Origin of the sequence: Actinomadura alba, from assembly GCF_014323705.1 — a bacterium.
GTDB lineage: Bacteria > Actinomycetota > Actinomycetes > Streptosporangiales > Streptosporangiaceae > Actinomadura_C > Actinomadura_C alba.
On record NZ_JABVEC010000028.1, the window covers coordinates 1 to 56,265 of the forward strand.

The following is a 56,265-nucleotide window of genomic DNA, read 5'->3' on the forward strand; positions in this document are numbered from 1 at the left end:
TCACCTCCGCGACGAACGCTTACTCCCGGCTGAGGGCCCGGCACCCGGCTGCAGGAGCCGCAGGCGGAGGTGGGCCGGGCCGCGGACGAGGATCTCGTGGCGATGTTCCTCGCGTGTCGCAGTGCGCCGCGACCCTTTGCGGACACCGACCCACTCCGATGCGTTCCGCTCCTAGCCACACCCGATGACGCGCCCGATTTCGCGCGACACGTAACTACTTCAGTTGACGTACTTCAAGCGAAGTGATGTACTCGAAGTACTTCAGAGCGAGGAAGGAGTGCGAGATGCGTCAGAACCCGGCCCGCCGGGCCGCGCTGCTCGACGGCGCCATCGAGGTTCTCGCCCGCGAGGGGGCCCGCGGCCTGACCCAGCGCGCCGTCGACAAGGAGGCGGCGGTGCCCATCGGCACCGCGTCCAACTACTTCCGCAACCGCGACGATCTACTCGTCCAGGCCGGCGCCCGCGTCTACGAGCGGCTCAGGCCCGGAGAGGACACGCTCACCGAGATGTTCGACCAAGCGCGGGACGCCGCGTCGTACGGCGCGATGCTGCGGGAGAGCGTCGGCAGGGTCGCCGCCTTCCGATCCGGGCACCTGGCGCTACTGGAGCTTCGGCTGGAGGCCACCAGAAGACCGGAGCTGCGTACGCTGCTCACCCAGCGGGTCCGCGCCGACATCGACGAGAATCTCACCCGCCACGAGGCCGCGGGCCTTCCCGGCGGCGCAACCGCCGTCCTGCTGATGTACCTGGCCATGAACTGGCTGATCGTCGAGCAGCTCACACTGCCGGATGTCTTCACAGACGCCGAGCGCGACGAGCTGATCACGCGGGCAGTGGAGCGCATCGTCGCTCCGTTCTCCACCGCCACGAAGTGACACCCCGGTGGCGCCCGCCCCCGGGCGGCGCACCCCGCCACCGTCCACTGCGACCGATCAACGAAGGACTCCTTGTGCGCAAGCTCGTGTACTTCATCGCCTCCACCCTCGACGGCTTCATCGCCGGTCCCGACGGCTCCGACCCCAGCGGCCCCGGCGGCTTCTGGTCCCCGTCCGAGGACTACATCCAGCACCTCATCGAGGAGTACCCCGAGACCCTGCCGGGGCCGGCCCGGGCCGCGCTCGGTGTCACCGCCGAAGGCATCCGCTTCGACACCGTCCTCGAAGGCCGCAAGAGCTATGAGATCGGCCTCGCGGTCGGCGTGACCGACGCCTATCCTCACCTCAAACACCTGGTCTTCTCCCGGACGCTGACCAAAAGCCCAGACCCCGGCATCGAACTCATCGCCGACGACCCGGTGGCGGCCGTACGAGAGCTGAAGCGCAACGGCGGCAAAGACATCTGGCTCGTCGGCGGCGCGGAACTGGCCGGCGCACTCTACGGCGAGATCGACCGCGTGATCATCAAACTCAGCCCGCTCACCATCGGCTCCGGCATACCCCTCTTCGGACGGACCACAGTCTTCGCGCCCAACGCCTGGAAGCTCATCGACCACACCGTCCTCAAGAGCGGAGCGGCCTTCCTCACCTACGACCGGCGCCCCGGCACTCCGCAGTCCTCCAGCAGGTAGACGCAAGGGGAACACAACCCCACACGGTGCATCGGTGCGGGATCGAGGCGAGCCTCGGCCCGCACCGTTTGCTGTGCGGGGTCGTATGTCAGGTGGAGGCCGAGCTTGGCGTAGAGGCTTGCCTGGACGCACTACGGGAGACCAAGTACCCGTCCGCCACCACCACATCGCCGAAGGACAACCGACCTCGACGAAACCGACGGAAACCTCGCGCACGCCCTGTTCGGCCGACTCACCACGGGGTTGCTGTGAGGCGACAAGGCCCTCACCGCATGGTCGTGTGTCGTCTCCGGATGTGGATCACAGCTGGGATGACACTGGGTGCGCCCGGCCTCTGGGTCGAGATGAGGAGTGTGTGATGATCCGTCATTTCACCGCGTCCGCCGTCATCGTGGCCGACGGTCATGTCCTGCTCATCTGCCACCGCAAAGGCGGCGGCCACGCCGCAGCACGCCCCTTACCCAGCGGCGCTCGCCGGCCCGCTGAGCACGACATCTTCCCTGATCCAACTCGCCGATGGTCCCCGTGACCATCGCAAGCGGCGCAAAGCCGCCGAGTCACCGGGAGCGCATCGCGGTAGATGCCGCGCGGGTGTCGGCGCCCCTGCGCGGCAACCCGCGGTACGTACGGTATTTCTTCGCGAATCAGATCTCCAGCGCGGGTACGGCGATGGCTACGGGAGCGGTCGCCTACGCCGTCTTGACGACAGGAGGGGGCGCGGCCGGGATCGCGATGGTGTTCATGGGACAGATGGTCGCCACGATCGTAATGTCGCCGATCGGCGGCACCCTGGCCGATCGTCTCCCGCGTGTCCGTGTCATCGTCATCGTGCAGATCATCGTCGGCGCGCTCGTCGCCTTCCAGGCCGGCCTAATCGCTGTTCGCCAGGCCGGGGTTGCCAATCTCGCGCTGATCGCGGCGGCGGTGAACGTGGCGGCTGCGTTCTCCAGCCCTGCCCGTGTCGGGCTCGTGAGCGCTCTCGTCCCCAAACAGCAGCTCCCCGAAGCCAACGCACTGGCCGAACTCGGTCACTACGCGATCATCATGACCGGCCCCGCGGTGGGCGGCTTTGTGGTCGGCGTTGCGGGTCCTGCCTGGGGCGTCGGCTGCAACGCGGTCAGCTTCTGGCTGTCGGCGGCCTTGATGCACGGGATCAAGGCGCCACCGCTGGAGCGTAAGCCCCAGCGGTTCCTGGCAGACGTGGCCGAAGGATGGGGGGTGGTCAGCCGCACCCCGTGGATCGTCACCAACGTCCTCGGCAGCGCGGGCATGGTGTCGTGCTGGCACGTCGCCTACGGCATCGTCGGCCTCACCTACGTGCAGACCCATCTCGGCGGCCCCGCCTCTTGGGGGCTGGTCGCCTCCAGCCTCGGTACCGGCATGGTCGCCGGATCCCTCATCGCCTTAGCGTGGACCCCGCGCCGAGCCGGCTACGTCAATTGCATCGCCACCACACCCATGGCGCTCCCCGGCCTGTGCATGGCCGCCGGCATGCCCCTGCCGGTCATCATGGGAGCGGTCGTACTGGCCGCTATGGGCCTGTCCATCGCCGCGGTCACGTGGCGCAGCCTGATCCAGCAGACGATCCCCGATGCTCAGCAGGGCCGGGTGGCAGCCTGGTTCAACTTCGGTGAGATCGGCTTCACCCCGATCGCCTATCTGCTGGTCGGCCCCTCTGTCGCCGTCCTTGGGCTGCGAGGCACGCTGCTGGCCTGCGCCATCGGCATTGTCGCAGCCACTCTGGCGCCGCTCGCACATCCCGACGTCCGGCAACTGACACTGCTCCAGACACCCGAGCCCCCACTGTCAGCCGCAACGTCCACCGCTGCTGTGTCTTCCCCAGACAGGAGAGCCAAGAATGCCCGACCTCACCCAAGTTCACCCCTGCGATCTGGTGACCACGCCTGACGGAACGCAGGTCGCCATCGATGCGGGCATCCTGCCGCTGATCCGCATCCTCTGGGGCCGAGGCTGGTCAACGATGGGCTCATGTCAGGACATGGGAGAGGCACACGCACGTGGCGGTGCCCCGGGCGGTGAACGCGCCGGGGCGTTCTTCGCCGGGTACGCCTGGCTCAGGATGCCCAACAACGATGCCGGCGCCTTCTTAGCGGAACTGGCCACCGACGCGGCGTTCACTGGGCGGCTGGACCGCTGGACGCACCCGGACGGCTGGTACGCCTACTGCCTCCACGGAGCGGCCGGCCTCTACAAGAGCACGCAGATCTACTTTCCCGCACGGCAGCTCGACCAGGTGCTGGACGTCCTCGACCGGCCGCCGGCCGCCCAGTGACCGTCACCGGGGCCCAGCTGCTGCGCGGCAACAACGCCTACCGGCATTACTTCCTCGCCAGGATCACCTCGGTGGCGGGCGGTTCGGTCGCGCCGATCGCGCTGGCGTACGCGATTATCGAACTCGGCGGCGGGGCCACCGGTATCGCGGTGGTGCTCGGAGTCGAGTACGGCGTGTGGATGCTGATGATGCCGCTGATGGGCATCCTCGCCGACCGCACCCACGACCTGCGGAACCTGCTGATCGTCTCCCAGCTCCAAGCCGCTGGGTTCCAGTTCATCGAGGCCGCCCTGATCCTGTCCCAGGCCGCGCAGGTGTGGTCTTTATCGGTCGTGGCCGCGGGAGGAGCTGCGGCGGCGTCGATGTCGGGGCTGGCCGGTAACCGGCTGCTGGCCCAGATCGTGGCACCCGAACACCTGGTCACCGCCAACGCGACATTCCGCACCGTGCAGATGAGCGTGGCCACCGCCGGGCCCGCTGCGGGCGGCTTCCTGGTCACGTTGGTAGGCCCCGGCTCAGGGATCTTGTGGGATGCCGTGACCTTCCTCGCGGCGGCGGCCTGGTTCGCCCGGCTCCCCCACGCCCCCGCCGCCCCAAGAGGCAAGCCTCAAGCCGGTCTCGCTGAGGGCTGGAGGGCGTTCACGACGCGGACATGGCTGCTGGCCTTGGTCGTCTCCGAAGGCATCGGGAACGCGGCGTTCATGTCCGCCTTCATCATCGGGCCCGTCTACGCCCAGCAGAACCTCGACGGAGCAGCGGACTGGGGATTGATCAACGGCTGCCTCGCCGCGGGCAGCGCCCTCGGCGCCTGGCTCGCCGGCCGCACCAACCTGCACCGCGCCGGCCTGATCGTCACCGCGAGCTCAGCCGCCTTCGCCCTCGGCCCCGCCGCCATGGGACTAGGACTCGGGCTACCGGTCCTGGCCGGCGCCGTACTCCTCGGCGGCGCGCTGGCCGGACCAGGCGACATCGCACGCCGAACACTCCCCCAAGTGAAGATCCCCAACCAGCAGCTCGGCCGGGTCGACGGCCACACCCTGCTGATCGAAAGCCTGCCCATACCCATTGCCTACGCCCTCGCCGGCCCAGCAGCCGACCACTTCGGCGCCCAGCCCGTCATCGGGGCCTGCGCCGTTGCCATGGTCACGGCAGCACTCGCACCGCTGTCCCTACGCGAAGTACGACACCTGCGGCTGACCACCGCCACCTGATCAACCCGGCCGGCGCAATGCCGTGATGAGTCGAGAGATCACGCGGGAGCAACTCCAGGACAGCCCCTCGGATCAACGGTCCGTGCGGGGCCGTGTTGCGCTCTTCCCGCACGGACCGTCTGGGTACTAGACGCCGAATGCCGTCGGGTAGCGGATGGTGCCGGCGGGGACCGGACACGCGGGATCGAACGCGAGCGCCATCATGTACTCATCGGAGACGTCGAACGGTGGCCGGATGGCATAGCCCGAGGCCGGGGTGAAGCCGAAGCGGGGATAGTACTCGGCGTGGCCAAGGACGAGCACGAGGTTCTCGCCTTGTTCGCGGGCGGCTCGCAGGGCGGCGTGGATGGCGGCCGAGCCGGCGCCCTGCCTCTGGTAGTCGGGCCGGACGGCGCATGGGCCCAGGGCGAGGGCGGGGACATCGCCGACATGGCACCGGCTGAGTAGCGCGAATCCGGCGATGGTCCCGTCGGGGGCCTCGGCGACCCAGGACAGGCCGGGCAGCCATGCCGACGGGTCGGCGCGCAGAGCCTCGACCAGGTCGGCCTCTTCGGAGGTGGGAAAGGCGGCGAGGTTGACCTCGCGGATCGCTGTGAGGTCGGCGTCGGTCTCGGCGCGGGTGATCCAGGCGGTGGTCATGGCGGTGTGCGGGTCCGTTTCCGTACTGGTGGAGGAGTGGGTCTGCGGTCGCAGGATGTAGCCGGTGTATTGGTAGTCCGTGCCGTGCTCACGGCGTATCGCGATCTCTTGCCGGGTGGCCGCGACGGCTTCGCGCATACCGGCCACGGCCGTGTCGGCCGAGTCGGCGCGTTCGGACAGCGGCGTGTAGTACTCGTCGAACCAGTCGCTGTCTGGGGGCGAGTGGATTGCGGCGACGGAGTACCCGGCGTCCCGCGCCGCAGTGACGTTGCGGTCCCCGGTGCGCAGCCGGTAGTGCTGGTCCCAGAATGCCCGCGCCTCGGCGGAGGGGGCGGCGGTGGTCCATTCGCACTCGGTGAGGACCAATGTGCCGGTGGGGGTCAGCAGCCGCTGCCAAGAGCGCAGCGCGGTGTCGAAGCCGATGTGGTAGGCGGATCCTTCGGCCCAGATCAGGTCGAAGCTTTCGTCGGCGAAGGGCAGGTCGGCCATCGACAGCCGGATGGTGCGGATGGCGTGGCCGAGGCCGCGGGCGGCGGCGGCCTGGGTCAGTTCGTCGAGGAACGGCTGGTGCAGGTCGATCGCAATGACCTCGGCGGCAGCCTCCTGAGCCAGCAGCAGTGCGGCTCGGCCGGGCCCGCAGCCGATGTCCAGTACGCGGGGACGCGCTGGCAGCGGGCCGGCCAGCGCCAGTAGGCGGCGAGTGGTCGCGTCTGAGCCGGGGCCTTGGCGGGGCAGGCCGTGGTGCAGGGCGAAGAACGCCTCGGTGATCGCGTTGTGCGGAATGTCGGTCACGGTGGTGGCTGGTTCCTCGATGGAGTCGCGGGGGCGAGAGGCCGGTTCAATGTCGCCGGTGGTCGACGGGATGCGGTCGTTCACGATTGCCGGTCCCGGAACTTGTAGGTCGCACGCAGATGACCGGTGATGGCTTTCTGCCGGTTGGTGCGCTCAGCGCGTAGTCGAGCATCGTTGCGCGAGGCCGCCCAGGTGTTCTCGCGTTGCAGTTTGCGGTGGCTGCGCAGGCGGCGCTCGGTCAGCTCGCCGGCCTGGATGGCGTCCTGAACCGCGCAACCGGGCTCGGTGTCGTGGCCACAGTCGCCGAAGCGGCAGTCCTGGGCAAGACGTTCGATCTCGGAGAAGACCTGTTGCAGGCCGTCGGCGGCGTCGTAGAGGCCGATCCCGCGCAGGCCAGGGGTATCGATGAGCACACCACCGCCGGGAAGAAGGACCAGCTCGCGATGGACGGTGGTGTGGCGGCCCTTGCCGTCTTGTGCCCGTACTGCGCCGGTGGCGAGAACGTCTTCGCCGAGCAGGACGTTGCCCAAGGTGGACTTGCCCGCCCCGGAGGGCCCGAGCAGGACCGTGGTCCCGCTCAGCAGAGCGGTCAGGACATCCATGTCCTGACCGGTGGCCGCGCTGGTGGTCACGATGTCCACGCCCGGGGCCAGCGCGCGGACATCGGCGTGGACGGCGTCGGCGTCGGCTGCCAGGTCCGCCTTGGTCAGGGCGACCACCGGCCGAGCGCCGCTGTCCCACGCCAGGGCCAGCAGCCGTTCCACCCGGCCGGCGTCCAGCGGGGCGGCCAGGGAGACGGCGACGACGACGGTGTCGATATTGGCGGCGAGCACCTGCCCATGGGAGGAGCGAGAGGCGGAGGCCCGCACGATCGCGCTTCGCCGCGGCAGCAGGGCCACCAGTTCCGGATCCGACGACGGGCGCAGGGCAGCCCAGTCGCCGGTGCAGGGCGCGAGTAGTGGGTCGGTGGAATACAGCGCCGATAGGGCGGCCCGCGCCGGGCCGTGCTCGGTGACCGCATCGCACAGACCGCGATCCACACGCACGATCCGAGCCGGCGTCAAGCCGGCCCTACGGTGTTCAGCGAAGGCGCTGTCGAGCGCTTCGGTCCATCCGTACTGGGACAGGTCGACGTCGGTTGAGAAGGAGGAATCCGTGAAGGGAGATTGCAACGTGAGACACCTTGCGGGAAGGGGCCCCGACGAGACGCAGATACCACCCCGCCGCGCGAGCCAGGCGGCTCACGGCGAGGGGAAGAAGTGGGTCAGACCGGGGCCCGGGACGTGAGGATTGTCCGGGCGCTGCACACGGCAGCGGTCTTCACCGCGGTCATTAACCTCACCTCCCTCTCATCCGGTAATCCAACGCCAACGTTCAGCAGAGTAGCACTCCCACAGGGCTACCGATCTCATCGCCGACCACTGTTCCGTTGTTTCCTCGCGGCGGCCCGACGGGCGCGGGCAGGATGCGGTGCCGGAGAGCGCACCACGTGCCATCGTCCGGTCGGCAAGGTGCTCGTGCTCGTCGCTGCCGGGCTCCGCGACTGCGTGCGACACTCATGCCACGGTGATGGGGTCGCTCGTCCCTTCGCTGGGAACTCCGGTGGCCGCGCCTGCGGCCCGTCGTAGGGCTGCGGTACGGAAGCGAGCGATCAAGCCGTGCCGGGGGGCGACACACCAGCAGATCAGGAAGAACGCGGTCACGACCAGCACGATCATGCCGCCGGCGGCGACGTTGAGGGAGAAGGACAGGTACAAGCCGGTGATGGACGCTCCTCCCCCGATGATCGGACCGAGGATCATCATCACACCGAGCCGGTCGGTGAGCAGACGCGCACATGCGGCCGGGGTGATCAACAGCGCTAGGACCAGGATGTTGCCGACAGCCTGAATCGATATGACGATGGCGATCGTCACCATCGCGTACAGCGCGATGTCGAGGGCAAACGTCGGCAGCCCGGCGGCCCGCGCCGTCTCGCGATCGAGGCCGACCGCGACCAGTTCCTTGTTCAGCACCAGGGTCACCAGCAGGAGCAGGGCTCCGGCAACGGCCACCGTCGCCACGTCCCCGTCGCTGATCCCGAGGATCTGGCCGAACAGGAACGATTCCAGTGATCCGCTGTAGCCGGGGGCGGTGCTCAGGATGACGATGCCGAGGCCGAAGGCGGCGGCGAAGAACACGCCTATGACGCTGTCCTCCTTCAGCCGGCGGTTCTGTGAGAAGACCGCGACCAGCAGCGCGGTGATCAGGCCGGCGACCGCACCTCCGAGGGTGAGGTTCCACTGGAACACGAAAGCGACGGCGACGCCGGGAAATGCCGAGTGCGCCACCGCATCGCCGATGAACGCCATCCCCCGCAGCACCACGTGGCTGCCGATGACACCGCAGATGATTCCCGACATCGCGGCGACCAGGAAGGCCCGCTGCATGAACACGTGCTCCCACGGTGCGGTGAGGAAGTCGCTGACCGCGCTCATGACGTCGCTCCGAGGGAGTCCAGGAACCGTTCGGACTGGGTGATGCCGAACGCTCGCAGCCAGACCGCCGGGTCGCGGAGCTCACTCGGCGGTCCGTCGGCGATCACGGTCTGGTTGAGCAGGCACAGCCGTCCGCACATCGCGGCCGCCGCCGCCAGGTCATGCGTCGTCATGAGCAGTGCCTTGTCCTTTCGCAGGTGCTGGAACAGCTCGGTGAGCAGCTCCTGTGTCGGGACATCGAGCCCGGTGAACGGCTCGTCGAGGAGCAGCAGCCTCGGCCGGAGGGCCAGTGCCCGCGCGACCAGGACGCGCTGGCGCTGTCCACCGGACAGCTCGCCGAGGGGACGCCGGCGCAACGCGGTCAGGTTGACGCGTTCCAGCGCTTCGTCCACGGCTTCGCGGTCCGCTCGTCCGGGGCGGCGCAACCGGCCGATGCGGTGGATCCGGCCGCTCATCACGGCCTTCTCCACCGAGATGGGGAAGTCCCAAGCGAACTCATGGCGCTGCGGGACGTAGCCGACCGTGCCACGGGCGGCGGCCGGCGGCGCGCCCTCGATCCGTATCCGGCCGGAGGAGGCTGGGATGAGGCCCAGGACGGAGCGCAGCAGGGTGGTCTTGCCCGCGCCGTTCGGGCCGATCAGACCCACCAGCTCACCTCCGCCGACCCGCAGGCGCACGCCTGCCAGGGCCCGCCGCCCGCCCAACTCCACGGTGAGGTCATCAACGGCAAGAACCGGCTCGGTCATTCACGCGTCCTTTCCCGGAGCGGCGGGTACGGCGTCGCCCGCCCGGCGCGCCGACCGCACAGCCGACATCGCCACGACCGTGACGACCACGACGACCAACCCCGCTCCGCCGATGAGGGCCCACGCCCACATCGGCAAGGGAGTGCCGGTATCGCCGGAACCGTCCTCGTCCGAGGTACCGGCCACTGGAAAACCGGGTGGCGGCGCGGCGTCGAACGCCGCGGTGGCGTCGCCGCCGCCCACGAAGACGCGCAGGAGCCTGCGGTCGTTCACTTGCCGCCCGTCGAGCGTCCGCCCGCTCATGTCGATGTCGAGGAGGTAGGTTCCCTGCGCCGAGAACGCCCAGTTCCCATGAACGTGGGTGTTGACGTCGGTACCCGTCTGCTGGGGGTACGGCCTGGCACTGTCGAACAGGATCTGCGGTGCGCCGAAGTCGCCATTGGCGAAGAGGACGAAGTGCCCGGGACCGGTCACACCGCGCAGCGTCCAGGTCACCTCCCGATTGATCGTGGTCGCCACCTGGGGGTCCTGAGTGTTCCAGCCGGGCCACAGCACGCCCTGTTTCTGGACCTGTGGCAGCACCCACACCTGCGCGCCGGGACTACCGAGGAACGCGAACGTCCTGTCGCCCGGGACCTCCACCTTGGCGGCGTCGGCGACCTGCAGGACTACATCGTTCAGATTCCGCCACACCGGTGGACGGACGGTGTCGTCGCGTACCTGGATCGTCCACTTGCCGTCCAGGAAGCGCGGGCCCATGTCGACGTGGCCGTCGCCCACCACGGTACGTCCGGTGGCGGTCGACTCATCGGGCCGCACCGAGCCGCCGATCGTGGAATCCACGGAGGGGCTCGGCGTGGGCGCCCCCGACTCCCCCGACGCGCCCGTCGCGGGCAGGGCGGCCAGGATCGCGAGGGCCAGTGCCGCTGCCAGGCGCAACCGCCTCACCGCTGTGCTCGGCATCATTTTCCTCCCAGGCACTTACGCAACTCGGTGGCGTTGTGCCGCATCATGGCGACGTAGTCGCGGGCGTCGTCGTCGAACGCGTCGCCGTAGAGCTTGCAGACTCTGACGTTCTGGTCCTTGGCCACCTGGCTGAGCACCTTCGCCCGCGCGGCGAGGTTCGGCTCCATGAACACCGCGGGTACTCGTAGATTGCGGATCGTCTGGGTGAGCTTGGCGACCTGCTCTGCGCTGGGCTCCTGGGCCGGGTTGGGCACCACGAACCCGGCGACCGTCATGGAGTAGGCCTTGGCCAGGTAGCCGAAGGCGTCGTGCGTGGTGATGAGCTGCCGACGGTCGGCTGGGATCTGAGCCGTCTGCTCTCGTACGAACGTGTCCAGCTTGTCGAGCTCGGCGAGATAGGCACGGGTGTTCTGGTCATAGCCAGATGCGCCGCCGGGGTCCTGCTTTTTCAGCGTGTCGCGGATCAACTGCACATATGCCTTGACGTTCTTGACGTCCTCCCACAGGTGGGGATCGATCTCACCGTGTACGTGCTTGCCGATCACCGCCTGCGGGAGCTGGTGGAGTCGGCTGCCGGGTTCGCCTAGAAACGAGAACGCCGCGTTGCCGGGAACCTTGTCCAGAGCGCGGTTCGGCACATCGATGATCACGTCTCCGGCCGGTACCTCCTTCTGGGGTCCCTTGGCGGCCTGGGTCCCCGTGACGGCGATGTCGGTATAGGCGTAGAGGCGACCGCTGTCGAGATCCGCCGCGATGTCGGTGTGCCCGTCGTCGAGGATCGTGGCCTTGTCCGCCCCATCGACCGTGTGCGGATCGACGCCCACAGCGAAGGTGAAGGTGCCCTTCCCGATCGGCGCCGGCTCGGCGCTCCCGTTGCGCAGCGCGGCCTCCAGGGTCAGCCGGTAGACCCCGGGTTTGGAGAAGGCCCAATTCACATGAGTGTGCGCCGCCGGCGGAAGGGTGGCGACATCCTTGCCGTCCAGCCCGTCGGCGGAGTTGAAGTAGACGTTGGGCTGACCGAGTGTCTCGGTGAGATAGACGGCCAGCTCGCCGGGCCCCTCGAGCTTGGTCGCGGTGAGCTGGACGTCGGAGGTTCGCGTCGCCCCACGCTGTGCGCCCTCGCCGCGGACGGCGAGTCCCAGCCAGAGCACGTCCAGGCCGATGTTCTCCACCAGCGGGATGACTGTGGCGCCGTAGGTCTCCGCGGCCTCCGCCAGTGACACGTTGGGGGCGCCCTTGCGTACGTTGGAGTCAATGGTCTTGATCAGCGCGTGTTCTTCGAGCAGCAGATGATTGGTGAAGGTCGCGTCGGCCTTGGCGACCTTGGCCGCGTCGGTCGGCGTCGGATCGTACGAGTGCGGGTCGCCACCCGAGGGGACGAGCGAATCCACCTGAACGCGCTCTCGCCCCACGTTCTTCACCAGGTCGGCCAGGATCTCGGTCGTGGTGACCACCTTCAGCGCCGCGCTGGAGCCGTCCTGGCCACGGGCGCCGCTGCACCCGGCGAGAGCGACCATGGCGAGGGCCAGGATTCCCGCACCCGCTCTCGCGGTCCGGAGCGGAACATGCATCGAGGTTTCCTCCGAACGAAGAAGGATCGCGTACGTGCGTGGGCCGGCCGGCCTCGGTCGGCCGGCCGGATCAGATCACGGTGCGGCGGATTCGGGCACCCGACGGCGACGGCGGTAGGTGGCCCCGACGGCCACTGCACCGACGATGAGCAGTCCGGTGCCCACCGCGGCAGGTATGAGCACAGCGGCACCGGTGAACGGCAGCCGGCAGCCGGCGGCGTTGATCGTCAGGGTGGCGGACCGGCCCGGAAGCGCCGCGGTGTACGCCACCGGCGTCATGCGCAGTGACTGCGTCGTCGCACCCGAGGACCGTGGGTCGACGTCACCGACCGCGAAGGTGACCACCTCCGTGTCGGTGGACGTGGCGCCTGAGGCCAGCCTGGTGGACTGGGTGAAGGTCAGCTTGTAGATGCCCGGTGCGGTGAAGGCCCAGTTGCCGTGCGCGTGCGTGCCCGGCGCGACGCTGAAGGTGTCGGGAACGCCGTCCCCACTGTTGAAGATGATCTTCGGTTGGCCGAACGTGCTGTACTCGTAGATCGCGAACTTCCCGGGGCCGGTCACCTTGTCCAGTTTCCAGGTGACACCACCGTTGACCTGCGCGGTCGACAGCTCCTCGGTGTTCCACCCGGCCCACAGGACACCCTGCTTCTGGGTCTGCGGGCTCTGCCAGATCGTCGAGCCCGCGCTGCCGAGGAAGCCGAACCCCGACGGCAGTTGAGTCGCCGACGACGGTTTGAGGTGAAAGACCACCGACGACGGCTCACGCCAGGTGGTCTTGCCGGCCACGGTGCCGTCCTTGACGAGCGATTTCAGCTTGCCGCCATCGATCCGGGCGGCGTAGTCGGCATGACCGTTGTCCAACACGACCGAGTCGGTCGCGGTGCCTCCGCCGCCGGACGAGCCACCCGACGAACTCGGTGAACTCGTGGCCGGGCCGCACTTCGTCTCTGCGGAAGAATCGTCGCCCCCGCTGGACGGACCACCGCCTCCGCCACCCGAGGAGCCTCCGCCTGGAGACGAGGTCGTCGGCGTCGGCGCCGACGTTTGCGTCCGTGTGGGCGTGGGCGTCGGCGTCGGCGTGGGCGTCCGTGTGGGCGTGGGCGTCCGTGTGGGCGTGGGCGTCGTTCCCGGCCCGGACACCGTGTACGCAACAGCCGGCGACGTCGATGTCAGGTAGTCATTGGTGTACTCCGAGGTGTACTTCGCCGTCAGGGAGTGCGAACCCGCGGCCAGCGCGGACGTCTTCAGCGACGCCCTGCCGTGCCTCGTCTCCTGCCTGCCCAGCGATGTGCTCCCATCGAAGAACTCGACCCACCCTGGCGCCCGGTGGGTGACCGTGGCCGACACGGTGACCTCGTCTCCGACCTGCGCCGTGTCCGGTGACGCCGTCAACGTGGTGCCCGTGCTCACCGGCACCACGTCGGCGGCCGTGGATCCGCCGACGTACCAGGTGAAGCTGACCGGTCCCGTGCTCAGTTCGTTGCCTGCCTTGTCGGTCCCCGTCACCTCGAACGTGAGCGTGTACGGACCGAGTTCGGTGAACGCCCAGTTCGCGTGCGCGTGGATCTGCACCTGTTGGCGAAATGTCTTGTAGCGCGAGTCAGTGGAACTGAAGTCCCGGATGGGCTCTCCCACCGGCCCGGTCCGGAAGATTTCGACCTTGCCCGGTCCGGAGGCGTCGACCAGGGAGATGTCCACCGAGTCGCCCTCGAACAGGCCCAGCCCCATGCTGGCGTCCTCAGTGGCGAAACCTGGCCACACCAGGTCGGTGATCTGGGTCTCCGGTGCGACCCAGACGGGAGCGCCCGGCTCTCCGAGGAAGGCGTAGTCCGGGAGGTCGGGTATCTGCAGCTTGGCGTCGGCGCTGTCCTTGAGCTGGAAGATCACCTCGCTGGGGTCGTGATACGTGTAAGCGCCCGCGCTGCCGACCCGTGTTCTCAAGTCCAGCCTGCCGCCCTCGTAGACCATGTACAGGGCATCGGTGTGAACGTCATTGACGACCAGCCTGGTCCGGGCCGCCGCGGGATCATCGGGAGCGGCGATCGCGGGAACGACCGACACCACTCCAACGATCATGAGTGCCACCAGCCCGATGCCCGTCAGCCAGCGGCGTCTGGGCCTGCCGCCTCGCATCAGATGCCCTCCTCATGTCTACGCCACCGCCGGCAGCCGCATTCGGTAACGGCTCATGCCGGGCGGGGGCAGCCCCTGTGCGGCACGGTTCGCAAGATGGATCCGCAAACCCTGGAATGAATATCATTTTCGTCACCACGTGTCCACTTCGCCCGCTCCGCCCATGACGTCCGGAGAGTTGAAAAAGATTATCGTTTCAGTATCGTGAGGCTCCCCATCCCCGACTCAGGAGTCCCTGTGCAGCTACGCCCTGTAGTCATGCTCGCCTCCACCGCACTGGCGACGGCACTCGTCGCCATGGCGCCCGCACACGCGTCGACCCGCGTCGTCCTCGACAAGGGGCATGTCGACGTCATGGAAGTCGAATACGTGGCCGGCGAGTTCGAAGTCCACGTCCACGACGAGACCGCCGAACCCGCGGTGGAAAGAAGCCCGGACGAGGTTCTGTTCCGGGCGCTGCCCGAGTCCCTGACGACCGTGCCCGCGGACCCCGCGTTCGCCTTCCTCGGCAAGCCCGGCGATCCCCTGTGGCTCCTACCGCAGGCCGGGAACCCTGACCTGTTGTGGCCAGGAATCAGCACCGAGGACCTGTCCTCGGGCACCTTCGCCGCCGACTCGGTGACCCTCAAGCTGCGCACCGTCCGGGGCCCCGGCAAGTTCAGCATCTTCACCGAGGGCGCCGCCGGTCAGCCGCAGGTCCTGTTCAACTCCCGCGATGGGCTCCCCGACACCTCGGCCCTCCCCGTCAGCGGTCACCAGCACGCCAACTGGGCCTTCACCGCACCGGGCACCTACCAGCTCACCTTCCAGGTCAGCGCCACACTCGCCGGCAGCGGCCAAGCGGTCACCTCCGGCTCGGTGACATACCTGTTCAAGGTGGGCTGACCTGATGACTCATCGAAACAAGAAGGCCGTGCGTATCCGGACCCGTCTGGCCGTCACCCTCGCATCCATGCTCACGGCATCGCTCGTGACCGCCACACCGGCGCTGGCCGAACCTGTCACCCTCACAAGCGGCCATGTCGACATCCTCGATGTGAACTATGTCTCAGACAACCTCAATGTGAAGGTCCGCGACGAGACGTCGGGAGCCGCGGTCGAAAGGAACCCGGCCGACGTCACGTTCCAGGTTCCGGCGGCGGCGAAGACCACAGTGCCCAGCGGCTCCGCATGGAGCTTCCTGGGCACCGCCGGCTCCACCGTCTGGGTGCTGCCGCAGTCTCAGGTCTCGAACCTGATCTGGCCGGGCTGGAACACTGCGGACGTGGCCGGCGGTGTCTTCGACGGCAATCGGCTGACGTTCGAACTCGTCAGCGTCACGGGCGGCCAGTTCAGCATCTACCGGACAAGCCTCGGTAGTCCCACCGTGCTGTTCCACAGCCGCGACAGCGGGCCGAAGACCCAGTATGTCTCCGCTGGTTCACACGCCCACGCGAACTGGGCGTTCAACACCGCCGGCACCTACACCGTGACCTTCAAGGTGACCGGCACCCTGGCCGGCACAACGACGACGAAGACCTCGGGCAACGTGTCCTTCACCTTCCAGGTCCTCAACTCCTGACAATCCGCTCCTCCGTTGGCGACCGACGCGCGTCGGTCGCCAACAGCGGCTTTCAGGCCCGCCGGCGCCACTATGAGGCGGGTCTTTGGAACGATCCATATGCGAGTCTCGCCGAAGGGTGCGAACATCGCCGGGCGACCTGGAAGGTGAATGACTTGAGTGAGCCCGCGGTTCGGCCGAACGAGACGACGGTGCCGTTGATGCCATGCGCGTCAGTGGAGGAGACCTTGGCGTTCTATGAGGCGCTGGGGTTCGAGGCGACCTACAAACAGAGCAAGCCCTATGTCTATCTGGCGCTGAAGTGGAGCGGATTCCAGCTGCACTTCGGCCCGGCGCCCAAGGGCCTGGATCCGGTCCGGGAGGAGTCCGGAGCCTGCCTGGTCATGGTCGACGCCGTGGCGCCGTACCATGCGGCGTTCGTCGCGGCGATGCGCCGGGTCTACGGGAAGGTGCTGAGTTCCGGCCCTCCGCGGATCACCCGCTACCGGCCCGGCGCGTCCCGGTTCACACTGATCGATCCGTCCGGGAACTCGATCATATTCATCCAGCGCGACGAGCCCGCCGAGCTGGAGTATGGCGGCTCGAAGAAGTTGACGGGCCTGGCCAAGGCGCTCGACAACACCCGGATACTGCGCGAGTTCAAAAACGATGACCTGCAGACCTTCCGTGCGCTCAAGTCCGCGGTGCGCAGGCACGGCGCGGACGCCTCGCTGGTCGAGCGGGCCATCGCCCTGTGTCACCTCATCGACTTGGCCATGGTCCTCGGTGAGCCCACCGATCCCTGGCTCGCCGATCTGCGTGGTCTGGAGCTCACCACTGACGACAGGCAGCGCATCGAGTCGGAACTCGGGTATCTCGCCGGACTTCAGGAGTGGCTCCCCTGAATGTGAAGCGGCTCCTTCTGGGAGAGAAAAGTTGATCAGGCGCTTCACGTTCTGATGTTCGGAACGGCGGGTCGTTGCGCAGTAGCCGCAATCCCGCCGTTCCGGAAACTCATCGCACCGGTCGGTAGGTCGCGATGACCACGCCACTGCTGGTCGGCTGGGCGCTCACCAGTTCGAGCTTCTTCAACGGGGTGTCGTCGGCGAACAGCTTCTTGCGGCCCTCACCGGCGATCACCGGGTGGATCAGCAGCACCAGCTCGTCGAGCAGGTCCTGATCCAGCAGGGATCCGACCACACCGGGGCTGCCTGCGATCGCGATCCCCTTGCCCTCGCCGGCCTTGAGCTCCTTGACCGCAGCGACCAGGTCGCCCTTGATCAGCGTGCTGTTCGCCCAGTCGTCGACGTTGTTCAGCGTGGTCGAGGCGACGTACTTGGGCGAGTTGTTGATCCAGTTCGCGAACCCCACGTCCTCGCCGCTGGTCACGGTCGGCCAGTACCCGGCCCACTCGGTATAGGTCACCCGGCCGAGGAGCACCGTGTCGGTGGTCTCCAGCGTCGTGGTCAACGAGGCGCCCATCTCCTCGTCGAACTCGAACTGCCACTGGTCCGGCGACTCGACGACGCCGTCGAGCGAGATGAACAGACCCGAAACGACCTTGCGCAAGATGACGACTCCCTGTTCCCTGGCCGGCGCGTTCCTGCCGGCGCCGCCTGAACGGACAGTGTGGCACGAGACCCGCTACCGCAGCTCAGATGAGCCTCGAAGCCGCCCGATGCCTTCGGCCGAGTCGGTGTGTCACCGCTTGGCCGCCTCCTGGAGCGCGTCGAGCAATGTGCGCAATGCGGACTGCGCCAGCGTGGTCTCCTGCACCGCCGCGCAGATCGTCCTGACCGGCTCCGGGCGGCGCACTCTGCGCACGGCGACGCCGGAACGGCGGCCGCCCAGGCCGAGCCGGGGGATGAGGCCGACTCCGAGACCGGCCGCGACGAATCCCTGCGCGGTGGCGTAGTCCTCGCTCGTCGCCACGAAATTCGGACTGAAGCCCGCCGCGGCGCAGGCATCGAGCATGACGTCAAGGCAGGGGCCTGGCGGTTCACTGCCGATCCACGGCTCGCCGGCGAGGTCGGCCAGATCGAGCACCCGTTGAGCGGCGAGCGGATGCCCGGTGGGCAGCACAGCGTGGTACGCGTCGTCGAGCAGGTGCACCAGGCGGATGCCCTGCCGGCTCGCGAGGCCCGGCCGGACCACGATGGCCAGGTCCGCGTTGCCTTCTTCCACCTCCGGGAGCGGATCTTCGGAATCGATCAGCTTGAGGTCGATCCGTACGCCCGGATGCTCATGACGGAGCCGGGTCAGGGCGGGCGCCACCAGGGTGGGGCCGACTGAAGTGAAATAGCGGATCGCCAGGCTGCCCGTACGTCCGGCTCGCAGGTCGGCCAGCGCGGTCTCGGCCTCGGCGACGTTCCGGCTGATGATGGCCGCGTATCCGATGAGGAGCCGGCCCGCCGCCGTCGGCCGCACGCCCCGGCCGACCCGTTCGAGCAGCGCGATCCCGGCTTCCTTCTCCAGCACCGCCACCTGCTGGCTGACGGCGGAGGGCGTGTATCCCAGGTTCGCCGCCGCCGCGGTCATCGATCCGCTGGCGACCACCGCCCGGAGAATCTCCATCCGGCGCACGTCGAGCATGTAGCTGAGCTTAACGTACGTGCAGTTTCTTTTGCTTGTGCTTTCAAGTCGCTCGAGGCATCGTTCAGCCCAACGAGCCAGGAGGAGGGCAAGGGTGAACGGCGCGGCAGGCGGACTCTGGGCATGGGCACGGATCGGGGTGCTCGCCCTGCTCTGGGGATCGACCTTCCTGTGGATCGAACTGGCTCTGGCCGCCCTGTCTCCTGTCCAGGTCACCCTCGCTCGCTGCGCACTCGGAACCGGCGCCTTGACGGTCCTGTGCCTGAGGGCTCGTCAACGTCTCCCCCGTGGCCGCGCGATGTGGGGCCGCGTCTTCGTGGCGGCCTTCTTCTGCAACGCACTGCCGTTCGCCATGTTCAGCATCGGCCAGCAGACCGTCGACTCGGGCCTGGCCGGCGTGCTGAACGCGACGACTCCGCTGTGGTCCCTGCTGATCGGCATCGCCATCGGCACGGAACGCGGAGTCCGCCCGGTGCGCCTGGGCGGACTGCTTCTCGGGTTCGGCGGAGTGGTTCTGATCCTCGCTCCTTGGCAGCAGACCGGGCACGTCGGCTGGGGTGCCGTCGCCATCGTCGCCGCGGCGGCGAGCTACGCCATCGGCTTCGCGTACATGGGACGCAATCTCGTCGGCAAGGGCTTCGCCACCATCTCACTCTCCACCGCTCAGCTCATCGCCGCGACCGTCCTGACCGCGCTGACCGTGCCGGCCGGTGGCCTCACGCCCGTTCATCTCCACCCGACCGGCTTGACGGCCGTGGTGATCCTGGGGATCTTCGCCACCGGAATCACCTTTCACCTCACCTACCGGATCATCGCGGACGAGGGCGCGACCAATGCCGCGACCGTCGGCTACCTGCTGCCGGTGGTCTCGGTGGCGCTGGGGGCCATCGTGCTCGACGAGCCCTTCAGCCTCCGCATCGCCGCGGGGATGGTGATCGTGCTCGCCGGTGTCGGTATGACCCGCCGGAAGAAGCGGACGCCGTCATCCTCGGCCCTGAAGACCCGCACCGATACCCGCCGCAGAGCCGGACTCAGTGGACGACGTCCGCCACACCGCGAAAGAAGCACACTGAAGTGACCGCCTTGACCGTGAGCACCTCCCCCGCGGCGTCGCTGCGTGCGGATTCCATCGTGATCGGTGTCGCCGAGGGTCCCCAAGACCTGGTGGTGGCGCCCGGCGCGGAGGCGGTGACCGAGGCGTTCGACGGCGCGCTGGCCGAAATCCTCGGCGACCTCGGCGTGACCGGCGCCGAAGGTGAGGTGGTCAAGCTCCCCGCCCCCACGGGTCTCGAGGCACGGGTGGTCGTCGCGGTCGGACTCGGTACCGCCGCCGAGGACGGCGCGTACGACGCCGAGGCGCTGCGCCGGGCCGCCGGTGCGGCCGCCCGGGCCCTTTCCGGCACCGGCGTGGCCGCGCTGGCGCTTCCGGTCGGGACCGCCGAGGCCGCGGAGGCGGTGACGCTGGGCGGTCTGCTCGGCGCGTACGCCTTCACCGCCTACCGCACCGCCGTAGACGGCATGGCCTCCGTCGGCACGCTGGTGATCCTGACCAACCCCGCGGAGCGGAAGGACGTAGAGGCCGGTGCGCAGCGCGGCATCGTGATCGGCCAGGAGCTGAACCGTTCGCGCGACCTCATCAACATGCCGGCGAACGACCTGAACCCGGAGAGCTTCGCCGACGCCATCCGGGCGGCGGGCAAGGAGTACGGGCTCGACGTCGAGGTGCTCGACGAAGAGGCACTCGCCCGGGAGGCCTTCGGCGGCATCCTGGGCGTCGGCCGGGGTTCGGTCAACCCGCCACGGCTGGTGCGGATCGCCCACACCCACCCCGACGCGAGAACGAGCCTCGCCTTCGTCGGCAAGGGCATCACCTACGACTCCGGCGGCATCTCGCTGAAGCCCGTCGGTTCCAACGAGATCATGAAACGCGACATGTCCGGCGCCGCCGCCGTCACCGCAGCCGTGGTGGCCGCCGCCCGGCTCGACCTCAGGGTCGATGTCACCGGCTGGCTGGCCCTGGCCGAGAACATGCCGTCGGGTTCGGCCACCCGTCCCGGCGACGTGCTGCGGATGTACGGCGGCAAGACCGTCGAGGTGCTCAACACCGATGCCGAAGGACGCCTGGTGCTCGCCGACGCCATCGTTCGCGCGGGTGAGGAGAGACCCGACGCCATCGTGGACGTGGCCACCCTGACCGCCGCCATGAAGATGGCCCTGGGCCACCGCATCTTCGGCGTGATGTCCGACGACGACGCCTTCCGAGACCAGGTCGTGGACGCCGCCAGGCGAGGCGGCGAGCAGGCCTGGCCGATGCCGCTGCCGGCCGACCTGCGCAGAAGCCTGGACTCTCCGGTGGCCGACATCGCCAACACCGGCGAGCGGATGGGCGGCGGGCTGGTCGCGGGCCTGTTCCTCAAGGAGTTCGTGCCGGACGGCACCACCTGGGCCCACCTGGACATCGCCGGACCCGCCTTCCACGAGGGCGACCCGTACGGCTACACCGCCAAGGGCGGCACCGGGGCCGCGGTTCGGTCCCTCGTGCGCCTGGCGGAGGACGCCGCAGCCGGCCGGCTGCGGGTGACCTGACGTGCCTTTTGATCACCTCCGTACGGCACGGCCGGTCTCATCGGTTTCACCGGTGTCATCGGTTTCGAGGAAGCTCGTAGGCGCGGATGATCTCCTGTGCGACCCGGCTGCCCGCCAAGTCCTCGGCATTGATCCGCAGCGACACGAAGCCCGCCTTGGCCGGCGGCCGGTCCAGCGACACCGAGTACGCGCCGTCGCCGAGCGTCCGGAGCCGCTTCACATCGCTCCACGTGGCACCGTCGTCGTAGGAGACCTCGACCGACACGCTCTTGACCGGAGTCTTCGGCGCGCCCGGCTGGTGTCGTACGGTCAGCGTCAGGCCGTCCGACCCAGGACGTGCGCGGTTCAGCAGGTCCAGCTTGACGTCATGGCCGACCACCAGCAGCGGGAGCACGTCGGTCCGCCCCTCTCGCGGCCGCCGCGAGGGGAACGTCCAGCTCGTCCGGGTGCGAGTGGACAGCCGGGCCCAGGAGGCGTTGTTGTTCACGGCATAGTCGATCCGGTACGTCGCGGGGTCGGGCGACAGGTCGACCACACCGACCGGCACGTAGTCCGTCTGCGCGATCAGCTCTTCGCCCTGGTACATCCGGAAGTCGGTCGCCAGGCCGCCCTCGAAGAAGCTGGTGTAGGCCATGCCGGTGTTGCCGCCCGCGTCGACGAACCCCTGCATCGACACCTCCGCCTGGTCGCCGGCGCGGGCCAGCGGCCGCTCCGGGGTCAGCCCGGGGGTGAGGGGCTGCTTGAACCAGGTCACCCGCTTGCGGTCGCCCGGCTCGTACGTCACGTAGCCGGGCTCGGTCACCGAGATCTCGTGGGTCTCGGGATGCGGCCACATGGTGTTGTACGGCCTTGCAGGGGTCGTCGCCGTGCCCGTCCACGGCGTGTCGGTGGTGATGTAGTCGGTCCGCGAGAGCGGCCCCGTCACCGGGGAGGTGTAGGCGGTGGCGAACTCTTCCCACGGCTGCACGTGGTACCGCGCCGAGTCCATCGTGGCGCTTTCGCCGAGCTGGCTGTGAAAGTCGTTGGTGATCTGGGCGAGATCCCGGGTACGGGCGACGTACCGCAGGGTGTCCGGGATGCGCTGGCGCTCGGTGAACACGAGGTCGTAACGGTACGGGGTGCTCGGGATGCCCTTGGCATCGATCGTCACCGATCCGCGGGCGAGCCGTTGGAGCAGCCCGCGGCCCTCCTCATGAGAGAGACGGACCGTGGGGATCTTCAGCTTCACCCCGACGCCGCCCGGGTCGGTGTTGAGTCCGGGTCCGTCGTTGTAGATGGCCACCAGCCGCGCGCCCACGGCGGCCGCGTTGTTCGACTGCTCGGCCACGGACAGGTCGTCGGACCGGCGGATCAGCGCCAGCCTGCCGCGCAGATCGCGTCCGGCGAAGTCCCCGGGGCGGCCGAGCCCGGCGTCGGCGAGCGGGAGCCGCGCTTTCCCGTCCAGGCGCGGGAACTCCTCGGCGAAATCGCTGAACGGAAACGGGTCGTAGTAGTCGGTTTCGAGTGCCCGTCCGGCGACGCGCAGCGTGATGGCGGGGGCGTCCAGCCTCCACCGCGTGTACGCGGCGAACTTCCCGGTGCGGACCCGTGGCATGGGCTGAAGGAAGAGGCGTTCCTCCATCTGTTCGCCGGACGCTATCAGGATGCCCTGAGACATGGCCGGGCCCTGCTCGGGTGCGCGGTGCCACATGAGGTGGCTCACCGCCCCGACGTTGGCCTTGGTCTCGTGACCCGGTGTCTCGATCTTCACCTCCGTCGCCCTGCGAGCGTCCAGCACGAGATCGGTGTCCTTGGTGATCTTCAACTCCGGATCGCCCACCAGGCTCCGGTGGAGCAGTCTGCCGGTTCCGGTGCTCTCCTGCGAGGGCGGCAGGGTCTCGATGACGCCCAGCACGGAGTAGGTGCCGGCCGGCACCCTGATGCAGGAGCTGTCCTCGTATCGGGCGTCCGTACACGGCTTGGCCGGATCACCGGGGAGCAGCCTGCGGGAGTTGCCCTGACCGCCGTCCTCGACGTCGAGCACATTGAACTCGCCGCGCGCCGGACGGCCGTCCCGCGCGATGCCCGTCACCCGCAGGTTGTAGCGCTCGGTCTCGACGTCGGTGCTCACGAGCGTGCGCAGCGCGGTGCCGCCGGTCGTACGAGCGGTGAGCACACCGCTGTAGCGGCCCGGCGGGGCCGCCGTCGTGTCGAGGGTGAGTTCGGTGGAAGCCGTGCCGTTCGCCGGCACCGTGATGGTGGAGTGCGCCGATTTCAGGGCCTTGGCCGGGATCTGCTTCCCCGCGGTGTCGCGCAGTGCCACCTCGAGCGCGAGTGTGACTGGTGCCGTGGTGAGGTTGCGGTAGGTCACCGTGCGCCCGACCGGCGCGCGTCCCGTGTGCGGCCACGCGAAGTGCCCGAAGCTCACCGAGCCGGTCGAGGCCACCACGGGGCCGGCCAGCGCACGGGCCACGTTCAGCCGGCCGGCGCCCTGCTCGTCGAGGGTGTTGTCGTCGTTCGGCTCGGCGGTGCCCGCCAGCGCGGACTTGAGCTCGCCCGGCCTCATCCCGGGACGCGCCTGCAGCAGCAGCGCGGCGGCCCCCGCCACGTGCGGCGCCGCCATGGACGTTCCCGGCACCCGCGTGTAGTGACCGTCGATCACGTCCCCGAGGAACGTCCCCTCCGCACGCGCCGCGGCGATGTCGACGCCGGGAGCGGTGATCTCGGGTTTGACGGCGAAGTCGCCCGAGTTCGGCCCCCGGCTGGAGAACTCCGCGAGCCGGTCCTCGTGGTCGACGGCACCGACGGTCAGGGCGCTCGCGGCGTCCCCGGGGCTCTTGACGCACCCGGCACAACCGCTGTTGCCCGCGGCGATCACGAAGAGGGCGCCGTCACGCTCGGTCAGCCGGTCGACGGCCTGGGACAGCGGCCCGCCGGGCGCCTCGCCGCCGAGGCTCATGTTGACGACGTCAGCGTCCTTGTCACCGGCCGCCCATTCCATGCCCTGAATGATCCAGGACGTCTGGCCGAACCCGCCGTTCTCGAGTACCTTCCCGCTGATCAGGGTGGCGCCCGGTGCGACGCCCTTGCGCTTCCCGGCCGAGGCGGAGCCGCTGCCGGCGAGGATCGAGGCGACATGGGTCCCGTGGCCCAGCCCGTCGCGAGCGTCCGCGTCGGTCGTGAAGTTCCGCTCGGCGGCGATCTTTCCGGCGAGGTCGGGGTGCGTGGTGTCCACCCCGGTGTCGAGAACCGCGACGGTGGTGCCGGATCCGTCGTAGCCCGCCTGCCACGCCTCCGGGGCATGGACCTGTGGAACGCTCTGTTCGAGATTCGCCTTGACCAGGCGGTCCAGCCAGATCTTCTCGACCCCGGCGAGCGGATCCGTGGCCGACATGCGGCTCCGGCCGGTGGAGCGGGCCAGCCGGGACAGGGCGGTGCCCAGTTTCCCGGCCTGCTTCTTGTCGGCCTGGACTCCCGCGCCGTTGACGCTCTCCAGCCGCCGCGGCGAGGACGTCGCGGGCATCGGCACGGGCGCCCCTCGCACCGTGTTCGCGTAGGTGACGATCAACGGCAGCGTCCGGCTCGAGGCGTCGTCGTAGTGCTGCTCACGCAGCCCGGTGACGTTGAAGAGCTCGGGATCGAGCCGCTCCGGGACGAGGGAGGCCACGTCTCTCGGCAGGACGACGAGATCTTCGCCGTTCTGGGTCACCTGGAAGCTCGGCGTCGACCCGTCCTCCCTGGGGGCGGGCGTCACCGTGGTCGCCTTCGGACCCTCGGCCGTGCCGGCCACGTGCACTCGGTCGCCGGTGATCAGCGTGACGTCGTACCCGGGCGGCGCGGCGGGTGAGAGGCCCTTCCCGCGCGGCTCAGGGGCGGCGTGCCCAGGTGCGGTGGACGCGTTCACGCACAGCGCCAGTGCCACGGCGCCCACCGCCACCCGTGCGGAGACGCGCGAGGTCCATCGAAGCATGAGGTCACTCCAGGGGGTAAGACGATCCTGCACCGTTTCTAGTGGGCTCGGGGATCAAGGACCAGCGTTCCCGCTGGCGCGATCTCGCCATGGCAGGAGGCCGCCGATCAGCAGGCGAGCGAGTACGCACTCCGGATTCAGTGCTGAACAAACTAGGTTGACCACATGTCCGATTCGCGAGATGTGGCCGAATCAGGAGCACTGCTGGACGGTCTTGGCGTCAGCGCCGCCGAGGAGGCCGCCTACCGGGCTCTGCTGAGGCATGGCCCCACACCGCTCACGGGGCTGGCCCCCGTGGCCCGTACCTCGGTGACGGCACTGCGGCGGATGCTTCCCCGGCTGGAGGAGTTCGGTCTGGTGACCCGCCTGCCGGGCCGCCCGCTGCGGCTCCTGGCCACCCCGCCGCACGTCGCCGTGGAAGGCCTGGTGGCGCGGCGCCAAGAGGCGATCGCCCATAGCCGGGCCGCGATCGGGCTGCTCGCCGCCGAGATGTCCACTCTCGACGGGCCACACCCCGAGGAACTGCTGGAGATCGTCAACGGCAAGGCCGCGATCGCGTCACGATACCTCCAGCTCCAAAAAGGGGTACGGGAGGAGTTCCTCGTCCTGGTCCGCCCGCCGTACGCGAACGACTTCTCGCGACCGGACGAGCAGCAGGAGGCGGTCATGCGGCGCGGAGCCCGCGTGCGCGGCATCTACGGCCCACATGCCTTCGACGAGCCGTACGCCTTCGAACACACCCGACGGGCGATCACCGCGGGGGAAGAGGCACGCGTGGGGAACGTTCCCGTCAAGCTCGCCATCGCCGACCGGCACACCGCGCTGCTGCCGCTGACCTCCGAGAGCGCCACCGCGGTGGACAGCGCCCTCGTCGTCCGCCCGTCCGCTCTGCTCGACTCCCTCATCTCGCTGTTCGAGGTGCTCTGGACGGCCGCCACCCCTCTCACGCTCACGAAGGTCGACTCGCCTTCGGGAACAAGGCCGAGCGACGCCGACATCCTCACGCTCATGGCGGCGGGCATGAAGGACGACGCGATCGCCCGTCAGCTCGGGGTCAGCCCGCGGACCCTGCAGCGCCGCCTGCACGACCTGCTGGATCGGCTCGGTGCCCGCACCCGCTTCCAGGCCGGGCTGATCGCCGCCCGGAAGGGATGGCTGGACGACCCCGATCATCTCCCGCACGCGGACGGCCGGACGAACTGACACGCGCCTTTGGCGCCCGGCCGGAGAGGGCCCGGCTTCAGGGTTCGACCAGGCCGGCGCGAATGGCGTAGCGGGTCAGTTCGAGCCGATCGCGCATGCCGAGCTTCTGCAGGATGTTCGCGCGGTGCCGGTCGACGGTCTTCACGCTGATGACGAGCATCTCGGCGATCTCCTTCGCGGAATTGCCCTCGGCGATCAGCTTGACGACCTCCTCTTCGCGAGGGGTCAGGATGCTCTCCGGCAGGCGGTCGCCCTGCCGGTCGCGCTGGAGGTAGTCGCGGATGAGGGCGGTGATCGCACCGGGGTAGAGGAAGGGTTCGCCGCGCATCGCCGCCCGGCACGCCTCCAGGAGGTCGCGGTCGGCGACCGACTTGAGCACGTAGCCCGAGGCGCCCGCCTTGAGCGATTCGAAGAAGTACTGCTCGTTGTCGTACATGGACAGAATCAGGATGCGGATGCCGGGCTCGCGCCTGGAGATCTCGCGGGCCGCCTGGATGCCGGTCATGCGGGGCATCGCGATGTCGAGGATGGCCAGGTCGATCTCAGCGGCCGAGGCCGCCTCGACCGCCTCGGCGCCGTCGGCCGCCTCCGCGACCACTCTGAGGTCGGGTTCGGCGTCGAGGATCAGCCGTAGCCCACGGCGCACCAGCGTGTGATCGTCGGCCAGCAGGATCCGGGTCTCAGATGTGTGCACCGGGTTCAGCTCCGCTTCGCCGTGTGGGGTATGACCAGGCGCACCTCGGTGCCGCCGCCGGGCGGGGCGTCGATGGTGAGGCGGGCCCCGATGAGAAGGGCGCGCTCGCGCATGCCGCGGATCCCGGCCCCCTCATGCAGCACCCCTCCGCGCCCGTCGTCGGTGATGCTCAGGGTCAGATCGCCGGCTCCCGCGGTGAGCGACAGCGTCACCCGGGTGGCGCGAGCGTGCCTGGTGACATTGGTAAGGCTCTCCTGCGCGATCCGGTAGAGGACGAGTTCGGCCTCCGCGCTCAGGTGGGGCAGGTCGGGGTCGGCCCTGCGGGTGACCGGTACCCCGCTGAGCCGCGAGAAGTCGCTGCTGAGAGCACTCAGCGCGCTCTGCAGGCCGAGATCCTCCAGCACGCCGGGGCGCAGCCTGCGGGCCACCTGGCCGACCTCGTCAAGACTGCCGCGGACCGTCTCCTGTACTGCCTGCAGTTCCTCGCGAAGATCATCTGGGGCGCGGTCCACCGCGCTCTTCAGGCCCAAGAGCACCACCGTGAGGCTCTGGCCGATCTCGTCGTGCAGTTCGCGTGCGATGCGCTGCCGTTCGCCCTCCTGCGCCGCCAGGGCGTGCGCGCTGCTCGCGCTGCGTTCCGCCTCAAGCCGGTCCAGCATCGCGTTGAACGTGTCGATCAGGTGGGTGAGATCGCCGTTGCCGCTGTCGGTGAGCCGGTCTCCGGTGCGTAGCAGGTCGACTCGCTGCATCAGGGTGGCCAGCGCTCCGAGCGGCGCGAGGCTCGTGCGCAGCAACAGCGCGTTGGCGGTGAGGATGATCGCCAGTCCGACTATCAGGATCGGCACCTCGGTGAGCAGGACCGGCGACGACACCGTGGCGGGAGAGACCGCGAGCGCCAGCGTCCCGACCGTGAACACCAGCCCGTTGATGAGGAACAGCCGGCGGAACAGCGCTTGCGCGGGGGTGTGCACGCGTGGCCCGGATCTCGGCTTACCCCTTCTGCGGGCGCGGTCTCTCATCACACCAGCCTCATCCCCGGCAGGCACCTTTGTCCATTCGGCGTGACCCCCACTACGCACCCGCTCCTGCACCTTCCACCCCATGTCAGATGGGTGCTGGACCCAATGGTGGCGGTGGCCGGCGCTGCCGAGACTGGATGAAGGCACCGCAGGGCACGAGGGAGGTGATCACGTGGTCGCGACAGGTCCGCACGCGCCGCTCGCCGGGAGCACGGCTCTCACCCTGGCCGTCACGACGGGTCTGCTCCTTGCCGTGTTCGTGGTCTGCGCCTTCCGGGTCGTCGCCGAAGGCGAGCGGCTGGTGGTGTTCCGCTTCGGCCGGCTCGCCGCCGTCCAGGGCCCCGGCCTGGTCGTCGTGTTGCCGGGCGTCGATCGTGGGGTGCGCGTTTCCCTGGGCACGGACTACGTCGACCTCCTCTGGCTCGAAGCCGTCACGCGTGACGACGTGAAGGTGACCGTCAACGGCGCCGCACTGGCGACCGTGAGTGATCCGGTCTCGTACGTCCGCCACCCGGAGCCGCCGGTCTCGGCCACGGTCGCGGCGGCCGAGGCGGAGATCCGCGGATACGTCGCGGAACGCGACCTGGCGGAGCTGGTGGAACCGTCGGAGGCCGACCGGCGCGAGCTGTCGGCCAGAATCAGCCGCCGCACCCGCGTGTGGGGCGTCGAGGTCACGCTCGTCGAGTTCTCCCGGGTGCAGCTCCGGCTCCAGGCGGACCTGATCCGCTGGGCCGAGGGCTTCGCCGACCGCGCCAGGCGCGTCGGGCGGACATCGTGAACCCGGAAGGCGTGGTGCGCCGCTCGGATGAGGAAGGCACCCGCGACCTGACCCGCCGAACCCTTCCCGGCCGGCTCACCGCGCTCGAGCACGGTCCCGCCGAGATCACCGGAGATATGCCATGACCCGGCCGAGGACGGCCCGTCGCCCCGCCAACCGGAATGGTGCAATGCAAGCACGCGATATCGCCGTCAACGTACCGACCGTGACCGTGACCGACCCCGTGACCAAGGCAGTGCGGGTGATGGTGGTGGGCCGCCTACCCGGGTTGATCGTCGTGGACGGCGGGATGCGCCCCCGGATGGTGCTCTCGGGCACCCAGGTGCTGCGCCTGGCGGTCCCGGGGTCCTACCAGGAGGATCCGGCGCTCGCCCGGACGATCGACGAGACCTACGCCGACCGGTTCTGGCAGGAACTCGGTGACCTCACTGTGGGCGACTGCCTACCGCACCGGCCGGCCAAGCCGGTGACCGTACCGCTCGAGGCGACCTTGCTCGAAGTGGCCGCGCTCATGACCCGGCTGGGCAGCCCCCTCGTCGCGGTCGTCGACGGCAGCGGAGTCCTCGCCGGAGCGATCACCTTGGAGCGCCTGCTCACCAGCCTGGCCATCGCCGCGCCCGGCGACTGAACCGGCCCCAGCGACCCACCGCCGGCACGACCGGACGCGTGCCGCTGAACCACGCCCCCCTGGGCCCCCACCGCCGCAGTGCACACATCGTCCGGAGGTCATCTCATGTACCGCTGTCCCGTCCCTACGCCATCACGGCGTGTCCCGCCACCACCGACCGGCCGGACGACCGGCGGCTCATGCCTCACCCGGGCGAACCCGGCCGCCACCATGTGCGCCGGACCACCGGGGCGTGAGCAGTGAGCGCTGCCATTGCTTTCACGATCTTCATCGTGGCGTTCTTCTTCATCGCCACGGAGAAGGCGAACAAGGTCAAAGTGGTGCTCATCGCCGCCGGTGCGATGGCGGTCCTCGGGCTCATCCCCGGCAAGGAGGTGTTCTTCTCCGAGCACGAGGGCATCGACTGGAACGTCATCTTCCTGCTACTGGGCATGATGATCATCGTCGGGGTCATCAAGCAGACAGGGCTCTTCGACTATCTCGCCATCTGGGCGGCCAAGAAATCGCGGGGGCAGCCGTACCGGCTCATGGTCATGCTGATGATCATCACCGCGATCGCCTCACCGTTCCTCGACAACGTCACCACCATCATGCTGGTCGCGCCGGTCACGGTGATGGTCTGCGACCGGCTGCGCATCCCCGCCCAGCCGTACCTCATCGCCGAGGTCCTCGCCTCGAACATCGGTGGCGCGGCGACGCTCATCGGCGACCCACCCAACATCATCATCGGCAGCCGCGCCGGGCTCACCTTCAACGACTTCCTCGCCCACATGGCACCGGTCGTGATCGTCATCTTCGTGGTGTTCGTGCTGTTCACCAGGGTGCTCTTCCGCAAAGCCTTCCGCTACAACCCCGACCACGTCGCCGCGGTCATGGCGCTGCAAGAGCGGCGGGCCATCACCGACCCGTGGTTGCTCGCCAGGTGCATGGGCGTACTCGCCGGCGTCGTCGCCGGGTTCGGCCTGCACTCCGTGGTGCACGTGGAACCCTCCATCGTCGCCCTCGTGGGCGCCGGCGTGATGCTGCTGGTCTCCCGTGCGGACGTGACAGGCGTCATGCGCGAGGTGGAGTGGACGACTCTGGTCTTCTTCATGGGCCTGTTCGCGATGGTCGCCGGGCTCTCCCATACGGGTGTCATCTCGGCCATAGGCACCCGGGTCGTGGACGCCCTCGGCGACGACCACTTCTTCGCGGCGACCGCGCTGCTGTTCGGCTCGAGCGTGCTGGGCGCCTTCTTCGACAACATCCCCTACGTCACCACGATGGCCCCCATCGTCGAGGGAATGGCCGCGCAGGTGCCCGACCCGCAGACGGAACAGGCCCTGTGGTGGGCCTTCGCCCTGGGCGCCGATCTCGGCGGCAACGGCACCGCCGTGGCGGCCAGCGCCAATGTGGTCGCCATCGGCATCGCGGCCCGCACCGGGCACCCCATCAGCTTCTGGCAGTTCACCAAGTACGGCATCGTGGTCACCGCGTTCAGCACGCTGATCGCGTGGGCCTACGTCTGGCTGCGCTATTTCAGCTGATGCCATGTCGAAGGCTCCGGCGCCGTCTTTCACGTGTGAAGGACGGCGTCGGAGCCGGGACACTTCGGTGAGCGCCGAAGTGTTCGCCGCCTAGCGTCGGCCGCATGACGCTCTCGTGGGACACCGGCCGGCGGACGGCCTGGCGCACCCCCGCCCCGGTCCGGGCGGCGGGAGCCCTCGAGGACACGGTGTGACGCCCGGGGAGATGCTCGCCGTGTTCGCGGCGGGCGTCAGTGCCGGCGCCATCAACGCCGTCGTCGGCTCCGGGACCCTGATCACCTTTCCCGTTCTGCTCGCCGTCGGCCTGTCACCCGTCACCGCCACGGTGTCCAACGCACTCGGGGTGATCCCCGGCTCCATCAGCGGAGCCGTCGGCTACCGAAGGGAACTCGGCGGCCAGGGCGGGCGGATCCTGAAGTTGAGCGCCGGCGCCCTGCTGGGTGGCCTCGCGGGCGCCACGCTCCTGCTGGCCCTGCCCGCCACGGCGTTCGAGGTGATCGTGCCGGCCCTGGTCGGCCTCGCCCTCGTCCTGGTCGTGCTCCAGCCCCTGATCGGCAGAAGCGTGCGGCATCGCCGCGAACCGACCGGCGACTCCCCGCGCCGCGACGGTGGCCCGCTGCTGTTCACCGGCCTGACGCTCGCCAGCGTCTACGGCGGCTACTTCGCCGCCGCGCAGGGAATCATCTACATGTCCCTGATGGGCATGCTCCTTGATGAGCCTCTGCAACGGCTGAATGCCGTCAAGAACGTGCTCGTCGCCGTCGTCAACGCCGTCGCCGCGCTCTTCTTCCTCTTCGTCGCGGACTTCGACTGGACGGCCGTCGTACTCATCGCGGCCGGTTCCGCCCTCGGCGGCCAGATCGGGGCCAAGGTAGGCCGCCGCTTCAGCCCCGCGGTCCTACGAACCCTCATCGTGACGATCGGTACCGCCGCCATCGTCCATCTGCTGCTCCACTGAGGCGAAGCGACTGCTCCACTGAGGCGAGCGGCCGGCATGAGTCCGCCCCGAGGTGCGCATCGCTCACGCTCCCGTCGTGGAGCCGGGCCGGACGATCACCAGGATGATCGACTTCGGGCGGATACGCCGTAAACTGCCGAGAAGACAGGGATCCTGAACACAGGTGGGATGAGGGCCATGGCCGGTCTGAAGCCGGGCGGAACGCAAGCGACACAGCCGGACATGGCGCCGTGCGAGCGCTGACCGCGGGCACCCTCACCGGAACATGGGCGACGGTGCTGCTGCCCATCGGCGAGGACGACCGCATCGACTGGGAGCGGCTGAGCGAACAGGTCCGCGAACTCGTCGCCGCCGGGGTCGACGGCATCTACACCAACGGCTCGAGTGGTGAATTCTGGGCGCAGACCGAGGAGGAGTTCGACCGGCTGTCCACCGTGGTCGCGGACGCCTGCGAGCGCGCGGGGATGAGGTTCCAGATCGGCGCCGCACACTCGAGCCCGCAGACGGCCCTCAGCCGGGTGCGCCGGGCCAGGGACCTGTCGCCGGGCGCGATCCAGGTGATCCTGCCGGACTGGTTCGCACCCAGTGACCAGGAGTCCTTGGCCTTCCTGCGCCGCATGGCCGACGAGGCCGCGCCGGTGCCGCTGGTGCTCTACAACCCACCCCACGCCAAGCGAGTCCTGACCGCCTTGGACCATGCGCGGCTGCTCGACACGGTGCCCGAGATCGTCGGCATCAAGGTCGCCGACGGCGACGGGCCGTGGTACGACGCCATGGCGCCGGTCAGCGAACGTGTCGCGATGTTCGTACCCGGTCACCATCTCGCCACGGGGTACGGCCGCGGCGCGGCGGGCGCGTACTCCAACGTGGCCTGTCTGCACCCGCGGGCGGCCGTGCGGTGGTGGGAACAGATCACGACGGACCATGTGACCGCCGAGGCGCTCGAGGCGCGGTTGCGGACGTTCCTCGATAACGAGGTGCTGCCGCTCCAACGTCAGTACGGCTACTGCAACGCGGCGCTGGACAAGCTCCTGGCGGCGATCGGCGACTGGGCCGCGGTGGGCACCCGGATGCGATGGCCGTACCAGGGTGTGCCGGACACCGACGTACGCAGGCTGCGAGCCGTGGCACAGGACCGGCTGCCCGAGTTCGTCACCTGACCAACGCCTCGCCCGACGTGATGGTCGACTGGACGAGGCGGACGGGTCGCGCCCGTCGATCGGCCATCGGGGTGATGCCGGCGTCGTCCGGCATCACCCACATCCGCACGACTCGCACCCGCGGCGGACAGGTCGGATCGAACCGGTGATCAGCCCTGCTTGATCGCGGAGATCTCGAACTCCAGGACGACCTTGTCGCTGACCAGTACGCCGCCGGTCTCCAGGGCCGCGTTCCAGGTGATGTCGAAGTCCTTGCGGCTGATCGTGACCGATCCCTCGAAGCCGACCCGGGCGTTGCCGAAGGGGTCCTTGGCCTGCCCCTCGAACGTGAACGGCACGGTGACCTGCCGGGTCACGCCCTTGATCGTGAGATCCCCGGTGACGTCGAAGGTGTCCTCGCCCGACTGGCCGACCTTGGTCGAGCGGAAGGTGATCTGCGGGTAGTCGTCCATCTGCAGGAAGTCGTTGCTGCGCAGGTGCGCGTCCCGGTCGGCGTTGCGGGTGTCGATGCTGGCCGCCTGGATCGTCACCTCCACCGAGGACCGGTCCGGGTTCGCGCCGTCGATTTGCGCCGTACCGGTGAAGTCGTTGAACGCGCCCCGCACCTTGGTGACCATCGCGTGCCGGGCGACGAACCCGATCCGGGTGTGCGCGGCGTCGATCGTGTATTCGCCGGTGAGGTGGGCGTAGCCGGTGGTGGTGGCAGTCATCATGACCTCCAGGTAGTTGATGATTCATCTAGACGCTAGCGAGAACGTCGATGACGTGCCAACTATTTCCTAAACTGCATGCATGACCGACCCTCGCTGGCTCGACGAGCGCCAGCAGTGTGCCTGGCGCAGCTACCTGGCCATGCACACCCAGCTCACCGCCAGACTCCACCGGCGGCTACAGGAGGACTCGGGGCTCTCGCTCGCCGACTTCGACGTGCTGGTCCAGCTCACCGATCACCCCGATGGGCGCGTTCGCATACTGCAACTCGCCCGCGCGTTGCAGTGGGAGAAGAGTCGGCTGTCGCACCATCTCACGCGCATGCAGCGGCGCGGGCTCATCACTCGCCAGGAATGCCCCGAGGACGCCCGCGGCGCCTTCGTGGTACTCACCCCGGCCGGCCGTCAGGCCATCGAACAGGCCGCCCCCCAGCATGTCGAGACCGTTCGCGACCTGCTCTTCGACCAGCTCACCGCCGAACAGGTCGACACCCTGCACACCATCGCCGAACGGGTGCTGACCCGCCTGCAAGAGAACACTCCGCCGACCCGTACGACATGACCGCCTTCATCGAGTCGTGGCGTGTCGGGGTCAAGGATCACCCGGGGACCCCGACACGCCACGACTCAACGATGCCGCGGATCCGGTACGGCGTAGCCGGGAATGGACGGCCAGCGGACGGTCATGACCACGGATTCCGCTTCGGCGTACCAGGTGTGATCGACACCGGGGCCCCAGATCACGTAGTCGCCCTGCTCGGTCAGAAGCACGCTCCGGCCGGGCAGCTCCACCCGGAACCGGCCGCTGATCAGCACCAGCAGGGCGGTGCGTTTCTCCCCTGTGGCCCACTCGGCACGCCGGTCGCCGGGCGGATGCACGCCCCATTTGATCTCCAGCTCATCGCTGTGCCGGATATCGCCGACCTGCTTGAAGTGCCCGAGCAGCCAACCGCGATCGCCGGCGGCGTCCACGGCGGCCTTGCCCACGTAAACGTTCTCGACCATCGGCCCGACGCTAGCAGCAGCCGCGGAGGGGGTCGCTAGATCTGATCTGGCGGGCGCCGGGCTCGCTCTCGCGCCTTCGGGGTGACCGCTGAGAGCCACAGGAGGCGCCCGATGATCCAGACAGGAGCCGCGGCGGCCTTGCACGTCGCGGTCATCATCGGCAGCACTCGTGAAGGACGGGTCGGTGATTCCGTAGGCCGCTGGCTGATGGCCCGGATCCGGCGGCGCGCCGAGATCGAGCCGACCACAATCGACCTCGCCGACTTCGAGTTCCCGTTCCACTACCCGTGCGAGCCGACGGAGCAGATGCTGGATCTCACCGCCCGGATCGGCGTGGCGGAGGCCTTCGTCATCGTCACGCCGGTGTACAACCGCAGCTTCCCCGCGTCGCTGAAGCAGGCGATCGATTACGCCTACGACGAATGGCGGGCCAAGCCGGTCGGCATCGTCGCCTACGGCTACCGGTCCGAGGGGTTGTACGCCATGGAGCACCTGCGTACGGTCTTCGGCGAGCTCCACACGGCGATGATGCGCAGCAACGTGAGCATCGACCTCCTGGACGGCGGTTTCGAGGAGACCCACCGGTCACGAGACGCGGAAGGCCTCGGGCTGCAGGTCGAATCGCTGCTCGACCAGCTCACCTGGTGGGGTCTCGCGCTGCGCGACGGTCGCGCCGCGCGTCCGTACGTGTCCTAGACCTTTGACGTGATGGAGACAGATGATGAGCAGAGAGACCTCCGGCCTGGCGATAGAGACGTCGGGGCTGGTGAAGACATTCGGGAAGACGCAGGCCGTCGCCGGTGTCGACCTGACCGTACGCGCGGGGACGGTGTACGGGTTGCTCGGCCCGAACGGCGCGGGGAAGACCACCGTCGTCCGGATGCTGGCGACGCTGCTGCGGCCGGACGCGGGCGAGGCACGGGTCTTCGGTCGTGACGTCGTCCGCGATGCCGACGCGGTCCGCGGCCGGGTCAGCCTGACCGGGCAGTACGCGTCGGTGGACGAGGACCTGACCGGCACCGAGAACCTCGTGCTGCTGGCGCGGCTGCTGGGCCACACCAAACCAGCGGCGCGAGAGCGGGCGGCGGCTCTGCTGGAGGCGTTCGGGCTGACCGATGCGGCCGATCGCCAGATCAAGAAGTACTCCGGCGGGATGCGCCGCCGGATCGACATCGCCGCCAGCATCCTGAACACCCCCGACCTGCTGTTCCTCGACGAGCCCACCACCGGCCTGGACCCGCGCAGCCGCAACCAGGTGTGGGAGATCATCCGGCTGGTCGTCGCGCACGGCACCACCGTGCTGCTGACCACCCAGTACCTCGACGAGGCCGACCGACTCGCCGGCCGGATCGCCGTCATCGACCACGGCAAGGTCATCGCCGAGGGCACCCCCGGCGAGCTGAAGTCCTCGGTCGGCGCCGGTTCGGTGCACGTACGGCTCCGCGACGCGGAGCGGCGGGCCGAGGCCGAACAGGTCCTCACCCGGACACTCGGACGGGCGCTCGCGGCACCCGTGCAGCTCGAGGCCGACCCGGTCGCCCTCACCGCCCGCGTGTCAGGCGACGAGACCGACCGCGCTGCGGCCGAGCAGGCCTCACACGCGCTCGCCGAACTCGCCCGCCACGGCATCACCGTCGACGATTTCTCCCTCGGCCAGCCCAGCCTCGACGAGGTCTTCCTCGCCCTCACCGACCGGACCACTGACCCGCACACCGCCGCCGAGACCCTCGAGCCGGCCGCCACCGACAAGGAGACCGTGGCATGAGCACCGCCACCACGACCACAGAGGCCCCGGCCGCCGCCGCCTACACACCGTCGGCGGAGAGCCTCGGCGCCGTCCTGGCGCTCGGGGAGCGGCCACCGCGCCCCTCCGCGTTCTCGGCGTCGCTGACCTTCGGCTGGCGGGCCATGCTCAAGATCAAGCATGTCCCCGAGCAGCTGTTCGACGTCACCGCCTTCCCCATCATCATGACGTTGATGTTCACGTTCCTGTTCGGTGGCGCGCTCGCCGGGTCGGTCAGTGAGTACGTGCAGTTCCTGCTGCCGGGAATCATGGTCATGAGCGTGGTCATGACGACCATGTACACCGGCCTCGCCGTCAACACCGACATCGAGAAGGGCGTCTTCGACCGCTTCCGCACCCTGCCGATCTGGCGGCCCGCCCCCATGGTCGGCTACCTGCTCGGCGACGCCTTCCGCTACACCATGGCCGCGACGACCATCCTGATCGTCGGACTGATCCTCGGCTTCCGTCCGGACGGCGGGCCCATCGGAGTCCTCACCGGCATGGCGCTGCTCGTGGCCTTCTCGTTCGCCTTCTCGTGGGTGTGGACGATGTTCGGCCTGCTGCTCCGCAGTGACAAGTCGGTGATGGGCGTCAGCATGATGGTGCTGTTCCCCCTCACCTTCCTGAGCAACATCCTCGTCCAGCCCGACACCATGCCCGGCTGGCTCCAGGCGTTCGTCGACGTCAACCCCATCACCCACCTCGTCGCCGCCGTACGCGGTCAGATGGCCGGGGACCCCGACACGACGGCGCTCGTCTGGGTGGTGGCGTCGGGTGCGGCGCTCATCGCGATCTTCGGGACGCTCACGATGCGCCTGTACAACCGCAAGTGAACCCGCGCCACCGCGAGTGAGCCGGTACGGCAGCGATGAGCGGAGCGGGACCGTCCCTCCGCAACGAGACCACCTGGCGGCTCAGAGCCGCCAGGTGGTCTCGCCGTCCGGCCGGTAACCGCACGTCGCCCCGGTCGAGACCGTGGCGCGCAGGTGCGCGGCGAGTTCGGGGTGATGCCGGTCGAGCTTGCGCAGCGTGTCGCGAATCCGCGCGGTGACCGTCTTGCGGGCGCGCTCGGCCTCGTCACCGAGCCGGCGGGTGCGCCCGGCCAGCCCCGCGGCGGCGCGCAGTTCCTGCAGCAGCGCCTCGCGCTCCCGGTCGTACTCCGCCGCCCGCCGGTCATCGCCGAGCTCGACGGCCCGGTCGATCTCCTCGTCCAGCCGGGTGAGGCGGCGGCGGTACTGCGCCTTGGCTTCGTCGTCGAGCATGGCGTCGCCCCCCATGCGCCGGGCCGCGACCACGATCGCACCGCCTTCGGGGCTGAGCAGCTGGACGGCCGGAACGTCCATGCCCGGCCGCCCGAGCAGGAAATGCAGATCGCGCAGACCCTTGGCGTCGGGCATATGGACCGTGCGGCCACCGAACCCGAGCGACCAGACCTGCCCGTCGAACCGGAACTCATCGAATACGGACTCGCCTGCCCCGGACTCGCCGCCCCCGAACCCACCGGGGCGATCGCCGTCCGCGGTGACGGGGTCGATACCGGCACGCGCCCCCCGTACCCGTTCGGCGATGTGCCGCATGCCGATCTCGGCCGCCTCGCGCTCGACCTCGTCCAGCAGCCCGGCGGCCGCGGCCACGTCGGCGGCGGAGCCACGGCCGATCAGTGCCTCGGCAAGGCGGCTTCGGGCCTCGATCGACCAGGGCCGGGCCTGGAGCCGGTCGGCCGACCGGTAGGCGGCGGTGAATCCGTCGATCGCGTCGTCCCAGCGCTCCTGGGCGGCGTCGACGAGCGCCGTCCACAGGTCCATCGGACCGCTGATGTCGCATCCGAACACCGACAGGGCCCATTGCCCCGCGTACGGGGCGAGGTCCGCGCGGGCGCGTTCGCAGAGTTCGGGTCTGCGTGACGCGGCCGCGACCTGTGCCTGGAACCTCAGCCACAGCGGCATGCTGTAGGAGGGGTAGGGCTCGTCGGCGTCCGCCCGCTCCTCGTAGTGCCGAAGCGCGACGTCGAGGTTCCCCGTGTGAACGGCCGTGATGCCCTTCAGCAGGTGCGGGTAGGGCAGCCCGTTATCGCCGAGTGACCGGTGCAGCGCCTCCAGCTCGTCGAAGCGGCCCTGCTGGAGCCAGAGCGCCCAGCGCAGATGGTTCGTCATCTCCGAGAACATGTCGTGTTCGACCCGGCACAGCACCACCGCCTCGTCGAGCAGGGCCTCCGCGTCGGCGAAGCGGCCCAGCAGGGAGGTGATGATGCTCTGGTCGATGGCCGCGGCCAGCTTGAAGCGCGGGAGGACGTCGCGTTCGGCCAGGGCCACGAACGCGTGGAACTGGTCGAGGTAACGGGGGTCGCCCTGCTCCAGCAGCGCCACCCACCGCAGTGACATGGCGTGGTGCTCCATGTCGTGGTCGGAACTCCGGCGGGCGAGCTCGGCCATCTCATCGGTGAGCTGCTCCCGCTCCGCGGCGGTGCCGGGCCCCCAGATGATGTCATGGCGGCTCCACAGGCTGAACGCCAGCGCCTCGTCGTCGCCCGCGCTCCGCGCGAGGCCCGCCGCGTGGACGGCGAGCTCCTGCGCGACACGGTCGATCGGCAGCCGGTGGTCGGGTGTCGCGCCCCCGAGTACGAGTTCGCTGTGCGCCCTGCGCAGGAGGCCGGTTCGCACGAGGTCCCGGTCGGCCCCGAGGTGCTGGTACCCATACAGGACCAGCGCCACCCGCGTCAGCGCGTCGGGGTCGCCGGACTCGCCGGCCAGGGAGACGGCATCCTCGAAGGCCGCCCAGGCTCCCTCGCGATCGCCGCTGTGATGCAGCTCATGGCCGAGGTTGAGTGTGATCACGACCCGTTTACGAGGTTCCACGGCGTCGGCGCGATCGAGTGCCCGCCGGTAGTGCCCGATGGCCTCCTCGAAGGCGAGCCGGCGGCCGGCGTCGTGCGCCGCGGCCTCCAGGTGGACCACCGCACGGGCGGGGTCGAGGTCGGCACCGGCGAGATGGGCATGGCGGGCGATCTCGGCCGGCAGGACGTTCTCGGCGAGGGCCGACGAGCGGTCGAGGGCGCGGACGACGGCGGCGTGATATCGGCGCGCCTCGGCCTCGTCGAGTGAGTCGTAGAGCGTTTCGCGAACCAGATCATGCGCGAAGCCGAACCGCCCGGCTCCGAGCGTCACCACGAGCCGGGCGGCCACGGCCTGATCGAGCAGCCGGTCCACCTGCGGTACGGGTGCCGAGGCGCCGGCCGCGAGCACCTGGCGATGGAACTCGCGGCCGAGCACGGCCGCGACGGTCAACAGCCGGGCCACCGGTACCGGCAGTAGTGACAGCCGCCGCTGTACGGCGTCGCGCACACCCGGCGCGATCGCGGTGACCGAACCTCCGCTGCGCCAGAGCCGGGCCGTCTGCTCGACGAAGAACGGGTTGCCACCGGTGCGGCGGTGCACCTCGGTGACGAGGTCCGCATCGGGTTCGTCCCCGGCCGTACGGAGCATCAGCGCGCCGACCTCGTCGCGGTCGAGGCCGGTCAGCGTCACCGTCGTCGCCTTCGCCACCAGTGACAGCATCAGCGGCCGCAGTGGATGCTCGGCCAACTCGACCTCGACATCGCGGTAGGTGCCCACCAGGAGCAGCCGCTCGAACCAGGTGTGCCGGGCCGCGAACTCCAGCAGCCGCACCGACGCGGCGTCCGCCCAGTGCAGGTCGTCGAGCACGACCACGACCGGCCGGCTCTGCGAGACCGACACCAGCGCGCTCGTCACCGCGTCGTACAGCTGGAACGCCTCGACCGCCTCGGCGTTCGACGACTCTCCGAGCATCACGGCCAGGCCGCCGCCCGCGGCCGACTCGGCCGCCGCCCACTCTTCGGGGGTGGCGCCGCGGCGCAGGCCTCTGATCACCTGCACCCACGGCCAGTAGCCGGGCGCGCTCTCGGAGTCCCAGCACGAACCGCTGACGACCAGGGCGCCGAGCCGCCGGGCCTCGTCCACCGCACCGGTCACGAGCGTGGTCTTGCCGATCCCCGCCTCACCCGTGACGAGAACCAGGCCACCGTGGCTGTCGGCCACCCGGGCGATCTCGGCGCGCAGCACGCCGGCGGGATGGTCACGCCCGATGAGCGCGGGTGTCATTTCCGGCCTGCCGCCTCTCCGTGGGTGGACGTGGCAGTGCGAAGTCGACGCGCTCCCCTGGCTGAAGCCCGGGGACTCTCGCCCGTGCCGCTCGGGTTCATGCGGCATCTCGATGGCTTCTTCGTCCGCGCACACCCGAACGCCCGCGACCGTGCAATGCGCTGACCAGGCGTCGGATCCAACCGGAAGGAGTAACGAAGCCACACCATCCCACCTTAAGGATGGACTACGACAGAACGGCGATACCAGAACCGGCAGGCACCGTGCCGACTCGGGCGCTATCAGGTCTTTCGGTCCGGTCGGATACCGTATACCGTCTCAGGTCGGTCGTTGGTTCCTGTGGAGGTGACCGGCTTGAGCACAGCGGGCCTGCATTTTCTGGATAAATCCCGAATCGTGGCTCCGCCCACGTGGAGCCGCTGGTTGATCCCCCCGGCCGCGTTGTCAGTCCACCTGGCGATCGGTCAGGCCTACGCGTGGAGCGTGTTCAAACCCCCGCTCGAATCCTCGCTGGACCTGTCGGGAACCGCGAGCGCGTTGCCGTTCCAGATCGCCATCGTGATGCTCGGGCTGTCCGCCGCCTTCGGCGGCACCACGGTCGAACGCAAGGGCCCGCGCTGGGCCATGTTCGTCTCTATGACGTGCTTCTCCTCGGGATTCCTGCTCGCCTCGCTCGGCATGTTCCTCGAGCAGTACTGGCTCGTCGTGTTCGGGTACGGCTTCGTCGGCGGAATCGGGCTCGGCATCGGTTACATCTCCCCGGTGTCGACCCTGATCAAATGGTTCCCCGACCGGCCCGGCATGGCGACCGGCATCGCCATCATGGGATTCGGCGGAGGCGCGCTCATCGCCTCGCCGTGGTCGGCACAGATGCTCGAGTCCTTCGGAACCGACACCGGCGGTGTCGCGCAGACCTTCCTCGTGCACGGTGTGGTCTACGCCGTCTTCATGTCGTTCGGCGTCCTGCTCGTACGTGTTCCCGCGCCCGACTGGCGCCCCGCCGGGTGGACCCCGGCGGACGTCGCCGCCCGGCCGCTGGTCACCACGGCCAACGTCTCGGCGAACAGCGCGATCCGCACGCCCCAGTTCTGGTGCCTGTGGGTGGTGCTGTGCATGAACGTGACCGCGGGCATCGGGATCCTGGAGAAGGCCGCCCCGATGATCACGAGCTTCTTCGCCGACACCTCGACCCCGGTCGCCGCGAGCGCGGCCGCGGGGTTCGTCGCGCTGCTGTCGCTGTGCAACATGCTGGGACGGATCACCTGGTCGTCCACGTCGGACATCATCGGCCGCAAGAACATCTACCGCGTCTACCTCGGCTTCGGCGCTCTGCTGTACCTCACCATCGCGCTGAGCAAGGACGCCTCGAAGCCGCTGTTCATCGTCTGCGCGATGCTGATCCTGTCGTTCTACGGCGGCGGGTTCGCCACGATCCCCGCCTACCTGAAGGACCTGTTCGGAACCTTCCAGGTCGGTGCCATCCACGGTCGGCTGCTGACCGCGTGGTCGTTGGCGGGCGTGCTTGGACCGCTGATCATCAACGGGGTGGCCGACGCGCAGGAGGAGGCCGGGAAGACCGGTCCCGCCCTGTACACCCTGTCGATGTACATCATGATCTGTTTGCTGGCGATCGGATTCATCGCGAACGAACTCGTACGCCCGGTGAACTCGAAGTACCACGAGCCTCCGGAGTCGGTGCGAGAGCAAGAGACGGTGCAGCCGACGACGTCGGCCGCCGGGAAGGGAGACGGACAGTGACCAAAGAGCAGGAGCGGGCCGACCACATTCCACTGAAGGTGGTCGCCTGGCTGTGGGTCGGCCTCCCCTTCGCCTACGGCGGGTACGAACTCATCCGCAAGGTGACGCAGCTGTTCACCGGCTGAGCACAGCTCGTCACGAATCGGGGTTCCCGGGCAGGCGACCGGCCCGGGTCTGGAGCGAGCAGCGGATCAATGGGTGTGCCCGGTGACCTCGGGCGGGGCCACCGGGCACACCTGTCTCGCGGTCTTTTATGAACTGGGAGCGCGGCCTCGTGCCCGCAGCTTCTGCAGGTGCTCGGAGGCGACCGCCACGAGGATCAGCACACCCGTGAGGATCTGGAGCCAGAACGGGTCGATGCCGAGTAGCGTGCCGCCGTTGTCGAGCGTGCCGACGATGAGGGCTCCGACGAGCGCGCCGAGGGCGGTGCCGCGGGCACCGAAGAGACTGGCGCCGCCGATCACGCAGGCCGCGATGGCCTGAAGCTCGTATCCGGTGCCGGCGGTCGGCACGCCGTTGCCGAGCCGGGACGCGAGCAACAGCCCGGCGAGGGCCGCGAGCAGCCCGCTCAGCGTGTAGGCGCTGATCTGCACGGCGCGGACCGGAACGCCGGTCAGCCGCGCCGACTCGGCGTTGGAGCCGACCGCGTACAGATAACGACCCCACACCGTACGGCGTAGGAAGAACGCGACGGCGACCGTGACGATCAGCATCACCCAGGTCAGGTTGGCGATCCCGAACACCGATCCGCCGGCGAGCCGGGAGAAGCCCTCAGGCAGCGGCTGTACGGTGCGGCCGTCGGTGATCAGGAGGGTCGCGCCGCGCGCGATCCCCATCATCCCGAGGGTCACGATGAACGGCGGCAACCGTACGACGGCGACGAGCACGCCGTTGATCAGCCCGGCGAGTGCGCCGACGGCCAGCGCGAGCAGCACCGCCCACACGATCGGCAGCCCACCGGTGGTCTCGAACACCGCCTTGGCCGCGACGACTCCGGCGATGCCCACCACCGATCCGACCGACAGGTCGATGCCCGCGGTGATGATCACCAGGAGCTGTGCCGCGCCGAGGATGGCGTAGATGGAGACCTGGCGGCCGAGGTTGTCGAGGTTGGTACCGGTGAGGAAGGTGTCGGTGGTCAGGCTCAGCGTGAACGCGAGCACCAGCAGGACGGGGATCCCGCCGAGTCCCCTGCTGAAGATCTGTCCGAGCCCGAGGATCTCGTCGGCACCGGGCTCGGGACGCGGATCGCGGCCGCGGCGCTTGCTCGGCGGTGCGGTGGTGACTTCGGTCATCGGTGCTCCACGGGGTTCACTTCTTCCGGCACGGACGCGGCGCCGCCGCTGGGGCTGGCCAGGCGGAGCACCTCCTCTTCGGTCGCCTCGGCGGCGGTGAGCTCGGCGACGAGGCGTCTTTCCTTGACCACGACCACGCGGTCGCACAGGCCCAGCAGCTCGGGCAGGTAGGACGAGACCACGACGATCGCGAGACCGGCCGCTGCCAGGTCGGCGACGATGCGGTAGATGTCGGCCTTCGCGCCGACGTCCACGCCCTTGGTGGGCTCGTCGAGCAGCAGGACCTTGGCGTCGAGCGCCCGCCAGCGGGCGATCAGCACCTTCTGCTGGTTGCCGCCGGACAGCGACGACACCGGGTCGGACCACTCCCCGAAGCGCAGCCGCAACCCGTCCGCCGCGGCCTCCACGTGCCGCCGCAACCGGGTGCGGTTCACGAGGCCACGGGAGCCCGCCGTCCGCCAGCCGGCGATCGCGATGTTCTCCTCGATGCTCAGCTCGGGCAGCAGCCCCGACTCCTTGCGGTCCTCGGTCAGCAGCCCGATGCCGCGGCGTGCGGCCGCCCGGGTCGACCCGGGCGGAACGGGCCGCCCGTCCACGAGCACCTCTCCGCCGCCGACCGGATCGGCGCCGAACACCGCCCGCAGCAGTTCACTGCGGCCCGAGCCCAGCAACCCGGCGAGACCGACGATCTCACCGGCCCGTACGGACAGGTCGGCGGGTTCCGGGAAGCCCGGCGGGCGCAGGCCGCGGACCTCCAGGCGCGGCTCCCCCGGGTCGCTGCGCTGCCCCGGATAGAGATTGGAGATCTCCCGGCCGACCATCGCCGCGATGAGGGAGTCCTCGTCGAACTCGGCCACCGGGCTGGTGAGCACGTGGGCGCCGTCGCGCAGCACCGTGACCGTGTCTCCGATGGCGAAGATCTCCTCCAGCCGGTGGGTCACGTACAGGACGGCGACGCCGTCCGACCGCAGGGTGGAGATCCGGGCGAGCAGCGCCTCGGCCTCCTCCGCGGACAGGGCCGTGGTGGGCTCGTCGAAGACGACGACCTTGGCGTCGTTGGCGAGGACCCGGGCGATCTCGACGAGTTGCCGGGTCGCGGTGGGCAGCGCGGCCACGGGCAGGTCCAGATCCAGGCCGGCGAGGCCCACCCGGTCCAGCATCGCCGCCGCCGCCTTTCGCTGGCGACGCCGGTCCACGACCCCGGCACGCGACGGGAACGCACCCATGCACAGGTTGTCGGCCACCGTGAGCTGCGGCAGCAGGCTGAGCTCCTGGTAGACGACGCCGACCCCGAAGCCACGGGATTCGGCGGGGGTGACGTTGCGGCGTACCTGATCGCCGTCGATCTCGTAGTCACCGCTGTCACGCGACACGGCGCCGGTGAGGACCTTGATCAGCGTCGACTTGCCCGCGCCGTTCTCACCGGCGAGGCAGTGCACGGACCCCGGATGGAGATCCAGGTCGACGCCGTCGAGCGCGCGCACCGCGCCGTACCTCTTGCTGATCTTGCGGAGGGTCAGTACCGGCGGGACCTCCGGCGCGTCGGTGCCCGGAGCCGCCGTCTGGGACGTCGGCACGGGCTCAGCCCTTCGTCTTCGGCGGGTCGAGGAGCTGGGCGAACTCGGGCCTGTCGACCATCGACTTGTCGATGACCACTGCGCCCGGGTCCAGGTTCACCGGCGGAGCGCTGCCACGGACCGCCATCACCGCCTCGGCCACCCCCTGGTAGCCGAAGAAGAACGGGTTCTGCACGATGATCGCGCTGAGCGTGCCGGTGCGGACGCCCTCGACCTCGGCGGGGTCGGAGTCGAAGGCGACGGCGACGACCCGCGACGCCGCGTTCTTCTCCTGGATCGCGCGCGCCGCCCCGGTGCCGGAGGTGTTGTTGTCGGCGAAGATCCCCACGACGTCGGGCCGGCTGCTCAGCACGTCGCCGACCTGGCCGACGGCCTTGTTGAGGTCGTTGTCGTTGACGAGCGTCTGGACGACCTCGGCATCCGGGCAGTCCTTGGCGAGCCCCTCCTTGAAGCCGGTGAAGCGGTCGACCAGAACCTGCTGACCCGAGACCGAGCTCTCGTGGACGATCTTTCCGTCCCCCTGGTCCTTGTCCTTGATCAGCTTGCACATGCGCTCGCCGGCCTGCTGGCCCGCCTTGATGTTGTCGGTGCCGATGAATCCCTCGGTCTGCGTGGTGATCGCGTTGTCCACGGTGACGACTTTGATGCCCGCCGTCCTGGCACGCTGTACGACCCCGTTGAGCGCGCTGGAGGAGTTGGCGGCCAGGACGATGGCGTCCGCACCTCGTGAGATGGAGTTCTCGACGAGCTTCACCTGCCCGTCGATGTCGGTCTCGGACGTCGGGCCGAACAGGCCCAGCTGGACGCCGAAGTCACCGCCCGCCTTCTTGGACCCGGCGAGCATCGACTGCCAGAACTCCGAGTCGGTCGCCTTCGTGATCACGTCGACCTTGACCCCGGCGGAGCGTGTGGCACCGGAGCCGGAATCACTGTCGCCGCCGAACGCGGCCTTGCCGGTGGTGAGCCCCGCGGCCACCGCCACGACGGCGATGACGGCGGCGACCCCGGGTGAGACATAACGGATTCGGGCCATGGGGGTTCCTCGGAAGCGGTGAGTGCGGCTCGGTCAAAAGCGTGAACGCAACTGTTGTCCTGTAATTACAGGATGTCAAGAGGTTGATCCACGATCCGGGCCGCTTCCGGGCAGACGCGTACAGGGAAAGGCGCCCGAGACGATTCCGGGGAGACGCGATCCGGGGAGACGCGATCCGGGGAGACGCGATCCGGGGAGAAGAATGCGGGGAGACGCGGCCGGCCTCAGCCCGTCACCGGGCCGCGGCGCACCGGATGCAGGTCCTCGCGGCGGGGCGGGCGGTCAGGCGTTCGGGGGCGATCGGGTCGCCACAGCGTTCGCAGGTGCCGTACGTACCGGCGCGAAGCGCCTCGAGAGCCGAGTCGAGGTCGGTGAGGTGCTCATGGGCCCGGCTGAGCAGGCCATCGATCTGGGACCGTTCGAAGGCGAGCGTCGCACCCTCAGGATCGTGCTCGTCGTCGACGCCGATGTCGGCAGACGACTCGACGAGCCCGTCCCAGTCGCGGGTCAGCGCGGCGATCTGCCGGAGGGTGCTCACGCGCTCGGCGGTGAGCAGCTCTTCCAGCGCGGAGGCGTCCGGAACTCGCTTGGCCATCACCGTTGCAAACCTCTGAGCGCTCCCCCGAATTCCGGGCTGCGCACCCCGGCGCCCCTGATGTAGGTTCCGACCATGAGACGACATTGATCCTCACCTGAGTCAAGGCTCGCGCGCAGGCTCTACGCCTACGCGTTCTCGGCGGATCTCGTTCTGCTGTATTCGGACTCGGCGCTCTGGACGAGTATCTTCCCCTGCTCGCGGAATCGACCGGCGTCGCCCCGTCGGTGAATCCTCTGCTCGTACTGTTGGTGATCGTTGGCATGACGGTGGGCGGCTGGCTCGCGGGGCGCGGCACGCGGTGGGCCGCCCCCGTGCTCGCCCTCGGCGCCGGCTGCCTGGCCGCCGGGGCGGCCGTCGGACACCCCGCGGGGATGGCGGGTGTCGCCGTGGCCTTCGGGATCTTCGAGTGGGCGGGCATCTCGGCGGACGCCCGGCTGCAGGAACGCATCACCGATGGCGCCCGGGCCACGATCACCTCGATCTCGGGCCTCGGCGTCGAGGTGGTAGCGGTGCTGGTCTTCGCGGCCTACGCGCTGGGATCGAACTGGGCCGGGCCCGGCCTTCTCTTCACCCTGGCCGCCGTGCCCTATCTGGTCGTCGCCCTAGGCCTGTGGAGGGCGTAATGAGACCGCCGCGCCCCGGCGCGGAGCCGGTCAGTTCGCCCGCTTGCGGGCCAGGCGGCGGCGGCGCGCGGTCGACGCCGCGCGGGCCCCGAAGGTCCCACCGACGCCGCTGAGCATGGCGAGGAGCAGTGCGATCGCCAACGGCAGCGTGACCTCGGCCCAGAGGAAGGACACCTTCACGCTCACCGTGTTCTGCACCATGAACGCGATCAGCGCGCCGAGCAGGATCGCCGCGCAGACGCCGAGCCGGACCACGGCCATCCGGGCGTGCGATATCCGCCGTGCGGCGGCGAAGGTCTGCACGTCGCGCTCCGTCGGCGCCTGGTCCGGGTTGTTCCGGGTTCGTTGGAACAGGAACATGCATCGCCCTTCGACGGGCCGGCCTGGCAGGCATCTCGGGGGAAGGATGTCGCTACCGGCTTCACCTGACCTTACGCCCGCGCGCCGTCGCTCACCAGGCTTCGAGGGACTACGGCGACGGACTACAGCGGTTCGGTGATCCAGTGCCAGCCACGGTCATCGCGGTCGGCGCGTACGAGTTGCGCTCCGCTGGAGTCCGCCAGTTCGGCCACCGCCCGGAGCAGCTGACGGTGGAAATCGGCCGGCGGGTGCACGCCGGCGGAACCGTCGACCAGCGTCACGCTGACCTTCGCCTCATCGTGCAGCTGCGCCGTCACCCGGCCGCCTCCGTCAAGGCATACGATCACGATCGCATCGGCTCGGATCATGTCCCGGCCGTTGGACGCCGCGATCCAGACCTGGGGCACGCTTCCGCTCATGGGTGTCCTCTCCGGGGCCGGACGAGAATCGCCCGCGCTCTCTTCAAGCGTCCCATGGCGGCCGACCGCCCCGGCCACCGCGCGAACCGCCGCGCGAACCGCCGTGTGAACCACGATGCGAACCGCCGCGCGAACCACTGGGCGCCGCCCGGCGACGAGGAGTTCGCGTCCTGAACCGGTGCCCGGCTACTCGCCGTGCCACCACTTCACCAGTGAGTTCCAGGGCCCTCGCGGCGCGTCGCTCGCCGCCACGTGCGTCGCGCGCGCGGTCGCCCGCACCAGCGGGGCCACCGGTACGGCGGGGCCGGTGGACTCCCGGCCGTCCACGGCGCCGGCCGTACCGGCGGACGGAACAAGCGCGCCCTCGGGCACCGAGACCGCGGGAAAGCTGACGGGCAGCCCGGTGAGGGCCCGGTGGAAGGGCCCCGGCCGCCACACCAGCCGGTCCGCGGGAACGGCCAGCTCCATGTCGGGCAGCGCGTCGAGCAGCTGCTCGATGGCCACGGTGGCGATGAGACGCGCCTGGCCCTGCGCGGGACAGATGTGCGGGCCCGCGCTCCAGGCAAGGTGCGCCCGGTTGCCCACCCGCTGGTCCGAGGCGAGCGACGGATCGGTGTTGGCACCGGCCAGGCTGATGACCACGGGCTGGTTCCTGGGCAGCAGCACGCCCGCGAAGTCAACGTCCCGCACGGGATAGGTGATGGCGAAGTTGGCCAGCGGCGGATCCGTCCACAGGACCTCGTCGAGCGCGTCCTCGACCGGCAGGCTGCCGCCGGACAGGTCACCGGCGAACCGATCGTCGGAGAGCAACAGGCGCAGCCCGTTCGCGATCAGGTTCTGCTCGGGCTCGGTACCGGCGCCCTGCAGGGTCACCACCTGGTGCATGACCTCCTCATCGGTCAACCGCACCGGATGCGCCATCAGCCACGAGGTCATGTCCGCCCCGGGCTCCCTGCGCTTGAGGGCGACCAGATCGCGCACGGCCTGCCGGAGCACCTGGTTGGCCTTCTTGGCGTCGACGGTGTCGAAGATGCCGCTCATGCCCTCGACCAGCCGGTCGCCGATGTCCGGCGGGCAGCCGAAGAGCTCGTTGAACACCATCAGCGGCAGCGCCCTGGCGTACTCGGTGACCAGGTCGGCCGCCCCGCGCCCGCGAAAGCCGCTGATCAGCGTGTCGGCAGTGCGCTCGACATGGCCGCGCAGCGCGTTCAGGTCGATCCGCGCCAGGCTGTCGGTGACCGCCGCCCGCAGCCGGGCGTGCACTTCGCCATCGGTGTTACGGCAGTTCGGCCGGTACATCATCATCGGCAGCACCGGGCAGTCGGCGGGCACTCCCTTCTGCCACTCGCGGGCGTCCTTGACGAACGTGGCGGGGTCACGCAGCACCTGCAGCGCGGCGTCGTACCCGACGACGAGCGTCGCGGGGACGCCGGGGGCCAGCTCGACCGGCGCGAGCGGTCCCCACCGGCGCAGGTACGAGTAGACCCGGCCGGGGTCGGCGGCGAACTCCGGGCCGTACAGCGGGACGCGGCCGGGGTGGGCCGCCCGCTCGGCGTGCGCCGGGCAGCCCGGCGGCGGTACGGGGCTGGGATCCGCGGAAGGGGTCACGCGCGCTCCTGATCGTCGCCGGCGAGGAGATGTCGGACGAGCGCGATCAGCGCCCGGGTCGAGGACGCCGGCTCGCGGGCGTCACAGTGGACGAGGGGCGTCTCCGGAAGCAGGTCGAGCGCTTCACGCAGCTCGGCGTCGGGGAAGGTCGGCGCCCCGTCGAACCGGTTGATCGCGACGGCGTAGCGGAGGTCTTTCTCCTCGAGCATGGTCATCACGTCGAAGGACTGCTCGAGGCGGCGGGTGTCGGCGAGCACCAGCGCGCCGAGGGCGCCGAGGGCGAGGTCGTGCCACAGCTGGGTGAAACGCCGCTGGCCGGGGGCGCCGAACAGGTACAGCACCAGATCCTCGCTGAGGGTCATGCGGCCGAAGTCCATCGCGACGGTCGTGGTCACCTTGTCCGGGACCCCCGCCAGATCGTCGACGAGGGCACCGGCCTGCGTCATCCGCTCCTCGGTGTGCAGCGGGCGGATCTCCGACAGCGTGCCGACGAAGGTGGTCTTGCCGACGGCGAAGTGACCCACGACCAGGATCTTCACCGCGGTACGGACCGTGTCGCGGACGTAGATGTCGTCAGAGACGAGCACGGAGTCCATTGAGTACCTCCTGCAGGACCCGGTGGTCGGGGGCGTCGACTCCGGGCACGCCCGCGCGAGTCGTGATGTGCCCGCTGTCCACGAGGTCGGAGAGCAGGACCTTGGTGACGCTGACGGGCAGCTTCAGATGGCCGGCGATCTCGGCGACCGACAGCGCGCCTCCACCGCACAGTTCCATGACCCGGTGCTTCTCCGGGCTCAGGTCGCTCAGGTCGTCGTCGTAGGCGACGATCATCAGCGTCACGAGGTCGAAGATGTTGCGGGTGGGATGAGCGCGTCCGCCGGTGACCACATGAGGCCGTACCAATGCCCTCTCGTGCCGGCGGCGGGTCATATCCGCCGGTCCAGACCTCGTCGTGGCGGGCTGGCCAGTTCCTTGCCCAGACGCTGGACCAGTTCCTGCAACCGGAAGGACACCGCCTCCATGTTCACCTTCTCGGTGGCCGAGACCGCCAGGTAGGCGCCCGGCCCGGCGGCGACGAGGAAGACGTAGCCGCCGTCGAACTCGGTGACGGTCTGCCGCCATCGGGTGTTCGGGTCGCCGCAGAAGCCGGCGGTGCCGCGGGCGAGCGACTGCAGCCCGGACATCCCGGCGGCGTGGCGTTCGGCCTCGTCTCGGCTGATCCGTTCGGAGTGGGCGATGAGCAGCCCGTCGGCGGACAGCAGGACCGCGTGTCGCGTCTCCGGCATCCTCAGCGCGTCGTCGAGCATCCACCCGAGCTTGTTGGTCATGGCCTCGGTCATGCCTGGGGGTTCCCTTCGGAGTCGGGTGCGGCGGTGGCCCGGCCGGATCGGGTGCCCCGCTGCCAGGCGCCCATGCTCGCAGCGATGTCCCGTGCCGACCGGCCCTCGGAGTCGGCGGGCGGTGCGGAGCCCTCCGTGCGCCCGGTGCGTTGCGTGTGCTCCGGGCCTTCGACGTGGCCTTCGCGTTCCGTGTGCTCAGCAGGCGCACTGTGCCGCTCAGCGCGCTCGGTGCGCTCCTGGCGCCGGGTGCTCAGGGTGCGCTGCGTCTGCTCGGTGCGATCGGGGTGGTCGGTGCGATCGGGGTGGTCGGTGCGATCCGAGGGCTCCGCCGCGGAGCGACCTGCCGTCTCCGGCGGCTCCGGGCGGGCGGACCGGCTCCGGCCGCCGGGCTTCGCCCGCTGTCGCTTCGGCAGACCGCTCGCCGTCACCGGCCGCGCTTCGCCCGGCTGTGCCGTCGCGGTCGGCTCGGCGGCCCGCGCCGCCTCGGGCGGCTCGGGCGTCCCGGACACCTCGCGGCTCGCCGCCATGGCCGGGGCGGTCCGCACGGGTACGGTCAACGCCAGGTCCTCGACGGCCGTGAGCAGCGCCATGGGCAGGAACACCACGGCGCGCACTCCCCCGTACGGGGAATGGGTGTCGACGGACACGCTGAACCCGTACCGGGCGGCGAGCACGCCCACGACACCGAACCCGACCTGGGGAGGGTCGCCGAGCCGGTTGATGTCCGCGGCCTCCCGGCCGGACAGGAGCCGGGAGGCCCTCTCCAGTTCCTCGGGGGTCATGCCGACCCCCGCATCGTCGATCAGAATGGCGATGCCGTTGTGGGTCCGCTGGAAGTCGACCTGGACCAGGCTGTTGGGCTGAGAGTGCCGCGCGGCGTTGTCCAGCAACTCGGCGACGGTGAGGACGACGGGTTCGACCACCCGGCTGACGACGGCGACGTTCGCCTGCGACCGCACCGAGTTGACCTGGACGCGCAGATAGTCGCGGATGCGGGAGGTCGCGCCGCGCACCACGTCCGGGAGCGCCGAGGCCGACCGCTGCTGCCCCGGCCACGACCCGCACAGGACCGCCGTGGCCTGCGCCCGCCGGCCGAGCTGTGCGTTCATGTGGTCGATCTTCAGCAGGTCCTCGAGCACGTACGGATCGTCATGCCTTTCCTGCATGTTCGAGATCGCCAGTTGCTGCTCGTTGGCCAGGCTCTGGACCGAGCGCATCGCCGCCTTGAGCGTCGCCTTGGCCGAATGGTCCGCACGGGTCTTCGCCTGTTCGACGGATTCGGCGAAGAGGTTGAGGGTCGTCTGCACACTCTGGTCGTACGGAGTTCCGGCGAGCCGGACGTGCAGGAGGCCGGGAACCTCGACCGGACGGTCATAGATGAACTCGACGAGCGCGGGCAGCCGGGTGACGGCGAGATGCCGCAGTTCCTCGTCCCGGACCCGCTCACCGCCTTCGAGCGCGGCCACCCGCCGGCGCATGCGGGTGGCGATGCGCCACTGGCGTACCAGCAGAACTCCCATGACGATCGAGCAGACCGCCAGGCACCAGAACGCCACCGCCATGTATGTGCTCCATATCCTCGCGGGCAGGGGACAGGGGGAAGGGATGATCGCTGTCGGGCAGCGTGCGGCGCCAGGCGGCGGACCGGTCGAGATCTCGGTGTCGGTGCGGCGTTCCCCACCGACGGGACCGGCTCAGGAGTGCGTCCCGGTGGTCATGTCGGCAACGCTCGTACGACATCGCCGACCGCCGCCATGAGCGACGAGCCGATCACGGCCGAAGGTGTTCGGTGAGGGCCAAACATCGAAACTCCGGGTGCGGCATTAGTACAGAGTGCGGGTAAAGGAGTAAAGGATAACAGCCACGTAACTTCCGGACGCCAGGCTCGGGGTACACCGGCGAGCCCGCCGTCGCGCGGCCGAGGCCGGCTGCTCGGGGTCGCGCGGCCGAGGCCGGCGGCTCGGGTCAGTGGACCCGGGAGCCGGTGTCGCCGCCCGGCCGAACGGTGACCTCGACGGGATCGGGTCGCAGCCCGCTGGTGGCCGTCAACTGCTCGACGGTGCGGCCGAGGTGCTCGCCCACGACCCGCAGATCGGTATCGCCGGCCATGTCGATGCGGGCACGCAACTCGGGGTGCCGGGCGTCGCCGAGCAGCCGGACGAACGCGTGTTCGACGGCCGCGTGGCGTTCGAGGGCGCTGGCGGTGGCGTCGGCGAGGGCGGGGCTGTTCAGCGACACCTTCCCCGCCGTCTCCCGGTCGTCGCCCGCTTCGAGGACCAGATCCGCGGGCAGCGAGCGGCGCCCGCCCGGCCGGAGTTCGGCGCGCAGCAGGCGCCAGCCCGACCAGGCCAGGATGAGGCCCGCGACTGCGAGGGCGGCCCATGCCCACCAGCCCCACGAGTGCCACCGGGTGAGCAGCCACCTGGGCAGCAGTGCCCCCCGCGGGTCGACGCCCGGCAGATGACCGCGCCCGGCGGCCACGCCGACGGCGCCCACGACCGCCAGCACGAGACCGATCATCGCCCAGAGCACACGGTTGAAGCGATCCATCAGGCGACCCTCCTCGGGCTGCGGAGCCGCAGGCGGACCCGGACGGGCGCCGGGGCGGCGAGCCTGTCCAGTTCGCCATCGATGGCCTCGGCTATCTCGGTTCGGTCCTCGTCACGGGCCTCGGCCAGCACGTCGACCTTCCACCGGTGCCGTCCGCGCAAGCGGACGCGGGCACTGTTCACGCCGGGGATCCGGGCGGCGGCGTCGGCCAGAAGGCGCTCGGCCGGGCGGCGCAGCACCCACCACTCGCTCCCCGCGTCGGCGGTGGCCGGATGCACGGGCAGCCGGGACGGCCGCCACGGGCGCAGCTCGGCGATGAGCAGCGCCAGTCCCAGCAGCCCCACGGCGCCCATCAGGATGACAGCGAGCCGGTCGCCCAGCGGCGTGCTCGTGAGGGCGGCGTGCCAGCGCCTCAGTGGCAGCAGCCACGGCGCGTGCCGCAGCGCCGCCAGCACCGCCTGGACGGCGATGAACAACCCGCCGGCGATCAGGACCAGGCTGAGCACCAGCGTCGCGATCCGGTTGAAAGCGCGCATCAACGTCCCGATCGTGGAGTGCGGCCGGCGGCCGGGCCGTGGCGGCCGGTCTCCGGGAAGGCGCTGACGCCCTCGAGCTCGTCGACGACGACCGCTACGTCGCGATCATCACCGGCCCGGCTCAGCACCTGGCGTACGGTCTCGCCGACCGCCCTGGTCACGCCCTGCAGTGGAAGTACGCCTACGGCGATGTGGACGATCACCGTCCGATCGGTGTGGCGGACTCCGACGACCTTGCCGTGCCGGTACAGCGTGGCCACTTCGAGCGGCCCGCGACCGCCGACGAGGCGGACGACCCCGGGCACGGCCTCGACCGCGCTCGCGACCGCCAGGGCGAGGCCCGCGCGGCCACCGGCGTCGCGGCCGGCATCGAGGCGGTCGGTCTCGGCGCGGTCGGTCTCGGCGCGGTCGGTTTCCGCGTGACCGGAACCGGCGCGACCTGTGGCGGCGCTGTCGAGGTGATCGCTGACCTTGACGTTCACTGGACTCGCGGTTTCTCTGGCGGCTTCTCTTCCTGGCCCTCGATGAAGACGTCGTCGACGTTGATGTTCACCTCGACGACCCTCAGTCCCGTCATGCTCTCGACTCGTTCGATCACATTGGCGCGGACGGCCTCGCTGATCTCGACGATGCTCTGGCCGTACCACGTGACGATGTCCAGGTCGATGGCCGCCTCCTTCTCACCGACCTCGGTCTCGACGCCCTGCGTGACCATGGACGCGTCCGTCTGGCCGGGCACCATGGCGCGCATGCGGCCGAGCCTGCGGGCGATCCCGCGACCCATCGAGTGCACACCGGGGATCTCCCGGGTGGCCATCCCGGCGATCTTGGCCACGACGGCCTCCGAGATGTGGGTGGTGCCCATGTCGGTCGACAATGACGCGTACGCGGGGCCGGCACCCGCGGGGCGCCGGGCGGGCTGTGCCGGTTGCGTCGGCGGCTTGACCACCTGGCCGGCCGTGCTGCCGGCCCTGCTCTCGGAGGCGGTCCTTTCGGATACCGCCTTGTTCGCGGATACTGCCTTGTTCTCGGATGTGGTGTCGGGCATGTCCGGTGCTCCTTACCGTCGTTCACACCGCACCGTCGTTCACACCTCACCCGGGTGTGCGGTCCGGTGGTCAGTGGTGGGATGCCGAGAACCTGTCGGTCCACTCACGGATGTCCACGTCGCCTTCCACGACGCGGGCCACCCAGTAGCCGACGACGCCGGCGACGACGGCGCCCACGGCGGCCAGAAAGCCCACCGACACCCAAAGCCAGGCGATCAGGAACCCGACGAGGAAGCCGAACTGGCGGCGTGACATGGACCCCTCCCTTCCAGCCGGTCTCGCGCTCGGCTATCTGGTTAGATCCGGCCACGGCGCGAACGTTCCGCGCGAACGCAAGGAGAAGGCGGCTAGAACAAGAATCTACGAACCGGCATGAAACGCCTGGTTTCGTGGCATATGCCCAGGGTAGAAGGCCTTTCGTTGATTTGAATACCGCGATACGCGGCTGATGCCAGGTTTGCTCACTGCATTGCGACGGCGTACACGGTGAGCTTCTGGACGACTCGGCGCCCCGCCCATTCCGACGGCCGGTGGCCTCGCGCCGGCAGCCCGCGATGTGCCGCGATGTGCCGCGGCGGCGGCGAACCAGCGTCTTGTACTCGCCGATCCGCACGCCGCCGCCGAAGTCGTACGGCTCTGTGTCGCGCAGGGGGGAGAGGGCATGAAGTGCGGAAGTCAGATAGCGGTCGGCGTCATCGGCGGATACCTGCTGGGGCGCAGTCACAAGACCAGGTTGGCCGTGCTCATGGCGCTCATGGCGGCGGGGGGAAAACTCCCCGTGGATCCCGCTGATCTGCTGCGCCGCACACCCTTGGGCGCTGAGGGCGGCCCCTTGGACAAGCTGACCGGCGACCTGCGCAGCCAGTTGCTCG

The 56,265-nt window shown here is 69.6% G+C and carries 56 protein-coding genes and 1 pseudogene (1 of these 57 only partly in view); 24 read left to right on the plus strand and 33 right to left on the minus strand.

Translation table 11 applies throughout. The features are described from left to right. The first annotated feature begins 284 nt into the window (after positions 1–284). From HKK74_RS28915 to HKK74_RS28935, 5 genes are all read left to right on the plus strand, one after another. Positions 285–875, plus strand: coding sequence for a TetR/AcrR family transcriptional regulator (locus tag HKK74_RS28915; RefSeq protein WP_187246541.1), 591 nt, complete (start codon positions 285–287; stop codon positions 873–875). A gap of 74 nt (positions 876–949) precedes the next feature. Then, positions 950–1,567, plus strand: coding sequence for a dihydrofolate reductase family protein (locus HKK74_RS41610; protein WP_187246542.1), 618 nt, complete (start codon positions 950–952; stop codon positions 1,565–1,567). 516 nt (positions 1,568–2,083) lie between these two features. Continuing rightward, complete coding sequence (locus tag HKK74_RS28925) at positions 2,084–3,475, plus strand: MFS transporter (protein WP_222722861.1); 1,392 nt, start codon at positions 2,084–2,086, stop codon at positions 3,473–3,475. After that, a complete protein-coding gene (locus HKK74_RS28930; protein ID WP_187246544.1) occupies positions 3,462–3,860 on the plus strand; it encodes a hypothetical protein in 399 nt (132 codons plus the stop codon). The genes HKK74_RS28925 and HKK74_RS28930 overlap by 14 nt, the downstream gene beginning before the upstream one ends. Then, positions 3,857–5,071, plus strand: a complete 1,215-nt coding sequence (locus HKK74_RS28935; protein ID WP_187246545.1) for an MFS transporter — start codon at positions 3,857–3,859, stop codon at positions 5,069–5,071. Before HKK74_RS28930 ends, HKK74_RS28935 begins: the two co-directional genes overlap by 4 nt. Positions 5,072–5,197: 126 nt before the next feature. Here HKK74_RS28935 and HKK74_RS40325 read toward each other — a convergent pair whose 3' ends face one another. From HKK74_RS40325 to HKK74_RS28970, 8 genes and pseudogenes are all read right to left on the minus strand, one after another. Further along, the gene (locus tag HKK74_RS40325) at positions 5,198–5,710 is read right to left on the minus strand and encodes a GNAT family N-acetyltransferase (RefSeq protein ID WP_246492100.1); all 513 of its coding nucleotides are present in this window, start codon (positions 5,708–5,710) and stop codon (positions 5,198–5,200) included. A gap of 207 nt (positions 5,711–5,917) precedes the next feature. Continuing rightward, positions 5,918–6,586: pseudogene (locus tag HKK74_RS40330) on the minus strand (class I SAM-dependent methyltransferase); the annotation flags it as partial. Then, a complete protein-coding gene (gene rsgA / locus HKK74_RS28945; protein ID WP_312881884.1) occupies positions 6,583–7,542 on the minus strand; it encodes a ribosome small subunit-dependent GTPase A in 960 nt (319 codons plus the stop codon). The pseudogene HKK74_RS40330 and the gene rsgA, both read right to left, overlap by 4 nt. Before the next feature lie 516 nt (positions 7,543–8,058). Then, positions 8,059–8,979: an anchored repeat-type ABC transporter permease subunit gene (locus HKK74_RS28950; protein ID WP_187246547.1), complete on the minus strand. Its 921-nt coding sequence runs from the start codon at positions 8,977–8,979 to the stop codon at positions 8,059–8,061. Then, a complete protein-coding gene (locus tag HKK74_RS28955; RefSeq protein WP_187246548.1) occupies positions 8,976–9,725 on the minus strand; it encodes an anchored repeat-type ABC transporter ATP-binding subunit in 750 nt (249 codons plus the stop codon). Before HKK74_RS28955 ends, HKK74_RS28950 begins: the two co-directional genes overlap by 4 nt. Beyond that, the gene (locus HKK74_RS28960) at positions 9,726–10,691 is read right to left on the minus strand and encodes a TIGR03773 family transporter-associated surface protein (protein ID WP_222722862.1); all 966 of its coding nucleotides are present in this window, start codon (positions 10,689–10,691) and stop codon (positions 9,726–9,728) included. Beyond that, positions 10,688–12,262 (minus strand): anchored repeat ABC transporter, substrate-binding protein, encoded by a 1,575-nt coding sequence (locus tag HKK74_RS28965; protein WP_187246549.1) that lies wholly within the window; start codon positions 12,260–12,262, stop codon positions 10,688–10,690. Before HKK74_RS28965 ends, HKK74_RS28960 begins: the two co-directional genes overlap by 4 nt. A 75-nt stretch (positions 12,263–12,337) precedes the next feature. Further along, positions 12,338–14,395 carry a TIGR03773 family transporter-associated surface protein gene (locus HKK74_RS28970; protein ID WP_187246550.1) on the minus strand — a complete coding sequence of 686 codons (2,058 nt, stop codon included), beginning with the start codon at positions 14,393–14,395 and terminating at the stop codon, positions 12,338–12,340. 237 nt (positions 14,396–14,632) lie between these two features. Between HKK74_RS28970 and HKK74_RS28975 the strand changes: the two genes are divergently transcribed. The 3 genes from HKK74_RS28975 to HKK74_RS28985 all read left to right on the plus strand — a co-directional run bounded on the left by HKK74_RS28975 (position 14,633) and on the right by HKK74_RS28985 (position 16,840). Beyond that, positions 14,633–15,280 (plus strand): choice-of-anchor M domain-containing protein, encoded by a 648-nt coding sequence (locus HKK74_RS28975; protein WP_222722863.1) that lies wholly within the window; start codon positions 14,633–14,635, stop codon positions 15,278–15,280. 67 nt (positions 15,281–15,347) lie between these two features. Further along, complete coding sequence (locus tag HKK74_RS28980; RefSeq protein ID WP_222722864.1) at positions 15,348–15,956, plus strand: choice-of-anchor M domain-containing protein; 609 nt, start codon at positions 15,348–15,350, stop codon at positions 15,954–15,956. A gap of 155 nt (positions 15,957–16,111) precedes the next feature. Further along, the gene (locus tag HKK74_RS28985) at positions 16,112–16,840 is read left to right on the plus strand and encodes a DUF8817 family protein (protein ID WP_187246552.1); all 729 of its coding nucleotides are present in this window, start codon (positions 16,112–16,114) and stop codon (positions 16,838–16,840) included. A gap of 109 nt (positions 16,841–16,949) precedes the next feature. Here the strand turns inward: HKK74_RS28985 and HKK74_RS28990 are convergent, their stop codons facing one another. Together HKK74_RS28990 and HKK74_RS28995 are read right to left on the minus strand one after the other, a co-directional pair. Further along, positions 16,950–17,504, minus strand: a complete 555-nt coding sequence (locus tag HKK74_RS28990) for a dihydrofolate reductase family protein (protein WP_187246553.1) — start codon at positions 17,502–17,504, stop codon at positions 16,950–16,952. Between the two features lie 132 nt (positions 17,505–17,636). Beyond that, positions 17,637–18,527: a LysR family transcriptional regulator gene (locus HKK74_RS28995; protein ID WP_187246554.1), complete on the minus strand. Its 891-nt coding sequence runs from the start codon at positions 18,525–18,527 to the stop codon at positions 17,637–17,639. A 94-nt stretch (positions 18,528–18,621) separates the two neighbouring features. Here HKK74_RS28995 and HKK74_RS29000 point away from each other — a divergent pair, with 94 nt between their 5' ends. Next, complete coding sequence (locus HKK74_RS29000) at positions 18,622–19,605, plus strand: DMT family transporter (RefSeq protein WP_187246555.1); 984 nt, start codon at positions 18,622–18,624, stop codon at positions 19,603–19,605. Next, positions 19,602–21,113, plus strand: a complete 1,512-nt coding sequence (locus HKK74_RS29005; RefSeq protein WP_187246556.1) for a leucyl aminopeptidase — start codon at positions 19,602–19,604, stop codon at positions 21,111–21,113. The genes HKK74_RS29000 and HKK74_RS29005 overlap by 4 nt, the downstream gene beginning before the upstream one ends. A gap of 55 nt (positions 21,114–21,168) precedes the next feature. Here HKK74_RS29005 and HKK74_RS29010 read toward each other — a convergent pair whose 3' ends face one another. Then, a complete protein-coding gene (locus tag HKK74_RS29010) occupies positions 21,169–25,062 on the minus strand; it encodes a S8 family peptidase (RefSeq protein ID WP_187246557.1) in 3,894 nt (1,297 codons plus the stop codon). Between the two features lie 165 nt (positions 25,063–25,227). On the opposite strand from HKK74_RS29010, the gene HKK74_RS29015 reads away from it, so the two are divergent. Further along, on the plus strand, positions 25,228–26,265 hold the full coding sequence (locus HKK74_RS29015; protein WP_187246558.1) for a helix-turn-helix transcriptional regulator: 1,038 nt from the start codon (positions 25,228–25,230) through the stop codon (positions 26,263–26,265). Between the two features lie 37 nt (positions 26,266–26,302). On the opposite strand, the gene HKK74_RS29020 is transcribed toward HKK74_RS29015, so the two are convergent. Then, complete coding sequence (locus HKK74_RS29020) at positions 26,303–26,959, minus strand: response regulator (protein ID WP_187246559.1); 657 nt, start codon at positions 26,957–26,959, stop codon at positions 26,303–26,305. A 5-nt stretch (positions 26,960–26,964) separates the two neighbouring features. Continuing rightward, a complete protein-coding gene (locus HKK74_RS29025; protein WP_312881890.1) occupies positions 26,965–27,930 on the minus strand; it encodes a HAMP domain-containing sensor histidine kinase in 966 nt (321 codons plus the stop codon). A gap of 220 nt (positions 27,931–28,150) precedes the next feature. Between HKK74_RS29025 and HKK74_RS29030 the strand changes: the two genes are divergently transcribed. The 5 genes from HKK74_RS29030 (at position 28,151) to HKK74_RS29050 (ending at position 33,028) form a co-directional block, all read left to right on the plus strand. After that, positions 28,151–28,756 (plus strand): SPFH domain-containing protein, encoded by a 606-nt coding sequence (locus HKK74_RS29030; RefSeq protein ID WP_187246561.1) that lies wholly within the window; start codon positions 28,151–28,153, stop codon positions 28,754–28,756. 169 nt (positions 28,757–28,925) lie between these two features. Further along, positions 28,926–29,384: a CBS domain-containing protein gene (locus tag HKK74_RS29035; protein WP_187246562.1), complete on the plus strand. Its 459-nt coding sequence runs from the start codon at positions 28,926–28,928 to the stop codon at positions 29,382–29,384. Positions 29,385–29,623: 239 nt separating this feature from the next. Continuing rightward, on the plus strand, positions 29,624–30,910 hold the full coding sequence (locus tag HKK74_RS29040) for an ArsB/NhaD family transporter (RefSeq protein ID WP_187246563.1): 1,287 nt from the start codon (positions 29,624–29,626) through the stop codon (positions 30,908–30,910). A gap of 190 nt (positions 30,911–31,100) precedes the next feature. Then, positions 31,101–31,868: a sulfite exporter TauE/SafE family protein gene (locus HKK74_RS29045; RefSeq protein WP_187246564.1), complete on the plus strand. Its 768-nt coding sequence runs from the start codon at positions 31,101–31,103 to the stop codon at positions 31,866–31,868. Positions 31,869–32,098: 230 nt separating this feature from the next. Further along, positions 32,099–33,028, plus strand: a complete 930-nt coding sequence (locus HKK74_RS29050) for a dihydrodipicolinate synthase family protein (RefSeq protein WP_187246565.1) — start codon at positions 32,099–32,101, stop codon at positions 33,026–33,028. A 149-nt stretch (positions 33,029–33,177) separates the two neighbouring features. On the opposite strand, the gene HKK74_RS29055 is transcribed toward HKK74_RS29050, so the two are convergent. Next, the gene (locus tag HKK74_RS29055; protein ID WP_187246617.1) at positions 33,178–33,738 is read right to left on the minus strand and encodes a YceI family protein; all 561 of its coding nucleotides are present in this window, start codon (positions 33,736–33,738) and stop codon (positions 33,178–33,180) included. An 82-nt stretch (positions 33,739–33,820) separates the two neighbouring features. Between HKK74_RS29055 and HKK74_RS29060 the strand changes: the two genes are divergently transcribed. Further along, entirely contained in the window at positions 33,821–34,300 is a 480-nt protein-coding gene (locus HKK74_RS29060; RefSeq protein WP_187246566.1) for a MarR family winged helix-turn-helix transcriptional regulator, read from the plus strand. A gap of 65 nt (positions 34,301–34,365) precedes the next feature. Here the strand turns inward: HKK74_RS29060 and HKK74_RS29065 are convergent, their stop codons facing one another. Next, positions 34,366–34,743, minus strand: a complete 378-nt coding sequence (locus HKK74_RS29065) for a signal peptidase I (protein ID WP_187246567.1) — start codon at positions 34,741–34,743, stop codon at positions 34,366–34,368. A gap of 111 nt (positions 34,744–34,854) precedes the next feature. On the opposite strand from HKK74_RS29065, the gene HKK74_RS29070 reads away from it, so the two are divergent. Genes HKK74_RS29070 through HKK74_RS29080 form a run of 3 tightly spaced genes read left to right on the plus strand, consistent with a single transcriptional unit; the run spans position 34,855 to position 37,362 of the window. After that, positions 34,855–35,439, plus strand: a complete 585-nt coding sequence (locus tag HKK74_RS29070; protein ID WP_187246568.1) for an NADPH-dependent FMN reductase — start codon at positions 34,855–34,857, stop codon at positions 35,437–35,439. A 25-nt stretch (positions 35,440–35,464) separates the two neighbouring features. Continuing rightward, complete coding sequence (locus tag HKK74_RS29075; RefSeq protein WP_187246569.1) at positions 35,465–36,508, plus strand: efflux ABC transporter ATPase subunit, DrrA-related; 1,044 nt, start codon at positions 35,465–35,467, stop codon at positions 36,506–36,508. Continuing rightward, positions 36,505–37,362 (plus strand): ABC transporter permease, encoded by an 858-nt coding sequence (locus HKK74_RS29080; protein WP_187246570.1) that lies wholly within the window; start codon positions 36,505–36,507, stop codon positions 37,360–37,362. Before HKK74_RS29075 ends, HKK74_RS29080 begins: the two co-directional genes overlap by 4 nt. Positions 37,363–37,443: 81 nt before the next feature. On the opposite strand, the gene HKK74_RS29085 is transcribed toward HKK74_RS29080, so the two are convergent. Beyond that, positions 37,444–40,647, minus strand: coding sequence for an ATP-binding protein (locus tag HKK74_RS29085; protein WP_187246571.1), 3,204 nt, complete (start codon positions 40,645–40,647; stop codon positions 37,444–37,446). Then, positions 40,644–40,856, minus strand: coding sequence for a helix-turn-helix domain-containing protein (locus HKK74_RS40335; RefSeq protein ID WP_246492095.1), 213 nt, complete (start codon positions 40,854–40,856; stop codon positions 40,644–40,646). The genes HKK74_RS29085 and HKK74_RS40335 overlap by 4 nt, the downstream gene beginning before the upstream one ends. A gap of 214 nt (positions 40,857–41,070) precedes the next feature. On the opposite strand from HKK74_RS40335, the gene HKK74_RS29095 reads away from it, so the two are divergent. Then, positions 41,071–42,405 carry an OFA family MFS transporter gene (locus tag HKK74_RS29095; RefSeq protein ID WP_246492096.1) on the plus strand — a complete coding sequence of 445 codons (1,335 nt, stop codon included), beginning with the start codon at positions 41,071–41,073 and terminating at the stop codon, positions 42,403–42,405. Further along, positions 42,402–42,530, plus strand: a complete 129-nt coding sequence (locus HKK74_RS41065; RefSeq protein ID WP_281398070.1) for an MFS transporter small subunit — start codon at positions 42,402–42,404, stop codon at positions 42,528–42,530. The genes HKK74_RS29095 and HKK74_RS41065 overlap by 4 nt, the downstream gene beginning before the upstream one ends. 126 nt (positions 42,531–42,656) lie before the next feature. Here HKK74_RS41065 and HKK74_RS29100 read toward each other — a convergent pair whose 3' ends face one another. From HKK74_RS29100 to HKK74_RS29115, 4 genes are all read right to left on the minus strand, one after another. Beyond that, positions 42,657–43,700: an ABC transporter permease gene (locus HKK74_RS29100; RefSeq protein WP_187246572.1), complete on the minus strand. Its 1,044-nt coding sequence runs from the start codon at positions 43,698–43,700 to the stop codon at positions 42,657–42,659. Next, the gene (locus tag HKK74_RS29105; RefSeq protein WP_187246573.1) at positions 43,697–45,277 is read right to left on the minus strand and encodes a sugar ABC transporter ATP-binding protein; all 1,581 of its coding nucleotides are present in this window, start codon (positions 45,275–45,277) and stop codon (positions 43,697–43,699) included. The genes HKK74_RS29100 and HKK74_RS29105 overlap by 4 nt, the downstream gene beginning before the upstream one ends. Positions 45,278–45,281: 4 nt before the next feature. Further along, positions 45,282–46,310 (minus strand): ABC transporter substrate-binding protein, encoded by a 1,029-nt coding sequence (locus tag HKK74_RS29110; RefSeq protein ID WP_187246574.1) that lies wholly within the window; start codon positions 46,308–46,310, stop codon positions 45,282–45,284. A 232-nt stretch (positions 46,311–46,542) separates the two neighbouring features. Next, the gene (locus HKK74_RS29115) at positions 46,543–46,905 is read right to left on the minus strand and encodes a TraR/DksA family transcriptional regulator (protein WP_187246575.1); all 363 of its coding nucleotides are present in this window, start codon (positions 46,903–46,905) and stop codon (positions 46,543–46,545) included. A gap of 248 nt (positions 46,906–47,153) precedes the next feature. On the opposite strand from HKK74_RS29115, the gene HKK74_RS29120 reads away from it, so the two are divergent. After that, positions 47,154–47,531 (plus strand): hypothetical protein, encoded by a 378-nt coding sequence (locus tag HKK74_RS29120; protein ID WP_187246576.1) that lies wholly within the window; start codon positions 47,154–47,156, stop codon positions 47,529–47,531. A gap of 30 nt (positions 47,532–47,561) precedes the next feature. Here the strand turns inward: HKK74_RS29120 and HKK74_RS29125 are convergent, their stop codons facing one another. From HKK74_RS29125 to HKK74_RS29180, 12 genes are all read right to left on the minus strand, one after another. Then, positions 47,562–47,891, minus strand: a complete 330-nt coding sequence (locus tag HKK74_RS29125) for a lipopolysaccharide assembly protein LapA domain-containing protein (RefSeq protein ID WP_187246577.1) — start codon at positions 47,889–47,891, stop codon at positions 47,562–47,564. Positions 47,892–48,013: 122 nt separating this feature from the next. Further along, positions 48,014–48,310, minus strand: coding sequence for a hypothetical protein (locus HKK74_RS29130; RefSeq protein ID WP_187246578.1), 297 nt, complete (start codon positions 48,308–48,310; stop codon positions 48,014–48,016). 186 nt (positions 48,311–48,496) lie between these two features. Further along, on the minus strand, positions 48,497–49,918 hold the full coding sequence (locus HKK74_RS29135; RefSeq protein ID WP_222722865.1) for a cytochrome P450: 1,422 nt from the start codon (positions 49,916–49,918) through the stop codon (positions 48,497–48,499). Next, entirely contained in the window at positions 49,915–50,514 is a 600-nt protein-coding gene (locus HKK74_RS29140) for a GTP-binding protein (RefSeq protein WP_187246579.1), read from the minus strand. The genes HKK74_RS29135 and HKK74_RS29140 overlap by 4 nt, the downstream gene beginning before the upstream one ends. Beyond that, positions 50,492–50,848 carry a DUF742 domain-containing protein gene (locus HKK74_RS29145; RefSeq protein ID WP_187246580.1) on the minus strand — a complete coding sequence of 119 codons (357 nt, stop codon included), beginning with the start codon at positions 50,846–50,848 and terminating at the stop codon, positions 50,492–50,494. The genes HKK74_RS29140 and HKK74_RS29145 overlap by 23 nt, the downstream gene beginning before the upstream one ends. After that, positions 50,845–51,258 (minus strand): roadblock/LC7 domain-containing protein, encoded by a 414-nt coding sequence (locus tag HKK74_RS29150; RefSeq protein ID WP_187246581.1) that lies wholly within the window; start codon positions 51,256–51,258, stop codon positions 50,845–50,847. The genes HKK74_RS29145 and HKK74_RS29150 overlap by 4 nt, the downstream gene beginning before the upstream one ends. After that, on the minus strand, positions 51,255–52,820 hold the full coding sequence (locus tag HKK74_RS29155; protein ID WP_187246582.1) for an ATP-binding protein: 1,566 nt from the start codon (positions 52,818–52,820) through the stop codon (positions 51,255–51,257). The genes HKK74_RS29150 and HKK74_RS29155 overlap by 4 nt, the downstream gene beginning before the upstream one ends. 403 nt (positions 52,821–53,223) lie before the next feature. Further along, positions 53,224–53,808 carry a hypothetical protein gene (locus HKK74_RS29160; protein ID WP_187246583.1) on the minus strand — a complete coding sequence of 195 codons (585 nt, stop codon included), beginning with the start codon at positions 53,806–53,808 and terminating at the stop codon, positions 53,224–53,226. Beyond that, complete coding sequence (locus tag HKK74_RS29165; protein ID WP_187246584.1) at positions 53,808–54,344, minus strand: DUF6286 domain-containing protein; 537 nt, start codon at positions 54,342–54,344, stop codon at positions 53,808–53,810. Before HKK74_RS29165 ends, HKK74_RS29160 begins: the two co-directional genes overlap by 1 nt. After that, a complete protein-coding gene (locus HKK74_RS29170) occupies positions 54,344–54,826 on the minus strand; it encodes a hypothetical protein (protein WP_187246585.1) in 483 nt (160 codons plus the stop codon). Before HKK74_RS29170 ends, HKK74_RS29165 begins: the two co-directional genes overlap by 1 nt. Then, positions 54,823–55,392 (minus strand): Asp23/Gls24 family envelope stress response protein, encoded by a 570-nt coding sequence (locus HKK74_RS29175; RefSeq protein WP_187246586.1) that lies wholly within the window; start codon positions 55,390–55,392, stop codon positions 54,823–54,825. The genes HKK74_RS29170 and HKK74_RS29175 overlap by 4 nt, the downstream gene beginning before the upstream one ends. A gap of 70 nt (positions 55,393–55,462) precedes the next feature. Then, positions 55,463–55,648, minus strand: coding sequence for a DUF2273 domain-containing protein (locus HKK74_RS29180; protein ID WP_187246587.1), 186 nt, complete (start codon positions 55,646–55,648; stop codon positions 55,463–55,465). A gap of 406 nt (positions 55,649–56,054) precedes the next feature. Here HKK74_RS29180 and HKK74_RS29185 point away from each other — a divergent pair, with 406 nt between their 5' ends. Continuing rightward, positions 56,055–56,265, plus strand: partial view of a hypothetical protein gene (locus HKK74_RS29185; RefSeq protein ID WP_187246588.1) — the start only. The gene runs 365 nt beyond the window's last position; only the first 211 of its 576 coding nucleotides appear in the window; its start codon is at positions 56,055–56,057; its stop codon lies off the right edge, out of view.

Bases quoted from the DNA above. Each gene is read 5' to 3' on its own strand.
- HKK74_RS28915 (WP_187246541.1), top strand. From the start codon at position 285: ATGCGTCAGAACCCGGCCCGCCGGGCCGCGCTGCTCGACGGCGCCATC.
- HKK74_RS28925 (WP_222722861.1), top strand. From the start codon at position 2,084: ATGGTCCCCGTGACCATCGCAAGCGGCGCAAAGCCGCCGAGTCACCGG.
- HKK74_RS40325 (WP_246492100.1), bottom strand. From the start codon at position 5,710: ATGACCACCGCCTGGATCACCCGCGCCGAGACCGACGCCGACCTCACA.
- HKK74_RS28950 (WP_187246547.1), bottom strand. From the start codon at position 8,979: ATGAGCGCGGTCAGCGACTTCCTCACCGCACCGTGGGAGCACGTGTTC.
- HKK74_RS28955 (WP_187246548.1), bottom strand. From the start codon at position 9,725: ATGACCGAGCCGGTTCTTGCCGTTGATGACCTCACCGTGGAGTTGGGC.
- HKK74_RS28960 (WP_222722862.1), bottom strand. From the start codon at position 10,691: ATGATGCCGAGCACAGCGGTGAGGCGGTTGCGCCTGGCAGCGGCACTG.
- HKK74_RS28965 (WP_187246549.1), bottom strand. From the start codon at position 12,262: ATGCATGTTCCGCTCCGGACCGCGAGAGCGGGTGCGGGAATCCTGGCC.
- HKK74_RS28970 (WP_187246550.1), bottom strand. From the start codon at position 14,395: ATGCGAGGCGGCAGGCCCAGACGCCGCTGGCTGACGGGCATCGGGCTG.
- HKK74_RS28980 (WP_222722864.1), top strand. From the start codon at position 15,348: ATGCTCACGGCATCGCTCGTGACCGCCACACCGGCGCTGGCCGAACCT.
- HKK74_RS28995 (WP_187246554.1), bottom strand. From the start codon at position 18,527: ATGCTCGACGTGCGCCGGATGGAGATTCTCCGGGCGGTGGTCGCCAGC.
- HKK74_RS29010 (WP_187246557.1), bottom strand. From the start codon at position 25,062: ATGCTTCGATGGACCTCGCGCGTCTCCGCACGGGTGGCGGTGGGCGCC.
- HKK74_RS29015 (WP_187246558.1), top strand. From the start codon at position 25,228: ATGTCCGATTCGCGAGATGTGGCCGAATCAGGAGCACTGCTGGACGGT.
- HKK74_RS29035 (WP_187246562.1), top strand. From the start codon at position 28,926: ATGCAAGCACGCGATATCGCCGTCAACGTACCGACCGTGACCGTGACC.
- HKK74_RS29055 (WP_187246617.1), bottom strand. From the start codon at position 33,738: ATGACTGCCACCACCACCGGCTACGCCCACCTCACCGGCGAATACACG.
- HKK74_RS29060 (WP_187246566.1), top strand. From the start codon at position 33,821: ATGACCGACCCTCGCTGGCTCGACGAGCGCCAGCAGTGTGCCTGGCGC.
- HKK74_RS29065 (WP_187246567.1), bottom strand. From the start codon at position 34,743: ATGGTCGAGAACGTTTACGTGGGCAAGGCCGCCGTGGACGCCGCCGGC.
- HKK74_RS29070 (WP_187246568.1), top strand. From the start codon at position 34,855: ATGATCCAGACAGGAGCCGCGGCGGCCTTGCACGTCGCGGTCATCATC.
- HKK74_RS29075 (WP_187246569.1), top strand. From the start codon at position 35,465: ATGAGCAGAGAGACCTCCGGCCTGGCGATAGAGACGTCGGGGCTGGTG.
- HKK74_RS29080 (WP_187246570.1), top strand. From the start codon at position 36,505: ATGAGCACCGCCACCACGACCACAGAGGCCCCGGCCGCCGCCGCCTAC.
- HKK74_RS29085 (WP_187246571.1), bottom strand. From the start codon at position 40,647: ATGACACCCGCGCTCATCGGGCGTGACCATCCCGCCGGCGTGCTGCGC.
- HKK74_RS40335 (WP_246492095.1), bottom strand. From the start codon at position 40,856: ATGGTGTGGCTTCGTTACTCCTTCCGGTTGGATCCGACGCCTGGTCAG.
- HKK74_RS29100 (WP_187246572.1), bottom strand. From the start codon at position 43,700: ATGACCGAAGTCACCACCGCACCGCCGAGCAAGCGCCGCGGCCGCGAT.
- HKK74_RS29110 (WP_187246574.1), bottom strand. From the start codon at position 46,310: ATGGCCCGAATCCGTTATGTCTCACCCGGGGTCGCCGCCGTCATCGCC.
- HKK74_RS29115 (WP_187246575.1), bottom strand. From the start codon at position 46,905: ATGGCCAAGCGAGTTCCGGACGCCTCCGCGCTGGAAGAGCTGCTCACC.
- HKK74_RS29125 (WP_187246577.1), bottom strand. From the start codon at position 47,891: ATGTTCCTGTTCCAACGAACCCGGAACAACCCGGACCAGGCGCCGACG.
- HKK74_RS29130 (WP_187246578.1), bottom strand. From the start codon at position 48,310: ATGAGCGGAAGCGTGCCCCAGGTCTGGATCGCGGCGTCCAACGGCCGG.
- HKK74_RS29140 (WP_187246579.1), bottom strand. From the start codon at position 50,514: ATGGACTCCGTGCTCGTCTCTGACGACATCTACGTCCGCGACACGGTC.
- HKK74_RS29145 (WP_187246580.1), bottom strand. From the start codon at position 50,848: ATGACCCGCCGCCGGCACGAGAGGGCATTGGTACGGCCTCATGTGGTC.
- HKK74_RS29150 (WP_187246581.1), bottom strand. From the start codon at position 51,258: ATGACCGAGGCCATGACCAACAAGCTCGGGTGGATGCTCGACGACGCG.
- HKK74_RS29155 (WP_187246582.1), bottom strand. From the start codon at position 52,820: ATGGCGGTGGCGTTCTGGTGCCTGGCGGTCTGCTCGATCGTCATGGGA.
- HKK74_RS29160 (WP_187246583.1), bottom strand. From the start codon at position 53,808: ATGGATCGCTTCAACCGTGTGCTCTGGGCGATGATCGGTCTCGTGCTG.
- HKK74_RS29165 (WP_187246584.1), bottom strand. From the start codon at position 54,344: ATGCGCGCTTTCAACCGGATCGCGACGCTGGTGCTCAGCCTGGTCCTG.
- HKK74_RS29175 (WP_187246586.1), bottom strand. From the start codon at position 55,392: ATGCCCGACACCACATCCGAGAACAAGGCAGTATCCGCGAACAAGGCG.
- HKK74_RS29180 (WP_187246587.1), bottom strand. From the start codon at position 55,648: ATGTCACGCCGCCAGTTCGGCTTCCTCGTCGGGTTCCTGATCGCCTGG.